Here is a 56,421-nt window from a genome sequence, read left to right on the forward strand (position 1 = left end):
GCTTTAGCAATAATTTTACCTTGCGGTTCGCCAGTTTGATCCGAAAGCGATTTAATCAAAATGATTGTAGTTTTAGGAAGGCTATAACCCCTCTTCGCAATACCTCGTTTCTCATCACTTTTAGCTTGAACATGTGTCCTATTTGTAGACATATCTCTTACCCTAAAGGTTATTAATGACTGGTGTAGGCTAGCAGATCTGTAGGTTTCATCCCTAATGAGTTATATAATGTAGGTGTACCTATGTATTGGTCAACCCCAAATGATACAAAAATTAATCTTAGTTACTTGAGAGAGAATCTAGTTGGACGAAAAGGAAAAGATTTAGGCTTATATTTATAAGGGAAAAATATTTCATGGTTTAAATTTATTGGATAAGTATAGTAAAATAATTACAAATTTTAACCGTATTTTTTAAAAAAAAAGAGTAAATTAAGCTAAACGGTAAAGAACCAAACCCTCAATTTTACTGTTTTTTAGTTTATAACCCATATGCACACCCCAAGCTATGGGTTTTTTTCTGTTATATTGTACCTGAAGGAAAATTATATAATATTTAGTGTGCTAAACAGAGAAATGTATAGACAACTATTGAAATAAGGATTGAGGTTTATAAGATATCAGGCTATATTTTTACTGATTGCATAGGGTTCACAACCATTCAATCAAACCAGAAAGCCCACTGAAAGGTGGGTTTTTTTGTTAGTAAAAAATTTACAAACTGATATGTTTTGCAAATAGGTAATTCATTAATTTTTTATGATTATTTTTAAATTTCTATATAAGTTATTGTTTATAATAGAAATTATATGTTACGGATATTTTGTCGACAAACAATAAATCTTCCTGCAATAGTGTGCGCTGTCAGCAATTTGATATTTCTTATCAAATGGAGTTGTATGAAAGAGTTTCTTAATATTTGGGTCAAAGACCAATTTGATGTAAAGCAGCAGGCTTTCGCAACTGTAAAAAACTTAGAGAACACAGAAATTTCTTTAGCAAATAAAGTTCAAAGAATTGAAATTAATGGAAAAGTGCTTAGGCCTAGTATAGATTTGGTTTTTTGAAAATCAAGAAGATGGTAAAGTTTATAAGGTTCTAAATTTATTTTAATAGAAATGTAGAGTTTTATAATGGTCATAATCCTAAAAAGTATTGCTAATGGTACAAAGATAAAAGTTGAAAGACTCAATTCTAGCAAATGGGTTGATGAGAATGGTGTTGAGTTATCAAATCAACAGCATATTAAGATTTTAAATGATGCCCAGATTGGAGCTGAGATTGGTGGTCTTTTATATGAATCTAGATATCAAATAATTGAGGTCAATACTTAATTTAACCTGAGATTAATAATTGATGATTCTGTAATTTAAAGGAAGTTGATATGACTTTAATCACATTAACAAACAAGGCTACAGACGAAGAAATAAAAGTTAAATCGACTGTGGTCAATTCACCAGATGCTAGCCCTGAAGATATTATTTGGGTATTCGTAGAAGATGATGAGGAAGTACCTAAAGAATATCAGAGCATCCTCAGTATTGGTGAGGTAGGTAGTCTTATTGGAAAAGAGTTTGTAATAACGAAGATTGATTGATTTTTTATCTCTAGATAAAATATCTCACTAAAATTCGTATACATGTGAATTTGGGTGATTTTTTATGGATTCATGAAATTTATATAGAGAGGAAGGAGTGGGCATGATTTTAGATATACTAAGGGATGATTTCTTTAAGTATGAGGTGAAACCTTATCAACTTGTAATAAGTTTAGATACTTATTATCAAATTATGAGGGGCGAACGAGCCATGCAAAGCTCTTTTAAAATAGACAGAAGTGGAAAACTTGGACTTAATATATCTGGTTGTCCCATATATGTCGTTGATAGTCTTGATTCTCCTTATAAATGGTTAGTCCATTAAGTTTAAGAGTTGAAAGATTTGAAATACAAAAGAAAGGAAATTTAGAGTTACTCTATTACGTATTTTATGTTTTTGGTGAATTTTTTTCTTGTGAGATGGTAATGAATAAATTTATTGGTGGATCTTTGGATGATACAGATTTTTATATCAAGGATTTCGACAGAGAGGTATTCTATTTGACGAATATAGATACAATGCAAAAAGAGAGATATTTAAGAACACAGATGCATAGGAATGGGTTGACATATACCTTCTGGGTTTTTGATGGGCTAGATGAAACACTTAAAGCAAAAAGAATAACAGCTTATTTAGGTAACTCTTAATATTGATTTTTAGACCATGCATGTCAAAAGCTAGGCTTTGTTGCCACGGTCTCAGAACGGGCGCTATATGTGTTTTTTACGTTCTTTAGATCATCAGCACAATTTAGAATAAGACCAAAGCGGGCAGATCTCCACTCTAAACCTTGGTCAGTTGCGATGATCATTGGACCATCATAGCCAGGGAAAAGATCCGACCTATACTCAAATGTCGGCTCATATAAGTTTAGTAGTTGAGCTCGGCTTCTAGCAATGGGTTCGTAGTTAGCACACATTTTTATTCCATTGTTCTTGTCTTTAATTTGTTTAATATTACTCCTGTTTTACGCCCCAACTGTTGCAATTTATTGTAAGTTGTTGATATGTATGGTTAATAATATTTAACTGCTTTTATAGAACAAAAAAGCGTTCTTTTGAAACTAATTTATGTGAAATTTGGTTGATTTTTGACTAAAAAGAAATGATTAAAATCATATAATTAGTAATGGTAAAGCTAATATGTTGAAAAGCTTTCTAAAACTCGAAAAATACAGAAGGACGTGAATTTACCCAGATGCGGTCAATCGAGTTTAAATATAAAAATAAAAATGGTCTTTTAGTCTTAAATAGATTGAAGATTTCAATGGGAAGGCGTACAAATATTGAAATACTTTATGCAGTCCCCATATTAATTTTTCTGCATGTGATTTTAATCTGATTGATGAATAAGGAAAATCTCGAATGAGAGCTTCTACTGTGACCATTAAAACTGAACAAGATATCGAGAAATTAAGAATCTCGGGTCGTTTAGCGGCACAAGTGCTGGAAATGATTGGCGCCTATATCAAGCCAGGTGTTTCAACTGAATATTTAGATGATATCTGTAATGATTATATTGTGAATACCTTGCAGGTGATTCCTGCCAATGTGGGCTATCACGGTTTTACCAAGACCACCTGTATTTCAGTCAATGAAGAAGTTTGTCATGCAATTCCTTCTGCAAAAAAGATTTTGCAGGACGGTGATATTTTAAATATTGATGTTGCTGTGATTAAAGATGGTTATTTTGGTGATACTAGTCGTATGTACTTCGTGGGTGAGCCGAGTCCCGAAGCCAAGAAACTGGTGGAAACAACCTATGAAGCCATGCTTGCGGGGATTCATGCAGTCAAACCTGGTGCGACATTAGGTGATATTGGGCATGCGATTCAGTCCGTTGCGCATCGTGACGGTTATAGCATTGTGCGTGAATACTGTGGACATGGGATTGGCCGTATTTACCATGAGCAGCCAAATATCCTGCATTATGGCCAAAAAGGTCAAGGTATGGTCTTGAAAAAAGGCATGGTGTTTACCATTGAACCGATGGTGAATGCGGGTAAACGTTATGTGAAAGAACTCAATGATGGCTGGACTGTAGTGACACAAGATAAGTCTCTATCCGCTCAATGGGAACATATGGTTGCTGTAACAGATGACGGTTTTGAATTATTAACGCCATGGCCAAATGGCACAGGGCATTATCCTGCTGTTTAGGCTACTCAAAAAGAAAAGCGCGATTTGTTAATCGCGCTTTTTTCTGGTTGAACATTGGGTTAGTTGCTCGACCAAATAATCAATGAAGACACGTACTGCAGGAAGTAAACCACGACGAGATGGATAAACAGCATGGAATATACCATGTGGCGCAGTCCATTCTGGTAGTACCGTAACTAATTGCCCAGATTTCACAAAATCTTGGGCAATACTGTCTGGTAGTAACGCAATGCCACAGTTTTGTGTTGCTAACTCAGCCAACATCAAAAGATTTGATCCCATAATCACAGGATTGACTTTAATTTTTTTCTGTTGTTGATCTGGGCCTGTCAGTAAGAACTGTTGATCCAGATGTTCTTCCGACATACTAATAATGCGGTGTTCAGCCAGTTGTTCTGGACTGTTAAGATGACCAAACTCATTTAAATAAGCTTGACTGGCAAAAAGACGTTGTTCAATCGCTTCAAATTGGCGTAATACAAGGTTCGGATCATCATCCAATTTAGAACGCACTCGTAAAGCAAGATCAATTCCTTCGTTAATGACATCAACACGACGGTTGCTGATCATCATCTGAACCCGAACTTCAGGATATTTTTTTAAAAAGGCGGGTAGGATTTTTGCCATCTGGTTTTGTGCGATATCAACAGGCACACTTACTTTAATCACGCCACGGGGCTGGCTGCTTAAATGATTGACCACATCGTGTGCAGCTTGCGCGGCATTCATCATCACTTGCGCATGGCGGTAGACATCCATGCCGATGTCTGTAACAGCAAAGTGACGCGAACTACGTTGAATCAGACGTACACCCAGTTGTTCTTCAAGATTATAAACTCTGCGGCTGAGTTTAGATTTAGGAATGTCAGTTGCACGTTCTGCGGCACTAAAGCCACCGTGCTCTACAACGAGCGCAAAGCAATAAAAATCATCTAAATCCGTTAGCATTAAGCTATAAACTCCAGCTTCTTGTCATCAAGTAAAATTCATACACACGTAATTATTAAACATTTTGGGCCAATAAAATATCTCTAACCTGTTTATATTCGTTCAATCGCTCAAAATCTTTGGCGGTTGGCAATGAAATTCGAGATAAGTCCATATTGTCAGTGATATCTGCCAATTTCACAACACGTGCCAAAGGGTTTTGTACGGTTCGTTGCGCGGCCTGTATTCGAGATTCACCCTGTTGTTTCGTTAGTGCGAGGATGGCCTCGATAATGTGCGCTTGAAATCCCAGCATTTGTAAGTCTTCGATACTGGTATTGGTATCTTCCAAAACATCATGTAAAACAGCAATGATTTTGTGTTCGATACTGGGTACATTCAGCATCACTCTGAGCGGGTGTAAAATATAGGGTGCATTGGCTTTATCAACTTGGCCCTCATGTTGTTTTGCTGCAAATGCAATGGCTTGTTCAAGTGTTGCCATCAGCTAAATCCTCCTATGCAAGATAGATTAGCGCGTCATATTCTTTTAAACTAACTGAAATTTTTAACGCTTTATTATATATGTCATATCAACTTATCAACATTGTCGATGCGACCCAAAACATTGTATGTCCTTTTTGCCAACATGCAGTTTTAGACTGGGATCAGGAGCAATATATTCAACCGTGTGAGCATACGGTATTCATGGCAATGGATTTGGGCTTTGAGTTTATCGCAGATCGCTTTGAAGATGTTTTACCACAATCTGTCGATGAAATTCATGAAGACCCCAATATGAATATTTTTGCTAGTGTGACCCAAGCAAATTATCCTGATTTACAGATTTATAAAGCTGATTTGGGTGTAGAAGGGATGTTCCGCTATGTTGGTTTTAGTCCAAACTAAAATTCTTCCAATAAAAAAGCCAATCATTTGATTGGCTTTTTGCTTTACAGCTTATGCTTCAGGCGCTGGGCTGTACTGTTCAACTAATGGCTTTAATTCGCCATTTTGGAACATTTCAAGCATGATATCGCTACCACCGATTAACTCGCCATTGATCCATAACTGTGGGAAAGTAGGCCAGTTCGCAATTTGTGGTAAAGTTGCACGAATATCTTGATTTTCCAAAATATTTACATAGGCAAATGGACGACCAATTTGGCTAAGTGCTTCTACTGCTCGAGCAGAAAAACCACATTGCGGGAATTGTGGAGTGCCTTTCATGTAAAGTAAAACAGGGTGTTTCGCAATTTGATCACGAATTAACGCTACTGTATCACGCGCTTGTTCCGTCATAGATAGATCCTCTACTAATCTCCCTGCATTATACCTAAAAAAAAGCGTGACGGAGGATTGCAGAAGATTTTTCTTATATAAATGTGACTTTAGGCTTTCAATCTATGCAAGTTTTTGCTTATATAACTTTTTTCACCACAACTAATGATAGATTGAGTTTGTTATGACTAATATCACTCTTGCTCCTGTGCAACCTGATCAACCATCACATCTTATGGCGACTTATGGCCGTCAAGCGATCAGCTTTGTACGAGGACGAGGGGCGTATGTATATACGGCAGATGGTACAGAATATTTAGATGCACTCACAGGCATTGCCGTATGTGGCTTAGGCCATGCACATCCTGTGATTGCAGCGGCAATTGCTGAACAAGCTGCGACATTGGTGCATACCAGTAATTTATTTGAAATTCCTTGGCAAACGGCAGCAGCACAAAAACTAGCTGAAGTTTCAGGTATGGAAGAAATTTTCTTTTCCAACAGCGGTGCAGAATCAAACGAAGGTGCGATCAAAATTGCACGCAAATTTGGCGCACAACAAGGCATTACCAATCCTAAAATTTTAGTTGCTGAACAATCATTCCATGGGCGTACTTTGGCAACCTTGTCTGCAACAGGTAATAAAAAAGTTCAGGAAGGTTTTGCCCCTTTGGTTGAAGGCTTTATTCGCGTCCCTTTTGGTGATGTTGAAGCGATTCAAGAAGCCGCCATCAACCACCCAGATATTGTTGCGATTTTGATTGAGCCGATTCAAGGTGAAGGTGGAGTCAATACTGCACCACAGGGTTTTAGCTATCTGGAAGATGTTCGTGCGCTATGTAATCAGCATAACTGGCTGATGATGCTGGATGAGATTCAAACAGGAAATGGCCGTACAGGTAAATACTTTGCCTATCAGCATACCAATATTGTTCCTGATGTGATGACCACGGCCAAAGGTTTGGGGAATGGCTTTCCAATCGGTGCAGTCATGACCCAAGGTAAAGCAGTAGGCTTACTTGGTGCAGGTAGTCATGGTTCTACTTATGGTGGAACAGTGTTGGGTTCACGTGTGGTATATACAGTGCTTGATACACTAGAAAAGGAAAATGCAGTTGAAAACGCTGCTACTGTGGGCGCTTATATTGTTGATCAGTTAAGCGCACAATTGGCTGATTACAGTGTAAAAGTACGTGGTTTCGGGATGATGATCGGTATTCAATTACCAAAAGACTGCGCTGAATTGGTGGCGATTGCACGTGATGAATATCAATTGATTATCAATGTTACTGCAGGTTCAGTGGTGCGTTTATTGCCGCCGCTAAATATGACACAAGCACAAGCAGATGAATTGTTAAAACGCCTTGTGCCTGCCATTCAAAACTTCCTCAAGGCTTAATTAAGTAATACCTAATAAAAAAGGGCAAATTCATTGCCCTTTTTTATGTCTGGTTAAATCTTTAACCAGAGATATATTGTTGAAGTTGTTCAATCAGAATACGTTGATCATCCATTGCAGCTTTAACCAAATCACCAATGGAGATAAAACCGACTAGCTTCTCTTGATCAAGTACAGGTAAATGACGTAAATGACGATCAGTCATAAGGTTAAGGCATTCTTCTACTGTATGGTTTAAACCAACTGAGATTACTTTTGAAGTCATAATATCCGCGACAGGCGTGTTATTTGAAGAGCGCTCCATCAATGCAATTTTACGGGTATAGTCACGTTCAGAGAAAATCCCGACGACTTTCTCATCTTCAGCAACGACTAAAGCACCTACACCTTTGTCTGCCATAATTTTAATTGCTTCAAGTACAGTCGCATTCGGTGAAATGGTGAAAATTGATTGTACTGCTTTATTCTTGATGACTTGAGCAACGATTGTCATTGTTTATCCACCTGTGTTGTATTGTCATTTTCATTTAACTTAACGGTATTTTTTTTAATTGCAAAGCCCTAATTTCTTCCCAACGATAACTTTTTCACATGAATGTCTAAAAAGTCATCATTGGGATGATGAGAATTATTAAACGGCCACTGCCGTCGGGTGTGGCATAAAGAAAAAGTGCTGCATTTGCTGAGTTGAAAGTTTAAATTTTCGGTGTGAAGAGTTGAATAATGCCGGTTCAACCTGTAAACGGGTCAAGGTCGGAAGCAATGACTCATGAAAATCTTTTGGCGTAATTTTACGTGGCGTGTAGTTTTTCCAGTGAGCTTTTGCATAGCGATGAGCTTGAACGCCGTTGAGCCAGAAAGGGAATACGTGACCGTCTTGATCTGATTTGATGGCCCAACCTTGATGGTACAGACCCCAAAGAACACCACAATACATCATTGTTTTAAGAATTGAAATTTTAAACATCAACTCACGCGAGACTGGTTGGAAATGGTTGAAACGGTACATGTTATTAAACTAATATTCTTAAACTTATGTTTTATTATAAGAAATATAGATGGCAGTTATGTTTAAACAATTGATCTAAATCGTAAGCAAATATTGTTGCGACTTGGAACGCCACCTGAGCAAGACAAAGCGACTAAGCTTTGACGTAGCGCAAGTCAGAAATGTGAAAGGATGGTGTTAATACGTTTTACACAGGTATTAAAAAACGCCACCTGAGCAAGACAAAGCGATGAAGCTTTGACGTAGCGCAAGTCAGAAATGTGAAAGGATAATGTTAATACGTTTTACACAGGTATTAAAAAACGCCACCTAAGTGACGTTTCTTTATGCTTGTAAGGTTGCCATTTTCTGCCAATACTGGGCTTTCAAGGAGTCACGTTCGACTCGGAAGCCTTGATAATACAATTCTGCTAAAAATAATGCCGCTTTACCGTGACCTGCTTTTGCTACTTCCTCTAGCTCTTTTACTGCATCTTGGAAGTTTTTTTGCGATTGAATTGTATTGACCGCATTTGCATATACATGCTCTAGTTCATGGTGTGTAAATTGTTGAATCATATAATAACTCCTTATTTTAATTATGATTACCGCAAATTCTATTCAAAGATACTCTACTTTGAATTTAAGCTACTTTAACTCTGAATTATTAAAGTAATATGACAAATTGATGGAAATGTCAAATATATTAAGTATCTTTGCTTAAATAAAAGCTTACACGATTAAACATTAACCACAAATAATTTTAAGTAAAATCAAAGTGAGAATAATAGAAAAGGAGAATAACATGTCAAATGTCATTGATGGCGTAACTGTGGATGTTCCACCATTAGAAAGTCAAATTATTGCTTTAGCTCATCATCATCGTCAATTGCTTGATGAAGCCATTTTCCATCAAGAAATTCACTTAGGTGATTACTGCTTGGCACAGCGTAAACGCGTGTATGACTTTGCTAGCCATTTAAGCCCAGAGCAAAAAGATCAGTTCTATCGGATCTATGATGGAGAGTTAAAAAATATTGCAGATGACGATGACTTGCATCCTGCCGATGCTGAAAGTGGTGTAGGGATGTTTGCCATTTTTATTACCTTAGTCATCATTGCATTTATTCTGTATTTCTCTTTTGTCCGTACATTGATTAGTTAGTCATTGTTAAAGTGATTTACGTTCAATAAGTTGTGGAATTGTGACTTATTGAACGTTGCACTTGTCCTAAGCGAATCAGAGACATACACTACCTCTAATTCGAGGTAGGTTATGTTGTCTATAATTTCTAAGCATAAAGTGATGCAATCCAAATTAGGATTCAAACTAGACCAATTTTATAATGTTTTGGTCGGTATTATTATTTTGTCTATTTTTATACTCGCGTATAACGCATTACAGCGTCCAATCAATACAGTGCAATATCAAAAAATAGTTCAATACGCGCAGCAAGCCAGTCATCCAAGAACACAGCATTTGGCAGAAGAGGTGTTAACACACAGTTCAATTCGCCGTGTCGACTACCTCAAGTTGTTAAATGCGTATCAATTTGAGTCAAATCGGATTAAGCAATATCCTGCAATGGCAAAAGAAGATGAATGAGTTTTAATCGACTCATTTCTATTGATAAATGAATGACTTGCCATGGTCGGGAAAACCAAATCAATTTATGCTAGACTGACCATCTTTTTTAAAGCTGCTTTAATCTCAAGGAATCGACATGCAACAGCAATCGAATATGCAAAATAAATTCTTGATAAATGCTGATATCGGCGATGACGATGTCACATTACCGAGTTTACCTGCTGTCGATGTTCCCATTATTGAGCCAGTTGTACAGCCAGCAGTTGAAACAGTTGTAGCGGCACCCATTGTCGATCAACCTATGGCCGCTGAAGAAGAGACCAAATCAACGGGTTTCTTTGGTCGTATGAAGGATGGGTTGACTAAAACTCGTCGTAGTTTTACCGATGGCATGGTCAATATCTTAATTGGTGGTAAAGAGATTGATGATGAATTACTAGAAGAGGTTGAAGAGCAGTTATTGGTTGCAGACATTGGTGTCGATGCAACTAAAACCATTATTGCGAACTTGACTGAGCGAACAGCACGTGGTGATTTGATTTATTCACATGCTTTGTATAAAGCATTGCAAGAAGAATTGGTGGCTTTGCTTGCACCGCGTGTTAAACCCTTACATATTGATCCAAATAAATCACCGTATGTGATTTTGATGGTCGGTGTAAATGGTGTTGGTAAAACCACAACCATTGGTAAATTGGCAAAGCGTTTACAAGGTGAAGGCAAAAAAGTGATGTTGGCGGCAGGTGATACCTTCCGTGCAGCAGCAACAGAGCAGCTGCAAATTTGGGGTGAGCGTAATGATATCCCTGTGGTGGCTCAAGGTCATGGTGCGGATAGTGCTTCCGTGATTTTTGATGCTTTTGAAAGTGCGCGTGCTAAAGGCATTGATGTCTTGATCGCCGATACTGCAGGACGTTTGCAGAATAAAGCCAACTTGATGGAAGAGTTGAAAAAAGTAAAGCGTGTAATGCAAAAGATTGATGCAACTGCGCCACATGAGATTATGTTGATTGTAGATGCAGGTACTGGTCAAAATGCAATTAACCAAGTTCAACTGTTTGACGAAGCGGTTGGTTTAACAGGGATTACCATTACCAAGCTGGATGGTACGGCAAAAGGCGGCGTGTTATTTAATATTGCAAGTCGTACTCATGTCCCGATTCGTTATATCGGTGTCGGTGAGAAAATTGATGATTTGCGTCCTTTCTCAGCAAAATCATTTGTTGCTGCATTATTTGAAACCGATAAGTAGTTTTTAAGATGCATAAAAGCCGATTTTTCGGCTTTTATTTTTTTACAAAGTTATTTTCTAAAAAATTAATAATTTAAAAGAGCATTTAAGATGAAATTTTTATTAAAACCTATCGCACGCCTCATTTTAATCTACTCATTCGCAATAACAACGGTCAATGCATTTACAGAGGCTGTAGGAATAAAAGCACTCACAGAGGATGCCGAACAAGGTGATGTTGAAGCACAATATAATTTGGGTGCGATGTATGCAGACGGCGATGGGGTTGAGCAAAACGATGCGAAAGCTTTTGAATGGTTTCAGAAAGCTGCCAATCAAGGAGAAGCATCCGCTCAATATAACTTGGCAGTGATGTATGACAATGGCCGTGGGATTGAAAAAAATGAGCTGGAAGCCGTTAAATGGTATAAGAAAGCGGCTGACCAAGGTGTTGCTTATGCTCAATATAATCTAGCGAATATGTATGCAAACGGACGTGGTATCGCACAAGATGAAGCAAAAGCAGTTGAATGGTATAGCGTAGCTGCGAATAAAGGAAATGTAAAAGCTCAGAACAATTTAGCCTGGATGTATCAAAATGGCAAAGGCGTACCAAAGGATGATCAGAAAGCTTTTAAGTGGTATCAGGTCGCAGCCAAGGAAGGAAACGGCAATGCTCAATACAATCTGGGAGTGATGTATGACAACGGGAAAGGCATCGAAAAGGATGTAAAGCAAGCTTATTACTGGTATTTTAAGGCAGCTGAGCAAGGGGATTTGGATGCACAGCATCATTTAAGAATGTCTTATTTACTAAAACAACTCGATCAATCTGCACAGAAAAGATATAAAATGATTTCAAAAGACTGGGTGATTCCTGTTGTTGATGCTGAGGAAGCGAGTGAGGTAGATTCTGAGGCATATTAGTTTGAGGTCGCTTCAACTGTTTCAAAAATAAAACGATCTGTCATGTTTTTTAGACTATTCCTAAAAAATGCGTCGTTATACACTACATTCAATCCAAGATAACGGCCCAAAGGCCACATAGGTAGGAATAACAACATGAGCAACTTCTTAAATAGCATTAAATCACGCCGTACCATTTATGCGATTGGTAAAAACCTTAGTGTTGACCAAACCAAAGTTGAAGAAACCATCCGTGAAGCGGTAAAACAAAGCCCATCATCATTCAACTCACAAACTTCACGTGTTGTGACTTTATATGGTGATTCTCATGTTAAATTTTGGGAAATCGTACGTGAGACTTTACGTAAAATGGTACCAGCAGAAGCGTTTGCGAATACAAGTGCAAAAATTGATAGCTTTTCAGCTGGTTTTGGTACAGCGTTATTTTATGAAGATCAAGATGTTGTAAAAGGCTTACAAGAGCAATTTGCATTATATGCTGATAACTTCCCTGTATGGTCAGAACATTCAAGTGCAATCGCTCAGTTCGCAACTTGGACAGCTTTGTCAGAAATTGGTGTAGGTGCATCATTACAGCACTACAACCCAATTATTGATGCAGAAGTTGCAGAAACTTTTGATATTCCTGCAAACTGGAAATTACGCGCTCAGCTTGTATTCGGTTCAATTGAAGCAGCGGCAGGTGAGAAAACATATATGGATGATGCTGCACGCTTCAAAACTTTTAATTAAGTTAAAAGCAGCATCAATAAAAGAGCACTTTTGAGTGCTCTTTTTTTATGTGAATTGGAATATTCGCCAAAAGAAGTATGGTGCTTATAATCAAAAATGATGTATATATCTTAAATAAACTAAATTGTTGCAATAGACAGTTTTAATTTTTGTCATAAAATGGTCATAATCGCAGAGCATAGTGCTTACGATTTCATAAATTGTTTATATCGAGAAGAGTCTAATGTCTTTAAGAGTTGGTGTTGCTGCTTTCGGTTTGTTATTAAGTAGTTCAGTTTTTTCTGCAGTCACGATTACTGCCCCTGAAGAAATTGTGATTCTTGCTGTAAATGGTCAAGAAGTAAATACTGGATTAATTCCATCAAAAAAGAATAACTATCAAGTTGATCCGGGTAATTTAACCGTCAATGTTCGTTATCGAGAATATTTTGAACATTTGAATGGTGAGCATGACATCATTAAATCAGGCGTTGTCACGATTCAAGCGCCTGATCTGCAAGACAACCAATCTTATACTTTAGGTCTCGTAAATGCCCCTAAAGATTTTGAAGCAGCAAAAAAATATGCGGATCAACCAACGGTTGCGTTATACGATCAAAATAAAAAATTGGTGGTACAGCAAACAGGTGCAAATAATGAAGCACAGCCTTGGTTTACAGGTAGTAATCTATTAAGTCGTACCTTAGATTTAACACAGAAAAACAAGAACAATGCTGTGAACCAACCTGCACCCGTCTATGCAGGAACAACATCGCAAGCGGTGGCTGTTGCGCCAGTAGCGGTAACAACAGTCGCGACTGTTGGTGCAGCAAAAACCACAGATCAACAATTGGCAGAATTGTGGCAGAAAGCATCTAAAGCTGAACGCCAAAAATTTATGGCTTGGTTAGCGGGTCAAACAAACTAATCTAAATCATAGTAAAAAGCCGATGTTATCATCGGCTTTTTTATTCGGAATAAATAAGAATGAGTTTGAATATTAGAAAAGTGAAGCAGGGTGATTTGGAGCAATTGGTTAAGCTCATCAATATCGCTTATAGAGCGCAATCTGAGCGCAGTTGGACAACTGAAAAGGGATTTGTGCGCGGTGAGCGCATTCGGAAATTTCAATTAGAACAAGAATTGCAGCAACCAAATTTCGAATTATTGGTGGGTGAGTTAGACAAGGATGAGATCATTGCTTGCATAGGGTTAAGCGTGAATGATAATTGTATAGAGATTGGTACTTTTGCTGTTGATCCGAGCATACAGAATCAAGGTTATGGTCGTGAAATGCTAAATTATGCTGAATTATATATTCGTAAAACCTATCCAAAGCTTCGTGATTTAGTCATGCATGTTTTAGATGTCCGTACTGAACTGTTGGCCTATTATCAGCGTCGTGGTTACCAAATAACGGGGCGGAAAAGTGAATATCCACTTGAGGCAAATGTAGGACAACCGCTTGTGTCTATTCAGCTGATTGAAATGAAAAAATCTCTTTAAGGCATAAAAAGAGCCATGATGGGTGGAAACAATCATGGCTCAAAAAAAGGAGGTTATACTTGGTTTTCAGTAAGAGATGGTGCGTGGCCAACTTTTTGCGTAGACCAAATTGAACCAACTGGTGCAGCTTGAGCACGGTCTCTGGCTTGTTGATAAAAACGTATAAATACCAAAGCAAATACCAAAGCAGTGATATCAATCCAAATCAAACGGCCTGTTGAATACCAAAGCCCTTGAATTGGGAATAAATAGGCAAGTACAGACGTCGCAGGAATGAGCAATAAAACCACAGCAATTGCGAAGAACAACTGAGTTAAAGCTTTTGCTGCGCCAATAATGAAGCTGTATGTAATACACGCAATAAATACAAAATAGTAGCTATACATAAATACATGGTTATGACTTTGTAATTGCAATGGAATGACATAAGCCCATCGACCAATCAACATACTGGTAAATATCGCCAGCATACAACCTAGACAAGCGCCGATGGTCAGGTTAGCAATAAACATCACGTCCTTGCGTTGTTGCGGTACTGGTAAGTTCGGATTCTTTTGCTTACGCAAGCGCGTTTCAATCCACAGAATATTGCCTGAATAAAATAGATATGCGCCACCTAAGCCGAAGATCAAATAAATCCAGCGAATTGGCTCACCACCATAATTACCAAAGTGTAAGGCAAACATTGAACGGATCAGAGACGCGGCTGAACTTTCTTCAGTGGATAGGGTTTTGGTTGGGTACGGTGTGTTTTGATACGGATTGAATGACATATAGTCGAAGGTATCACCACGAAGCATACGATCAGGATGATATAAAGCGACAAAGGCAGATGCACGTTCAGGATGATCTAGTTGGTTAAAACGAATGCCATCAATCCGATAATCAGGTGCTGCTTTTTGAATGTTGAGAAAAACCTTTTCCACATCTAGCTGCGGGTTTGGCTCAACAATTTTAACCGCTGGTGCACGTTCAAATAGTGGCTTATCTTTCGATACCAGTTGGGTCAATGCGCCATAGAAAATATCATGAAAAGCAAAAACCACCACACTTACACTAATAATGATATGAAAGGGTAAGCTGGTAATGCCAATGACATTATGTGTATCTAACCAAAACCTTTTTTTATTTTTACCTTTGCGTACGGCAAAATAATCGTTGATCAGGGTGGGTAATAACACAATTAAACCCGACATAATGGCGAGGAAGTATAGAACTGCCACAACCCCCATCACCATTACACCTGCGGTATGGTGTCCCATCATACCGGGGATACCTGCTGTTTCATGCAGTTGTTCAATTAGCCAACCGAGTTTTGACACATTTTCTTGTTTGGCAATCAGTTGTCCATTTTGATCCAGAGTTGCCATCATGCTTGTTTGGGTAATATCAATGCCATGATGATCATCTGCTTCCTCATGCGCTGCTTCCCATTGTATTGGGGCATTATGTGCTTCTAAAGAACTAAAGCTGAGCGTAAAAGCTTTTTGTGTTTCTGGGAATCTCGCTTGAACCTGTTCAACCAATTGGTTGTATTGGCTGAGTTCAATCCTTTCTAATTTCTGCTGAGGAGGGGCTGCCCATTGGCTGAGGTGATGCTGAAACATGGTTAAACCACCAGCAAAAAAACAGATAAATAATAAAATACCTGCACTGATGCCCACCCATGTATGTAGGTTTTTGCCAGTTTTAATGATGTCTGCGCGAATTTTCATTTTAGCCCCTGATCCAAAATAACAAGGCATAAGCGAGAATATTGGCAATGCTATAAATTAAAAAACTTTGCCAACCTTTAGGTATGAAATAAGCAATAAAGAACACGCAGAGCCAAATCCATGGAATGGACCACATACCTAATTGTGGAGCGATTGAAGTGTCTGCATTGGATTTACTGAGTAGCAGAATGATTGCTCCCATCGCCATCGAGAAGCTGAGGCCGAGAACAGCGCCAACAAATGTTTTGGTCCACCAGTCTGGTTGGAGTTTTTGCTTAAGCATGTTCATTTAAGCAGACCTTTTCATGAGCATAATGAAGGGTGCAAATGACCAAACGAGGGTGGCGATTGCAAGCCAGATCAAAATAGCAACCAAAAGCGGTAAACAATAAATCAAGATGCTTAACCCGAATATGAAGCTTACCAACGCCATGTAAAAAAATGGTCGAGGCAGTTGCTTGTTGAGGAAAATTTGATTGGGATGGCTGAGATAAACACTCATACAAGCGAGTAGTGAAACCATGATCCCTAAGAATTTTAAAGTCATGTTGAGAGTCTGTTAACATTAATGATAATAATTATTATTTAAATTCAATAAAAATTAAAGCATATATTCAAAAACTTAATTGATTTAGGTAGAACATGATGATTTAAATGCTATTGATAATTGTTATCATTTGTGTATTATGTAAAAAAATATTTCATCTCGGGGGAGTAATGAAGCACCATAATTTATATACAGCGATGATGTTAAGTCTGATTGGCACATCAACAACGATGGCTTGGGCAGAAGATCAGTCAGAAAACTCAAAAAAATCGGATGTTTTACCGATTATTCATCTTAAAGCTGATCAAGATATACCAACCTATACCGTAAAAAAATCTAAGGCAGCTACAAAATTAGATTTGTCTTTAAAAGAAACGCCACAGTCAGTGAGTGTGATCACTGAACAACAAATGAAAGATCAGAATTTAACAAGTGTATCTGGGGTGCTTGATCAGATCCCTGGTATTTATCGTCAAAGTTATGGAGCGACGTCTGCTTGGGGAACGGGTGGTGAATATACTTCGTATTATTCGCGTGGCTCTAAAATTATTAACTTTCAGATTGATGGATTGTTGTCGAGTCCTGCGATAGAAGGTCGTAGCAACACGGCATTGAGTAATATTGATACCGCTATTTTTGAGAATATTACCGTTGTAAAAGGTGCAACAGGCTTATTAAATGGCAGCGGTTTGCCAAGTGCCAGTGTCAATTTTAACCGCAAACATGCCACACCCAATGCACAATCAACGGCTAAGATGAGCTATGGCTCATGGAATACGTGGCGTAGTGAAATTGATGCCTCTCAAGCATTGAATGAATCAGGAAGTATTCGTGGTCGTGTCGTTGCAGCACATCAACAAGGTGATAGCTGGCAGAAATGGGGAGATGCTGCCTCAACCATCTTATACGGTGTAGTCGATGCCGATTTAAGTGATAAAACAGTTTTAAGTATTGGTACATCGTTAAGTCGTAATGAAAGTGATGGGCAAAGTATCCATGCGTACGCAAATTTCGATGCGAAAAATATTCTTTCTCCAATGGGGCGTAAAGACAATTCAGCTCCACGATGGGCTTATACCCATACTGATAGTCTCAATGCATTTGCTCAGTTGCAACATGAGTTTGAAAACCGTTGGAAGTTGAATGCGAATTATAATTTTGCAACAACTGATACAGAAAGCATTTATGGGGTAATTGGGTCAAACACATCAGGCGTTTATAAGATGCAAGATGGGAAGCGTGTACAAGTCATCGGTGCTGATGGCAAACCTGTTTATTATACTGATTATGAAAAAAATACATCAACTGTGACAGCGGGTTATCAACATACTAAGCCTGTTGAACATTCTGTTGATTTAGGTGTGACTGGGCCATATCAACTTTTTGGCCGTGAACATGAATTGATGCTCGGTGCAAACTTTCAGGATGTAGACCAAAATGATCCTTATTACAACCGAGTAATGGGTGAAACTGGGGCAATTAATATCAAAAGCTGGAATGGTTATACCACACAGCCCGCTGGTCTATATACTGCGGCAACTGCAGGAAATTCTGTACTGCAATTTAGACAATATGGCGGCTATTTGGCAACTCGCTTAAATCTTCTTGACCATTTGAAAGTCATCTTAGGTGGGCGTGCTTCGAGCATTGATTATTATGCCGAGTCTGGTAATAAAAATAATGGAACAAAAATTAAAATTGATGATCAATTTACGCCTTATGCAGGGATCGTTTTTGATGTCACACCTGAATGGGCAGTTTATGCTAGCTATACCAGTATTTTCTCGCCACAAGCGAATAAAGATTATCAAATGAAATTGCTGGATCCTAAAGAAGGTGATAGCTATGAGCTAGGGGTTAAAGGCGAGCTTTTGGCAGGTCGTGTGAACACCAGTTTGGCTTTATTCCAATCGAATATGGATAATGTCGCTGTGGAAGCTGGTAAATATGCGACCAGTGAAGAAGTACCAGGGGCGGTTGCTGGAACATCTTATTACCGTTCTGCAAAAGGTGCGAAGACTAAAGGCTTTGAGGCTGCGATTTCAGGAGAAGTGCTGCCTAATCTGAATCTGAATGGTGGATATACTTATTCAGAGACCAAAGAAAAAGGCGATCGTATCAATACCGATATTCCAAAAGATCAGTTTAAGCTCTTTGCTACTTATAAGCTTTCTGGTGATTTGGAGAAACTGAGTGTTGGAGCTGGTGTGACATGGCAGAGTAAAATTTATAGTAGCTATGACATGGATGGTTTTGCCCGTGATACTAATGGTCAAAAAGCTTTTACATTGGTTGATGCAATGGCGAAGTATGAGATTAGTCCAGCATTAACAGTGGGTTTAAATCTCAATAATATTACGGATAAAACCTATCGTTTAAATACATCGAATCAAACATATGGCGCACCACGTAGTGTAACGGGATCTGTATCCTTTAAGTTTTAATGGTTATATATAAAAGAGGAAGCAAAACAGCTTCCTCTTTTTTAGTTTCATCAGAAATTAATTTCCAATCCAAATAAAATAGCCCAATACCATTAAAGGCCAAGCGATATAAGGACTAAACAACCATTTCCATAACCAAAATCTTGGTATAAATCCGACCCCATGCACGAAACCACCAGAAATTCCAATCATCACCAGCATTAGCAAGCTATGATTATAATGTCCGTTGGCATCCAACATTAGTGATGGATGTACCAGTAAAATAGTAGCAAGCGGCAATGCCAACAAAAACGAAATGGTCATTGCAAGTACTTGCGCTTTACTATTCTTCGGTGTTGTCATTGCTTCAGCCATTCTATTATTCCTCATCTAAATCTTGATGATGTTCGATATAAAGTGCACTGAGTACACCTGCGAAACATGCCATCAAAACACCTAGAATCCATGCAAAATACCACATGTCATATCTCCTAATTAATACAAACTATGTGAATTTTCTTCGATATGTTTGTTGGTGATGACCCCCCACATTTTGTAATACGACCAAGAGGTATAGATCAAAATGAGCGGAACGAAGATACATGCAGCAACGGTCATTACACCAAGGGTTTTATGACTAGAAACCGCATCCCACATGGTCAAGCTTGAAGTTGGATCAATGCTTGATGGTAATAAGAATGGGAACAGGGCAAAACCAGCAGTAAGAATTGCGCCGACAATCATTAAACTTGTACCTGTAAAACTCACCGCTGCTTTATGCTTTGCTGCGCTGACAATTACCAATAACGCACCTAAGATTGCAGCGATTGGCGCAGCCATAGTGATTGGATAGGTTGCATAGTTGTTTAACCAACCATGATTGGCATTGGTCACCACATCTTTCGCAAGCGGATTCAGAGCAGCATTGGTATTGACCGCAGTTGCATAGCTATAACCAGAGATATTGCCAAATAATAACCATGCACCCGCAGCCAAGAAGCACACAAGGAATACGATTGCCATGATTTGTGTTGCTTTGGCAGAACGGTTATGCAAATTGCCATCGGTACGTAGCATCAGCCAAGCGCCACCATGTGCACATAACATGGATAGACTGACGATACCGCAAATTAGTGCAAATGGGTTTAAGAGTGCAAAGAAGCTACCTGTATATTGTGAACGTAAGGTGTCATCTAAGCTAAAAGGTACACCGAGGAACAAGTTCCCAAAGGCTACGCCAAACACCAGCGCAGGAACAGCGCCACCGATACATAAGCCCCAATCCCAAGAGGTACGCCATTGGGTATTCTCTAACTTAGAGCGATAGTCGAAACCGACAGGTCGCAGGAATAGGGCAAATAGAACCAGCAGTAAGGCCCAGTACATGCCAGAGAAGGCAACGGCATAGACCATTGGCCAAGCAGCAAAAAGTGCACCACCGGCTGTAATAAACCAGACTTGGTTACCGTCCCAATGTGGTGCAATCGTGTTGATTGCAGCACGGCGTTCAGAGTCAGTTTTACCTACAAATGGCATCAGTGCCATTGAGCCCATATCGAAACCATCGGTAAGTGCAAAGCCAATCAGTAGTACACCGACCAATACCCACCAGATGATTTTTAGCAGTTCATATTCGATCATGATTGAGCCTCCCCAGTTTTTGCATCTAGTTTTTCAAAATGGTATTTACCAGTGTGCAAAGAACTTGGACCTAAACGAGCAAATTTGATCATTAAGTACATTTCAATAATGAGTAGTACTGTATAGAATGCTGCAAGCGCAATAATCGAGCCCCACACATCGCCAGTACTTACACTTGAAGCAGACAGATGTGTTGGTAGAATTTCACCGATTGACCACGGTTGACGACCACCTTCAGCCACATACCAACCTGTTTGAGCTGCAATCCATGGGAGCGGGAGAGCAAACAAAGCAAATTTGAGTAACCAAGGTTTATCTTCGGCATTACGTTTTGCTACAGCCCAAGTCGCGAATAGGAATAACAACAGCATGAGGAAGCCAGAAGCAACCATTGCACGGAAAGAGAAGAACAGTGCAGCAACGTTTGGAATCGTATCTTTAGTTGCAGCTTGGATATGCGCTTCAGTGGCATCAACTACATTTGGAGAATATTTTTTCAATAACAGACCATAACCCAAGTCTTTTTGATTTTTCTCAAATGACGCCAACAATTCTGGAGAGCGGTCACCAGCACGAAGTTTCTCTAACTCGCTGTAGGCCACCATACCGTTACGGATACGGACTTCATGTTCTTTCATCAAGTCACGTAAACCAGTGACTTCTTTATCTGTAGAACGTGTTGCAATAATCCCCATCACATAAGGAATTTTAATCGCATAATCAGTACGCATTTCTTGCTGATTTGGCAGACCAAATAGAGTAAATGCAGCAGGTGCAGGTTCGGTATGCCATTCTGCTTCGATTGCAGCAAGTTTGGTTTTTTGAACATCGCCTAACTCGTAGCCTGATTCATCACCAAGTAGAATGACAGATAACGTGGATGCTAAACCGAAGATTGCAGCGATGGCGAAAGAGCGACGCGCAAAAGGTAAGTCACGTTTTTTTAATAAATAGTAACTTGAGATAGCAAGGACAAAGATCGCACCTGTGACATAACCCGCAGAAACCGTATGTACAAATTTAACTTGAGCCACAGGGTTAAAGATCAGCGCACCAAAGTCTACCAACTCCATACGCATGGTTTCGTAGTTAAATGCAGCACCGACGGGGTTTTGCATCCAACCATTGGCAATCAAAATCCACAAGGCCGACATATTCGAGCCAATCGCCACTAACCAAGTTACACCTAAGTGTTGGACTTTAGATAGGCGATCCCAACCAAAGAAGAACAAACCAATAAAGGTTGATTCAAGGAAGAAAGCCATTAAGCCTTCAATTGCAAGCGGTGCCCCGAAAATATCGCCTACATAGTGAGAATAATACGCCCAGTTGGTACCAAACTGGAATTCCATAGTCAGACCAGTAGTTACCCCTAAGGCAAAGTTAATCCCGAAGAGTTTGCCCCAGAACTTGGTCATGTCTTTATAAATTTCTTTACCTGAAATCACATACGTGGTTTCCATAATGGCAAGAATAAAAGCCAGACCTAAAGTTAGAGGGACGAAAAGAAAGTGATACATTGCGGTCATTGCAAATTGGAACCGCGAAAGATCGACCACGCTTTCAGAAATCATCAACGTGTCTCCTGAGTTTTGGACATGTCACCAGCAATACGCTCGGCAACTTCATTGTTAAAATCTTTTGGGATCGTTGGCGCATCAAACCAGATGTGTTTAATCACCAAGAGAAGTGCAACTTTAATAATAAGAATAATCGTGATTTCTCTGATGAGTCGCCGATTTGGATCTTGAGAACTCGTGTTCATAGAACCTAGCCTCATATTTAAAGAAGATGTAAAACATTATTAAATAAAATTCATTGAAAATAAACCTTTAGGTTTTTTAAATAATTTAAAATAAAATAATTGTTTTAAATCAGTATTTTATTTAATTTTTGTTAAATGATTTAAAATATTTGTTTTAACCAACTAAAATAATATGAATTAATTTAAAAATCTGATTAAAACAGTTGTATTTATATTTTTAAATCCGATTAAAAAGATCTGGTTTATATTGAATTAAATAAAAATTAAACCAACTAAAATAGTATGTTTATAAAATCAATAATATATACAGTGACTTATCGTTTTAAATACAACATTAAATACTTCTCGTAATCAAGTCTTTATAAAACCGAGTGTATAGGTGGGGATTATTCTAAAAAATGTGATAGCGATCACTGTTGTATTTTTTGTGCCAGTGAGATCATGAAAACAACAAGAAGGGAAGAGCTAAATTTAAAACTTTTGCGCTATATATTTGTAACAAAGTGTAAATTGTTGGGATTTTATACAGAAAGGCGTTTTTTGGAGGATGAAAACTTAGTCTGGTGTAAACAGATTATTGGAAAGTGAGATTTTTTTGGCGAGATAATGTGAGTTCGATTTTTGACTAATCAACAACACTTGTGATTGTAATTCGAGTTCGCCGTATTCAGGTTCGACCTGTACATAATACAACTGACCAAATTCATCACGGACACGTGCTTGGGCAGAAAAGCCAGGACGTGCATTGCCCGTTGAAATCGTGGCTAAACGTCCGACTAAATTGGTATGGGTATGGATCACCTTCGGTTTGATGACTTGGTCCAAGCAATGAATCATAAATACAGTAAAGAAAATATCAATGACTAAAGCAGGAACAAATAAATAATAAGGTGAAATGAAATAGTGTTGTAAAGCAAAGAAGGAGAGTTCTAGGAAATAACCTGCAAAACTAAAATTGATCAGTAAAAAAACAAAGATCAGATATTTGGAAAATTTCACATCGAGTAGGGGCGAATTCAGTAACCAATCCGGGGTGAGCTTTTGAACCAATTGACTCGGTCGTAAGCCAATTACAATCCCGATGGTTTCTGCAATGCTGAGCACAATTAAAGCCACAACGCTCATATGAAATGGCATTAGGTAGTAATTGAGGAAAAACTCAGTCATCGCAGCATTCATGATTTAGGGCTTAATCAATATAGATACCACCATCTGAGTGGACTTCCAAATTTACTTTTTCAAGGAAATCACCCAAACACGGCCCAGAAATACATTCGCCTGTTTCGACTGAAAAAAGTGCACCGTGCGTAGAGCACTGAATGTATTCTTTATCTTGATCTAAGAATTGATTCTCTAAATACTCAAGTTCAGTTTGTAAATGTGGGCAAACATTTTGATAGGCATAGAAGCTGCCGTCTTTTTGAGTAATAAAAATCGTGGTTCCTTTCATGGTGTCGTATGCACGAGACTCACGCTCAGGAACTTCCTCAGTCATGCAAATCTTTTCCATGTTATGCACATTCCTGTTGAGCTTTTTGAAATTGTTCGAAGAGTTTAGCGTAGTTTTCGACACTTAAACGTGGGCCGAATTGCGCAACGACTTCACTTGAGATCAAAATAGCAAGTTGCGCTGCAGCTTCCAAGCTCAAACCTGCATTAATTGCATATAAAAATGCACCTGAAAATGCATCACCGGCACCATTGGTATCCACAGCTTCAACAGCACGGCCATTCACATGGAAGTGGTGTGCACCATCTACAATCACAGCACCTTTGGCGCCTTGGGTGATCACCACCTGTTTGTTTTTAAAGCTTAGGCTTTCAATCGCCGCTTCAAGGTTATCAGTTTCTGTAAACATTAGTGCTTCTTGTTCATTACAAAACAATAAGTCCACACCATCATCTAATAGTTCTTCTAGACCTTGACGTGCGTATTGCACCATTGCAGGGTCAGACAGCGACAAGGCAATTTTAACACCCTGTGCTTTCGCCAGTTCACGTGCCTGTTTAACTGCAACGCGAGCGGTATCACTGGTTGATAAGTAACCTTCGATATACAGCCATTTTGCAGTGTTAAGTGGTGCAAGGTCGATTTGTTCAGTTGATAATTCAGCGGTAATACCGAGATAAGTTTGCATGGTACGTTCTGAATCTGGGCTGATCAGAACCATACAGGTGCCTGTTACACCTTCACTAATCGATTGCGTTGTGGTTTTGATGCCTGCTTCGTTTAAGCCATCTAAGTAAATTGTACCGAGTTCATCATTGCCCACGCGACAACCATAAAATGCAGTACCACCTAAGGCACTAAATGCAACGGTTGTATTCGCTGCTGAACCACCACTGGCTTGGCCCTTGTAGCTTTGAGTATCTTGTAATTTTTGATATAAATTTGCCTGTGTTTCACCATCGGCCAACTGCATTGTGCCTTTTTGCAACGCATGTTGCGTTAAAAACTCATTTGAAACCTTAAATTCTTGGTCAATGAGTGCATTACCAATTGCAAAAAGATCAACAGTTGCCATGTTTGTCATCACAGTAAAAATCAAAAAGCAAAGTTTACACGAATGCTACGGATTACAGTAGTTTGTTGAAAAAAATTCAGCAAAGTGTTGGGTTGTAAAGAAATGAGGATAATTAAGGTGGGGCAAGATTCATTTAGAATCGAAAGAAGCTTGGAATTGCCTGCGCAAATTGATGAGCTAATTCAATATTCAGAATGTGAGGGGTTTCGCTTCTTAAAGCGATTAAAACAAGATTTTCAATCAGGTGAGAATTGTTTTGATCAGATTGGGGAAGCACTTTTTGTTGTATATGCTCAACATAATGGTTTGATTGCTGTGGGTGGTTTGAATCAAGATCCGTTTGCCGAATCGAAGAGAGTTGGGCGCTTACGTCATTTCTATATCCATCCAATGTACCGTCGTAATAGGGTCGGGACTTATTTGCTGTATTGTATTGAACAATATGCACAAATCTACTTTGATCGGCTTGAGCTATTCACAGACACAATGCAGGCGGCTCATTTTTATCAAACAATGGGGTATCAGCCTATGGTGTCAGCGCACAGTAATTTCTATAAAATTTTCTGAAACGCTATTTTGGCTTAGCCGCTGCATTTTTCTACAAAAATAGAGTAATTTACATGGATATCGATACGTATTCTTCGGTAGACTCTCTATAATCAATTGTAATGAATTTAATAGAGATAAATTGGAGATCACATGACTGTAGATGTTACTGAAAGCATTACTCAAACCACACATCCCGCGTTTCAGCTATTACGTCAACACCATGTAGAAGCACTCGATATTCAAGTTTCAGAATATAAGCACAAAGTGACTGGTGCAGTTCACTACCATTTAGCCACTAGCCATGACGAAAATGTATTCTTGGTGGCATTCCGAACTCAACCGATGGACTCAAAAGGAACGGCACATATTTTAGAACATACAGCACTCTGTGGTTCTGAAAAGTTCCCAGTACGTGATCCGTTCTTTTTGATGATCCGCCGCTCGTTGAATACATTTATGAATGCATTCACAGCAGCGGATTGGACAGCTTATCCTTTTGCAACACAGAATAAAAAAGACTTTCAAAACTTATTGTCGGTGTATTTAGATGCTGCCTTTGCTGCCAATTTAAATCCTTTAGATTTTGCACAAGAAGGGATTCGCATTGAACTGGAAAATGATCAAGCGGTATATAAAGGCGTAGTTTTCAATGAAATGAAGGGTGCAATGAGTTCGCCTTCAGACCAGCTTTACCATCAGTTGGCCTATCATTTATTCCCAGAAACAACCTATCACTATAATTCTGGTGGTGATCCAAAAGATATTCCTGATTTGAGTTATGAGCAATTAGTCGATTTCTATAAAACGCATTATCACCCGAGTAATGCTGTATTTATGACATTCGGTAACCAAAGTGCTTATGATCTACAAGAGCAATTTGAGAAACTAGCACTGCATAAATTCTCACAAGGTACTACCCTGTATTCAACGCCAGAGAAACGTTTGACTGCACCTGTGGAGGTGACTGAAAGCTATGCAGTCGATAGTGAAGATCTAAAAGATAAAACTTATCATGTAATGTCATGGTTATTACCTGAAACCAGCGATATCAAACTACGTTTGGGGATGCGTTTGGTTGAAGGGATTTTATTGGAAAATTCTGCTTCTCCTTTGCGTCAGTATTTAGAAACCTGTGGCTATGCACAATCAACAGGCCCACTCATGGGGGTGGATGATAGTAACTTTGAAATGACCTTCTACTGTGGTGTGCAAGGTTCAAATGCTGAACATGCAGAAACATTTAAAACAGGTGTTTTAGATGTACTAAAAGAGGTTGCCTCTCAACCTGTTGATACAGATTTGGTGGATGCGATCCTGCATCAGATTGAATTGCATCAGCGTGAAATCAATGGTGATGGCACACCGTATGGCTTGAGCTTGATCTTGAATGGTTTAGGTAGCGCGATTCACCACAATGACCCTATTCATGTTTGGGATGTAGATTCAGCGATCGAGCAAGTCAAAGAAGAACTCAAAGATCCAATGTGGTTGTCGAATCTGATTCAAACCCATTTATTGGATAATCCACATCGGGTGCAAATGACTTTAGTTCCTGATGCAACTAAATCTGTGAAAGAACAGCAAGCAGAACAAGCGCGTTTGGCTGAGATTACTGCAAATTTAACTGACGAACAGAAAGTTGAAATTCAGGAAAAAACAGAAGCACTGAAAAAGCGTCAAGATACACCAGATAATCTCGAATTGTTGCCTAAAGTGGGCTTGGAAGATGTGCCAGCAGAATTACAGATTGTACAAGGGCAATTACGCGAGATTATTTGCAATGGGCTAGATACGCCGTTGAATCTTTATCATGCGGGCACCAATGGTATTTACTATCAACAAGTGCTGATTCAGATTCCTGATGAGATCGTACAATCACCTTACTTTAATTTACTCTCAATTCTGATGGGTGAAGTGGGTGCGGGCGAGTATGATTATCTCGAATTGCAGCAAATCCAAACTGCGGTCAGTGGCGGTCTTGGTATGGGGGCATCTTTACGCAGTAAAGTGGATGATAAAGACCGCATTAGTGCGTGGTTAACTTTAACCACCAAGTCATTAACCCAAAAGTTGGATGCAATTCAGCTGCTTAAACTTGCTTTTGAACAACTCCGTTTTGATGAGAAAGATCGCATTATCGAGTTATTACAGCAACGTAAGACCCGTTGGCAGTCACGTTTGTCTGGCTCTGGTCATAGTTATGCGATGCAAGCTGCATCTCGACAAATGAGTGCACTAGCTCGCCGTGATTATCATAATACCGGTTTAGGCGCATTAAATTGGCTTAGTGAGCTCGTTACGAAAATTGATCAGGATGACAGTGCTTATCAAGCCCTAATTGCTGAGTTACAAGCAATTCACCGCAAGTTAATGCAGGCACCAAAACAATTCTTGTTGGTCTGTGAAGAGCATCAATCGGATCGTTTGGTTGAAGAAGTGCAAAACGTTTGGGATAAGCTCGCCGTTGATCAAGCAGCTGTCACTTTGACGCAAGTAGAACAGGTCAATACTTCAGATGATGAAGCATGGTTGATTCAAGCCAATGTTCAATTTTGTGCCTCAGCTTATCAGGCTGTGGATGTCGCACATCCTGATGCAGCACCATTGATGGTATTGGCTGCTTATTTACGCAATGGTTTCTTGCATAGTGCCATTCGTGAAAAAGGTGGTGCGTATGGGGGTGGTGCAAGTTATGATGGCAATGCCTGCTCATTCCGTTTCTATAGCTACCGCGATCCGCGTTTAGCAGAAACGTTTAATGATTTTGAAGCCAGTGTGCAATGGTTGCTTAATACAGAACAACAACCACATCAACTCGAGGAAGCAATTCTTGGGTTGGTTGCAAGTATGGACAAGCCAGGTTCACCAGCTGGGGAAGCAATTACGGCATGTTATGCTTTATTGCATGCACGTACGCCAAAATTCCGCAAAATCTTACGTGAGCGTTTACTGAACGTGAACTTGGATGATTTACAGCGTGTGGCGAAGCAATATCTATTGGCTCAAAAACCTGTGAAAGCCGTGGTTGCGCCATTTGCGAAACGTGAAGAATTGCAGAAACTTGGATTTAATATCCAGCAGGTTAATTAATAAAATAAAAATCGGAGAAATCTATGGCGTTCAAATCTTTTGAACGTAGTCATTTGGAGCTGAGTGTCCTTGCGATACTTGGCTCTTTAGCGACCTCGTTGTCACATGCTGAATCAACAGCACCTACAAGCCCCGCGACCGTTGATGCCTGTGTGGCTTTGGCTGCAAATGCTGAACGTTTAGCATGTTATGATCGCCTGTTTAAAGCGCCGACCATTATTCCAACACAAGCTCAGACAGATGCAGCACCGATACTTGCAGCAGCTACGCCGGTGGTTGAATCCAATGAAAAAGCTGAACCTGAATCTTTGAAAGATAAAGTGGTGCAAAAGGTCAGTGATTTGCATATTTTGGGGGCTGCACCAAAATTTGATCCAAATGTCTCGTTACTTGATCGTCGCTGGGAGCTTTCAGAAGAGAGTAAGTTGGGGGTATGGAATATCCGTGCTTATCAACCCGTTTATTTACTTCCCGTATTTTGGACTAGTGATAAAAATGAGTTTCCAAGCAGTCCAAATCCTGAAAATACGGTTAAAGATAAGCAAGAGTTAACGTCGAGCGAAGCAAAGTTCCAGCTTTCATTTAAGACCAAAGCTTGGGAAAACATTTTTGGTAATAATGGCGATCTCTGGTTGGGCTATACCCAGTCCTCACGTTGGCAGGTTTATAACTCTGAAGAATCACGACCATTCCGTGAGACCAATTATGAACCAGAAGCAAGTTTGATGTTTAGAACCAATTATGAAATTTTAGGTCTAAATGCACGTCTGCTTGGGGTGACTTTGAACCACCAATCCAATGGTCGTTCAGATCCGTTATCTCGTAGCTGGAACCGTGTGATCTTTAATCTTGGTTTTGAAAAAGATAACTTCGCACTCATGTTACGTCCTTGGTATCGAGTAGAAGAAGATGCCAAAGATGACAATAACCCAGACATTAAGGATTATATTGGTCGTGGTGATTTAACTGCGTTTTACCGCAAAGGGAATAATGATTTTTCCTTAATGTTACGTCATTCATTGAAAGGTGGTGATCGTTCGCATGGTGCGGTTCAGTTTGACTGGGCTTTCCCAATTAAAGATAAATTACGTGGTCATTTTCAAGTATTTGATGGCTATGGCGAGAGCTTGATTGATTATAACCACCGAGCAACCTATGTCGGCTTGGGTGTATCTTTAATGAACTGGTACTAAATGAGTTTAAATATTCCAGAATCTCTATTGCAGCTTGAAGCAAATGGTGGCGTCTTTGCACTCTGGTTAATTGTGAAGCAATATCATACCCATGTTGATATTGCTGATCTAATTCGCTTGTCTGGACATGACCAAGAAGATGGGACATATACCATCGCTTTGGCTGTGGCGATGAAGAAATTAGGTTTTGCAGTGTCGTTCTATACGGCGCCTGATCCAAATATTGAGGCAAAAGAGCAGCAAAGTTATCTGGAGGCACAAAATCTCCAGATTCCAATTCAAGCTGCTTTAACATATTCAGAGATTCAACGCGCCTTTGAACAAGGTAACTTTGTCATTGTGTTTTATGACACATTACAAGGGACGGGAAACCAATCCTTGGTTTACTCCATCGACCCGCAAGAAATTAGTTTCTGTGATCATTTTGATGTGATGTCTAAAGCTGTCTTTGAGCAACAACGCCAAGCTGACGGGATCTGTCAGCAAGTAATTGTGATTGAGCAGCCTTTAGAGCATTACCCAATCTGAATATTGGCATTGGCATGTTTTAAGCGGCTCTTCTTCGGTGTTGCAATCAGATAGGCCAGTGTTAAAGGCCCAAGCCGTCCTGTAAACATCAGCAGGCTTAGGACGAATAAACTGCCGTCATGTAACTCTCCTGTCACACCTCTCGAGAGTCCTACTGTGCATGCGGCAGAGACCACTTCAAACATTAAGTCGAGTACATCTAATTTCGGTTCAAGCAAGAAAATAATAAAGCAGCCGACAAAGACCAACATGCCTGTAATCGCGGTTACAGCAAGTGCTTTATAGGTGGTTTCTTGTGACACTGAATGGTTAAAAATACGGATTTCTTCATTACGTCTTAAAAATGAAATCACGCAGAGCAATAAAATCACAAAAGTGCCGACTTTTATGCCGCCAGCTGTACTGAGCGAACCACCCCCAATAAACATAAGTAACATGGTCAGTAAAGCCGTACTATGTTCCATCGAGCCGGTGTCAATGGTATTAAAGCCTGAAGAACGCGGGACGGTGGCTTGAAACCATGCGTTCATGGCTTGTTCACCCAAACTCATTGAGCCAAGGGTAAGTGGATTGTTGGATTCCAAAAGCCAGATCAGCACGAAGGCAACAAGGTTTAATATGGCGATGGTGCTGAGGATCAATTTACTGTTTGCTGTTAACTTGCTCCAGCGTTTATTCTGTTTCACATCAATTAACACCAAAAAGCCGATGCCACCCAAGGTATATAAAATACTGATAGTGAGACAAATCAAATAATGGCTTTGAAAGTTAATCAGACTGTTATCAAATAGGGAAAAACCAGCATTGTTGAAGGCCGAAACACTATAGAAAACCGCATAATACAGTCCCCTGGCAAAACCATACGTAGGGGCGAAGGAGGCCGTTAGGATAATCACGCCAATCAGCTCAAAAAGCAAGGTGTACATGACAACACCCTTGGCAACAAATGTGACTTTGGATAGGCTGGTTTGACCTAAACTATCCTGTGCCATCATCTGTTGTTTTAAACCGAGCTTGGGTGCAAGACTCAATGCCGCCAAAATGGCAAAGGTCATGAAACCTAGGCCGCCAGATTGAATCAGTAAAAGAATAATAAACTGTCCGAGATGATTAAAAGAGTCATTCAGATTGACCACCGATAAGCCTGTAATGGTCACAGCGGAGGTGGCTGTAAATAAGGCATCCATCCAGCTGACATTGCCTTTATTGGCAATCGGCAGTTTCAGTAATATTGTGCCAATAATAATAAAACTGAGAAATCCAATTGCCAGTAAAGAGGGTGGACTGAGGTTAAAAATCTTCTGGGAGTTTATTTTGAGTGCCATATTATGCGAAACATCCTGAAAGTTTTCTAAGATGACTGAGAGAGCCTTCTAGAATCAGAACATCATCCGTTTTTAGCGTGAAATTGGCATCTGTTTCATAGAGAATTTGCTGATCTCGTTTTAATAAAAGTAATTTGATATTGGGTTCTTGTTTTAAGATCCCAGATAAATTCACATTATTGAGATTTTCATTGACTGGAACTTTTACAATGTAGTGATCATCATCCAATGCCATATAGCGACTGACCATCGGATAATTGAGGGCTTGGGCAACGCGAACCCCCATATCCTCTTCAGGATGAATAATTTTACTAACATTTAAATGGGACAGAATAGTGTGATGTGCTTTGGTTTTGGCTTTAACCAAGATTTTTTCCACACCAAGGTTTTTTAGATTTAAAACACAGAGAATACTGGCTTCAATATCTTCACCAATAGCCACGACCACTGCATCACAATTCTGGATATTGAGTTCTTCTAAAACATGTTCATCGGTAGCATCTGCAATCACCGCATGGGTAATCCGGTCAGCAAGACTTTCAACATTGCGTTTGATGGTATCAATACCAATGACATCATGATTAAGTTTGGTCAGTTCTAATGCAACAGTTGCCCCAAAACTCCCTAACCCGATGACTGCAAACTGTGCCATAACTGTCCTTAACTAAATGATAAAAATGTCTTTTTATCCATTTTAAAATGGAATGCTTTTCGATGTGTAATGATTTTGTTTGCGATCACAGATAAAAGATCAAAATCATCAGATAAAAGATCAAAATCATCAGATAAAAATAAAGCCGACATGAGGTCGGCTTTAAGTAATGAGACGGTTTATTTAAGGAAACGTTTGTAACCTGTATTGTCACTGATCTCAGCATAAGGATAAGTAATTTTCTCTAATGTTTCGATCAACCCATCTGGATTTTGTTTTGCATCAGTTGCTTCTAGACCAACAAGAACACGGCCTTCTGCTGCACCATGGTTACGATAATGGAATAGGGTGATATTGTGGGTTGGTCCTAAACGCTCCAAGAAAGTGAGTAATGCACCTGGACGCTCAGGAAACTCAACGCGGAACAAGCGCTCATTTTCAATATTGGCATGACCACCGATCAGATAACGAATATGCAGTTTAGCCACCTCATCGTCAGACAGGTCATCGACTTCATACTGTTGTTTTAGCATCTCATGAATTTCATGGCGCTCTGTTTCACCACCTTTTAAACTGATACCCACAAAGACCTGAGCCAGTTTACTTGCGCTGGCACGGTAGTTAAATTCAGTAATATTACGACCTTGTAGCGCACGACAGAAGTTCAGGAACGCGCCTTTTTGCTCAGGAATCGTCACTGCATAAATAGCTTCACGACGTTCACCTAATTCAGTACGTTCAGCAATATAGCGTAAACGGTCAAAGTTCATGTTGGCACCACACACGATCGAGACCATGTTCTTGCCAGTTAATTGGTGTTCTGCCACATACTTTTTGATACCCGCTAAGGCCATTGCACCTGATGGTTCAACAATGCTGCGGTTTTCATCAAAGGTATCTTTGATTGCTGCACAGATTTCATCAGTATTTACAGTGACAATATCAGGGTCAACAATTGGACCTGAGTTGTCTGATTTGCGTAGACGGATAATCTCGAATGGTAATTCACCAATTTGTGCCACCGCTGTGCCATCAGCAAACAAACCGACATGCGGTAGCACTACGCGCTCATTGGTTTCGAGTGCAGCTTTTAAGCAAGCTGATTCTTCATATTCAACACCAATCACTTTAACGTGTGGTGCAACTTCACCTAAATAAGCTGCAACACCTGCAATAAGCCCGCCGCCGCCGACAGCTACAAAGACATATTCAACATCACGCCACTGACGTAATAATTCATTGGCAATGGTACCTTGACCCGCAATCACCAGTTCATCGTCATAAGGGGGAATAAACACTAAGCCTTCATCTTCGGCACGTTGTTTTGCGTATTTGTTGGCAACGTCGAAGCTATCGCCATGGAGTACAACTTGACCACCCAAGCTTTTCACGGCCTGTACTTTAATATCTGGCGTGGTGCTTGGCATAACGATAATGGCATGAATGCCTAATTTTTTTCCAGATAGCGCAACGCCTTGGGCATGGTTGCCGGCAGATGCGCAAATTACACCACGATCAAGTTGGTCTTTCGGAAGTTGGCTAATACGGTTATAAGCACCGCGTAGCTTAAAAGAGAAAACAGGTTGTAAATCTTCACGTTTAAATCGAATGTTATTATTAATTTTTTGACTAATTCGTGGAGCTGCTTCAAGCGGTGTTTCAATCGCAACATCGTAAACCGTTGCTTGTAAAATTTGTCGTACCACACGAGACAGCATGTTCATCTTCCCTATAACAGTTTAAAATAGGCAATCATTGTAGCAAACCCCTGTGCATTTGCGCTGTTTTCTTGCAGCAAATGTCAAAATAGTTGAGTGAAGTCATGAGTCTATATGCAAGCCAAGATGAAAAGAAACAAGCTGCGGCCAAAGCAGCTTTGAAACATTTGCCTAAAGGCGGCATTTTGGGCGTAGGAACAGGAAGTACCGTTAATTTTTTAATTGATTTATTACCTGAATTGCAATTAGAAGCAGCAGTCGCAAGTTCAAATGCAACCGCAGAGCGTTTACAAAAGCTCGGGATTGAAGTGGTTGATATGAACTCAGTGGGTGGGTTAGATGCCTACGTGGATGGCGCTGATGAAATTGACCGCCATATGCATATGATCAAAGGTGGTGGTGCTGCATTAACCCGTGAAAAAATTGTGGCGTCTATTGCAAAGAAATTTGTATGTATCGTGGATGACTCAAAATGGGTGGATCAATTAGGGCGTGATTTTCCGCTTCCTGTTGAGGTCATTCCAATGGCGCGTTCTGCAGTTGCTCGTAAGATTGTTGCTTTAGGGGGTGATCCTGTTTACCGTGAAGGCGTAGTAACGGACAACGGTAATGTCATTTTAGATGTTTTTAATCTGAATATTTTAAATGCACTTGAATTGGAGAGAACACTGAATAATATTCCTGGTGTAGTGACCAATGGTATTTTTGCCTTGAATCCAGCAACGATCGCGGTTGTTGCCACGGATAATGGTATTGAAGAGCGTACAGCACAATAATGCAATTAGTTTCATTAGAAACGCTGTTACCTGAAATTAAAGTTGTTCGACATGCAAGGGCGAGAAATTTGCGCTTGCGTGTTGAGCCAACAGGTATTCGTCTCACTGTTCCTTTATTCTGTAGTAAAAGACAGATTCAGCAATTTTTGCATCAATCAGAACTATGGTTAATCGAGACATGGGCTAAACAACAACAGCAATTTAATCAAGTTGCGGTATTTCCTGAACAACTGACTTTATTTTTTCATACACAAGCATTTCAAATTATTCCGCAACAGCAACGTCATATTTTTAAATTTGATTTTGATCAACACATTATCTGGATAAGAGGTGAACAGTCAGAACAGGCTTTGCAAGCAGCCGTTTTGGCCTATGCAAAGCAGTTTTTGACTGAATATTTGGCTCAAGTGAGTCAACAAATTAGCTTGCCATATCAGCAATGTAGTATTCGAAAACCCAAAACTCGTTGGGGAAGTTGTAGTTCCAAACACGACATCATGTTAAATGCCGCATTGGTACTCATGCCTGAGCACATTGTACGATCTGTTTGTGTCCATGAGTTGGTACATACCAAGCATTTTGATCATAGTGCAGCATTTTGGCATGAGGTTGAAAAGCACGATGCCCACTATCTTGAGCATCGAAAACAATTGAAACAGACGCAATTGCCCAATTGGTATTATAAAAAATAGTATTGCTTAGCCATTAAAGAGACGATTTTTTTGGACGGCTAAGCCTTTACGGATACGTAATGCTTGTTTCAGACTGGGTACATCATTTTGCCACTGTTTGAGTGCCAAAATAATAGCGATGATCTCGACCCGTGTCAGAATACCCAACCCAAACATAATCCAGAATAAAATTTGACTGTGGCCTGTGAGTGTCACTTGTACCAACAAGGCAAAGAGAAATAAGGTCCAAATTTTTGCGCCAATACTATGTGTGGCCACTTCTTTACGGAACTTAATCAAGCTAACCATATAAATCGCCACTTCAAATAAAATCAGAATCAGAATCGGCCAAATGTATTGTTTAAAAAAATCAGGTTGTTGTAAGTAAATTGATGCAATTGCACAAATAAAGAAAATTTGATCAATATTGGAGTCTAAGCGACGCAATTTTTCATCGGATACGCCCAAGTGTCTTGCAATGATGCCATCAAAGATATCACTGATAAGTCCCAGTGTTAAAAATAGCACAGTATAAATAGGGAAGAATTGAGGCTGTAGCAGGGTCACAATGACGATGAGAAAACCCAAGAGGAGTCTGGAATAAACAAGTAAAGTTGGAATTTGATACTTTAAAGACATTAAACAGGATTAATAAAAAGATTTGATAAGAGTATAGCAGTGGTCATTGAATATCAGGGTGGCAAATACATATTTCATGAAACAAAAAAGTCTGTTGTATTGAATACAAATACTCAGATTATTTTTCATACTGCAATAGCGTGATTTTGCAAGCAATGGCATCACTGTTCCATTGCTTGCACGGTCTAAGTCTTAGAAATTGCACTGTAACTGGGTTGTTTGCAATTGATCTGGTGCTTTGCGACTATCTAAACCAGCGCTTGCACTTAATACCTGATTTGCTTTTACTTTCACTTGGATAAAAGTATATTGCAGTGTGCTATTGTTTGGCTCGGCAGAACTACTGTTAAGTAAATATTCGAAATTATCTTTGTTTACCTGCAATAAGTTATCAGTACTGTCAGCATCTAGTTTTGAGCTATAAGTTCTTCCATCTTTGATGAGCTCTAAGTTTCCATCCCCGCGAATATTGAGTTGACAGTTACTGTTTGGGTCTTTGTAATTTCCAATTAAGTATTCAATCGAGGGTAAGTTTGCGTTGACAATATTAATTCCTGTAATGCCTTGTTTGCAGGGGTAAATAGAGCCGTGACAGGTTGCAGTCGTGTCAGAAAAACCTACGGCACGGCGATAATCACCAGCACCAATGACTCGGAAGGCATTTGCTGCATTACCTGTAGGGCCATTTCCAGCATAGGACTTTTGTTGTAACAGGGCATAGGCTTGAGGGTTTAATGCAGCTTGGTTAAAAGTATCTGCTAACTGTAGTACAGCTTGTTTTAACGAGGTTGCAAACGTGTCTCTTGCGTTCTTTTGATTTGCTGCAATAAATACCAAGTTATTTTTAGATGGGTCAATATTATCTGGTGTTGGAATCACCAAAGAGGTAAGAGTGTTTTGATCCCCACGTATTTTTTTAGCATCAAGATAACCATCTTTTAAGTCAACGGCTAAGTTCTTGGTAAATTCAGCGAAGTTATTGTTAGGGTATAAGTTGGCCCATTGCTGCATAAAACCAAAACTGAGATAACTATTGATGTATAAGTTTGACTTTAAAGTTGCATTTACCGGTGAAAGAACATTGAGAAGATACGATGGATTTAGATTAGGGATATCCAACTGATAAAAAGCACTGGTCAGTGCTGTATTTACATCGGCGGTTGCTAGATTTAATTGTAATGCACTAATTTGTGTTGGGTTAACATTGATATCTGTCGGGAGTACCCCAGAACGAACTAACGCGCGTTGATAAATAGCTTCTGAGTTAGGATTGATATAAATCGTTTGTGTAAGATTACTGGTATTGACTTCAATCAAACTATGCAAAGTCATAGAAACATTTTGATATTGATAGTTCTGAAAGTCATAAATTGATGAGTTAGGGGTGGTCGAAATTTCTATGCGATATAAACGTTCTTTATCTAGCGTCCGGGGTAATGTGATATTGATCTCTGATGTGGTACTTAAGTTTTGTTCTAGAACCAGTGTGTTATCAAAATTATCGAATACTTTTAGTACAACATCTCGCATCTCAATAGCAGCTTTGATATTGAAACTCTTTGGCTTCGGTTCTTGCACTGTTGGGGTGGTCTCTATGTCTGCTTTACTTTCACCGCTTCCACAGCCAATTAATGCAGAGCTGAGTAGAAGTGTACTTAGCCCTAAGCAGATATGATGATGTAATCTTTGTTTTGACATCAAAGAAGGCATTCCAGCTCTCCAAAAAATTTTGCATCCATGAAATTTATTATTACCGCAATTTTTTTATTCTATTCGAATAGTGAAATGATTCAATAGTATTTCTTGACCAATGGTAGAATCAATTCAAATATAATCCGTTTATTTGTATCCAATTATAGTTTTTTCACTGCATAAGGATGATGGATTGTCCTGTTATTTTCTTAAATGTTAGGCACTTGAAGATTGTGTAAAATGGGGCAAACTGCCATACTATTTATCTAATTGAACGCTTGAGGTGTCACACGTGATTTCTGTTGGTATTGTTGGTGGAACTGGATACACTGGGGTTGAGCTATTACGTCTTTTATTAAGACATTCACAAGTTCAGGTTCGTATTCTCACTTCTCGTACAGAAGCAGGAAAGCGTGTTGCAGATATGTTCCCAAGTCTACGTGGACATACAACACTCGAATTTTCTGATTTGGATTTAGATCAATTAGCACAATGTGATGTGGTGTTTTTTGCAACGCCACATGGTGTTGCAATGCAACATGCTGAAAAATTGATTGCTACAGGTACAAAAGTAATTGATCTTGCAGCTGATTTTCGTTTGCAAGACTTGGTTCAGTTTGAAAAATGGTATGGGATGCAACATAGTTGTCCAGCCATCTTAAAAGATTCTGTTTATGGTTTAACTGAGTTAAATCGTGAGAAGATCAAGCAAGCACAAGTGATTGGTAATCCAGGTTGTTACCCAACGACTGTGCAATTAGGTTTAGCTCCATTACTTAAAAATGCAGACCAACTGATTCAAACACAAAGTATTATTGTAGATGCGAAGTCTGGGGTGTCTGGAGCGGGGCGTAAAGCAAGTCTCGGTATGATATACAGTGAAAATGCTGATAATTTTAAGGCTTATGGCGTCGCTGGGCATCGTCATCATCCAGAGATTGTTGAAGCACTTGAAAATATTTCGGGGCAGAAAGGACAGTTCGATCAGCTTATTTTTGTGCCGCATCTCGTGCCGATGATTCGTGGCATGCTGAGTACGATTTATGTTGACTTAACCGAACAAGGTCAGCAGCTTGACTTACAAGCACTTTACGAAGATTTTTATAAAGAAGAGCGCTTTGTTGATGTCATGCCTGCAAATAGTTCTCCAGAAACACGTAGTGTTCGTGGTGCGAATGAGCTCAGAATTGCGCTCTACCGCCCACAACCGAATAAACTGATTATCTTGGTTGCTCAAGACAATCTAGTCAAAGGTGCTGCAGGTCAGGCGATTCAAAATATGAACTTAATGTTTGGTTTTGATGAGGCTGCAGGCTTGGAAGGTATTGGTTTATTACCATAAAAAACGCTTTTTTACTTCACACACATTTAAATTTCGATTTTAATGTGTGCTTTGATGCAGATCATAACGATAGAGATGATGATGGAAAACGTTGAACCGACTACTTCACCAGACAGTTCCGTTGAAAAAAATAAATTCTTAAAAACGAATTTACCTTTGATTATTGGTGCTACTGTGCTTATCGGTAGTAGTTTTTTGCTTGGTTATACTGTCGGCCACCGTCAAGGTTTAACAGTGGTTGGTTATGATGCAGATGCTGAACAGTTGGTAGACGTTGTTCAGAAACAAAAGACGGCATTGGATTCAGTCAGCAAAAGTTTGAATGCTGCGGTTCAAGAGCGTGATATGGCTGTGGGTAATGCAGATGACTTATTCAAGGCAGTGAATCAAGCCAATGCGGATAAGACCCAATTTGAGGGGATGAATGCGATTTATCGTGATATTTTGAGACAACGTGGTGGTGTAAGCTTAACCATTCAAAATATGGCAATTAAATCTTTACCTGAAAATGCCTTTGAATATCAGATTGATCTTGTTCAAGTCAGTCCAAATAAGCGCCGAGCTTCTGGTTCGGTTGAATTGCGCTTAATCAAAGATACTGAAATTTTAGTTGTGCCTTTAGAAGATAAAAACTTCAATTTTGATGATTTTGAGCGTCTAACCGGGCGTTGGACAATGCCTAAAGGGTTTACACCACAATTCATTGAAGTTCGTTTAACAGGATCTGGTACGCCTGTAATCAAACGTTTTAGCTGGCAACGTGGTAAGCCTGTAGATGTAGGTTCTGCTTTTGTGTCAGAAATTCCTCAAGCCGAAGCAAACGCCCAATAATTTTTTAGATTAAGAACCCAATATGCGAAGATACAAACGTCAGATGAATTTAAGTGAAGTGAAAAACTCTTTTCATCAATCAGGTTATGTCGATTGGCACTTAAATCCACGTTTAAGTGATTCGCAAGAGGATCATGAAGGTGAGGTGGTTGTACAAACTGCCCCACCAGAGTTAAAACGGCCGCCTTTATATGCGGTTGTGCTTATGAATGATGATTACACACCAATGGACTTTGTGATTGAAGTCCTACAAAGTTTCTTTTCTATGGATTTTGATCAGGCCAGTCAGGTCATGTTAACAGTTCATTATGAAGGTAAAGGTACTGCTGGTATTTACCCACGTGATATTGCTGAAACCAAAGCGAATCAAGTGAATAATTATGCCCGTTCGCAAGGCCATCCGTTGTTGTGTCAGATCGAACCTGAGCAGCGTTAAGAAAAGCAACGCTTTTTAGCTGCGCAAGACGAACAGCCATGCTGTGAGTGAAAGCGTTAAGAAAAGCAACGCTTTTTAGCTGCGCAAGACGAACAGCCATGCTGTGAGTGAAAGCGTTAAGAAAAGCAACGCACTTGCGGAATGTTATTTCTCATGCGCAAGACCTTGCGCCATGAGGTGGCTCATATGCTATGGGTGAAATAGTACATACGTTGTTCATAAAAGTATAAAGTCTGGCCTTTCGATTCGATGTATATATCAATGTATATCTTGTTTTGTGCTAAAAACATGAAACAATATACTGAGTATCAATATATTAAACTTATGAATGATTTGTTAGGCTTTAAGCAAGATCATGCAGTATTACAATTTTTCATAGATTTAATATTGTTTCATAAATGAATAACAAGTTCGCTGACTTTTTGAACGATTGGATCAGTCTAATTCTCTTTGTAATTGAATTTTTACAACAATACTTTGTTTTGAATCTTGACCAAGATAGTCAACTAATGCTAACAGTAGATTATGAAGCAAAGAGACTTGTAGACGTATATCCAATCACGATTACAGAAGCTCAGCAGATCAAGTCAATAATTCGCTTTTTCATTAAAAGATTTTCTTTTTTTGACAGAGCCCAAGATATAAGGGGGTTACATGCTCAGTCGTCAATTAGAAGTATCGTTACGTTTGGCTGTTAGCATGGCTCGTCAAAAGAGACATGAGTTTCTGACAGTTGAACATTTGTTGCTTGCCTTGCTTGATAATGATTCTGCCGTAAATGCATTAAAAGCATGTGGTGCAGACATCGTTACTTTGCGTAAAGAACTAGAGGAATATGTAGAGCAACATACCCCAAAACTTGGTGATAATAGTGAACAGGCCCCTCATCCAACTGAGAGCTTTGATCGAATTTTGCAACGTGCAATTTTCCATGTTCAATCGAGCGGTGGTGACCGCACAGTTGAGGGTGCAGATGTTCTAGTCGCGATGTATTCAGAGCGAGATTCATTCGCGGTTTATTTGCTTAAACGTCATCAAATTAATCGTTTAACTTTGACTCAATACCTGTCACATGGCACACGTAAAGATGAGATTCAAGTTGAGGAAGAGGTTGAAGATATTGAAGGTGAAAGTGCTGCTTCAGCAAATGCTGGACCACTTGAGCAATATACACTGAACTTAAATATCGAAGCACAAAAGGGTAAAACAGATCCTTTAATTGGCCGTGAAAAAGAAATTGAGCGTGCGGCTCAGATTTTATGTCGTCGTCGTAAAAACAATCCACTTTTAGTGGGTGACCCAGGTGTGGGTAAAACGTCGATTGCTGAAGGTTTGGCATGGTTAATCGTCAATGGTAAAGCACCTAAACCACTTGCCAATGCTGAAGTCTATAGCTTGGACATTGGTGCTTTGGTTGCAGGGACTAAATATCGTGGTGACTTTGAGAAGCGTTTAAAACAATTGTTAAATGCTTTGAAAAAGAATCCAAATGCGATCTTATTCATTGATGAAATTCATATGATTATTGGTGCAGGCTCAAGCATGGGTAGTACCATGGATGCATCGAATTTGATTAAACCTGCTTTGGCCAATGGCAGTCTACGTTGCATTGGTTCAACAACTTTTCAAGAGTATCGCCAGGTATTCGAGAAAGACCATGCTTTATCGCGTCGTTTCCAGAAAATTGACGTGAACGAGCCAAGTATCAATGAAACGATTGAAATTTTACGTGGCTTGAAAAACAAGTTCGAAGATTTCCATCATGTTGAATACGATGACAAAGCATTAGTTGCTGCAGTTGAATTGTCAGCTAAATTTATCAATGATCGTTTCTTGCCAGATAAAGCAATTGATGTCATTGATGAAGCTGGGGCTCAACGTCGTCTAAAAGCTGAAGTTGATGGCACAACCATCTCAGTTGAGAATATCGAAGACATCGTTTCTAAGATTGCGCGTATTCCGCCGAAAACTGTGTCTAAAGATGACAAGTCTGTACTTGAGAATCTAGAGCGTGATCTTAAACGTGTGGTATTTGGTCAAGATGAAGCGATTACAGCACTTGCATCCGCGATCAAATTATCTCGTGCAGGCTTAAAAGCACCAGATAAACCAGTGGGTAGTTTTGTTTTTGCTGGTCCAACAGGTGTGGGTAAAACCGAAGTTACTAAACAACTGGCTAAATTGCTAGGCGTAGAGTTGGTTCGTTTCGATATGTCTGAATATATGGAGCGTCATGCGGTTTCTCGCCTGATTGGTGCGCCTCCAGGTTATGTTGGTTATGATCAAGGCGGTTTGCTAACCGATGCGATTCATAAAAATCCGCATTGTGTATTGTTGCTAGATGAGATTGAAAAAGCGCATCCAGATGTATTCAACTTGTTATTACAAGTCATGGATCATGGTGCTTTGACTGACAATAATGGTCGTAAATCTGATTTCAGAAATGTGATTATTGTGCTCACCACCAATATTGGTGCAGAAAGTATTGTCCGTGCAAGTATTGGTTTCACTGAACAAGATCACAGCGCAGATAACCAAGATGCAATGAAACGCGCATTCTCACCTGAATTCCGTAACCGTTTGGATGGTGTGATTCAATTTAAAGCACTTCCGACGACAATCATCGATTCAGTGGTAGACAAATTCTTAACCGAGTTGCAAGCACAACTCGATGAGAAACAAGTGGTACTTGATGTTGATCAAAGTGCTCGTGACTGGTTGTCAGCCAATGGTTATGACCGTCTCATGGGTGCTCGTCCTATGCAACGCCTGATCCAAGAGCATTTGAAAAAGCCATTAGCTGAGATGATTCTGTTTGGTGAACTTGCTGAGCATGGTGGTAATGTTGCAGTTTCTGTGAAAACAGAGAATGGCAAAGACGTTGGCTTGAAGTTGGAAGTCTTTGAAGACCATATTAACCCGAGTGCTGAACCTGCTTAATGTTTGAATTGTCTTTTTCAATAACCCAAGTACTTAAAGTATTTGGGTTATTTTTCGTCACAGCAATTGCTGAAATTCTTGGTTGTTATTTTCCTTATCTTATTTTGAATCAAGGAAAATCACATTGGTTGTGGATTCCGACTGCTTTAAGCTTAGCGGTTTTTGTTTGGTTGCTGACTTTGCACCCTGCAGCATCAGGTCGTATTTATGCGGCTTATGGTGGGATCTATATTTTTACTGCCTTATTGTGGCTGCGTTATGTTGATCAAGTGATGCTGACACGTTGGGATATTCTAGGTGGTCTTGTGGTTTTATGCGGAGCGGGCTTAATCATTTTGCAGCCGCAAGGTTTAGTGCGTTAAGGATTCAGCATGATACGCATTGTGATCATGCTGAATACATCATTTAAAGATTAACTTAGTAAATAACTTGTTTTGATCCCGCATGCTTCAACAAAAGTTTCGTCATGTGACACCAGTATCACAGCACCATTAAAAGAACGAATGGCTTGAGCCAGCAGCTGGCGAGATTCAATATCGAGATGATTTTCGGGTTCATCTAAAAATAACAGTTCAACTGCTTGTTGCTTTAAGGCAAGCAAGGCAACTTTTAAACGTTCGCCACCACTTAAATTTCTTAAAGCGCTAAGGGCTTTATCTCGACGGATTTGTAAGTTCCCGAGGAGAGTACGTGCTTGTTGCTCAGTCAGATTTGAATCAATTTCACATAAATATTCTAGGGCTGAAATAGTGTCATCAAGTAGCGAAAACCTCTGGTCAAGATAAGTAGAAGTTACTTTGCAATAAACCTCACCTGTAAGTGGTGGAATTAAACCTTGAAGAGTTTTCAATAAGGTTGATTTGCCAGTTCCATTTGCGCCACGTAAATGCAATTTTTCTCCAGCCGTAATTGCAAGATCAATCGGTTGTGTCTTCGCATAAGCGAGTTGTAATTGGTGACAACGTAAGATTTCTCCTGACTTTCTGGCTGTAAGTGCAAATTCGAAAGACTGGGTTTTAAGATGTTCCAGTTGAGTTTGCTTCTGTTGCAGTTCATCTTTTGCATCTGCAAGCTGTTTGATTTGTTGTTTACGCAGATGGGCCTGAGACTGCTCTGACTGTTCCTTTTTAGCATCCAATAAGATAGGGGCTTGCGAACCAGAAGCTCTTAGCTTTTCACCTGCTTTTTGACGTTTCTGCGCTTTCATCTGGCTGTGATGTTGCTGTTCTTTCAGTTGTTTTAACTCACGCTTTTCTTGCTGTACTGCGTGTGATAATGCGTCGACTTGTAACTGATGCTGCTGCTGATATAGCGCATAATTGCCACCGTAATAATGTAGCCCTAGCTGATTTAAAGAAAAAATACCCTGTACATGAGACAGCAGTTGTCGATCATGGCTGATTATCAACCCGCCTGTAGGGTGTTGAGACATTTGCTGGATCAACCATTCACGACCCTGTGTATCTAAGTGATTACTGGGTTCATCCAGTAATAGATAATGATCTTTGAGTAGAAATAAGCGGCATAGTGCGAGTTTGGTTTTTTGACCTTCACTCAAATGCTGAGTAGGCGTATTAAGATCTATGGGTAAACCCGCACTTTGCAAAAGCTGCTGCCATTCCATAGGTAAATGCCATAGATGTTCAACTTGATCATAATCGGCAAAAGATGCAGTGCCTTGTCGGATACGTTCAAAGCATCCGTTTAAATTATCAATATGCAAAGCTTGAGCGATTGTATCTGCTTGTACACGCTGGTGCTGGGCCAGATATTGATGTGGAGTTTGCCAAGTGATCTGACCTGAGTAGGGTAACGCTGTTGTCATTTGCGCTTGCAGAATAGACATCAGCAATGATTTGCCCTGACCATTGCGCCCGATCAATCCGGTGAACTGATGCAGGGGAAGTTGAAAACTCAGATGCTCAAACAGTTTTTGCTGTGCTAACTCAAGGGATAGGTTGGAAATAATACATGCCTGTTGGGTCATATGAAACCTCATAAACAGGATATGCAAAATAGAGAGATCGAGATAAGTTTTAGAATAAAGAAGCGCTAAACGATAGCTAAGTCTATTTTGCACATCAAAAAGAAAAATGAACTTTGATGATGGAAATAGAACTTACTTCATTGGCGTAATCTCAAATTGGTTTATTTTTACACTATTCTATGGGGGAACTGGCGAAAGGTCAAACTTTAAGGTTTTGAAGATAGGAATAAAAAAATATAAAAAGTGCTTGTCAAATGCTGAAATAGTGCGTAATTTAATAGTTAGACACCGTTTTTTAGATATTTGAAATAAATATGTTAAAGCATACTGTAAACACCAACGCATACTTTTACTTTTGGCAATATTGATCGTTGCCTGATGCGTTTCGGGCAGCAAAAGGGTTGCCCAACCAGTTAATACCTGATCGGCAACACCGATCAGGTTTTTTTATGTTTTAACAATCATGATTTTAGGAGAAATACCATGCATACATTTAATTATTCATATTTTAGCAAGATTTCTTGGTTTTACTTTGCAAAAAAATCAACATCGCTTAGATCACACTTGCTCAAATAAATGATAGGACTGCGAAGAAGGCCAGTCCAAAGGAATTGAAAATGAATGCTTTAAATACTGCTTTGACACAACCACAATCACATACAAAAGAATCAATGCTTAGCTTGCCATCACAACTCAAAGCGCAGTATCCCTTGTCTGCAACTTTAGCGCAGCAAATTTCAAAACATCGTCAAACGATTCAGAATATTTTATCAGGACATGATCATCGCTTAATGGTGATTACAGGTCCTTGCTCGATTCATGATCCTATCGCAGTACTCGAATATGCTGATCGCTTACAACAATTACAAGAACAGGTCAAAGATCAGATTTTCCTTGTTATGCGTGCATATATTGAAAAACCGCGTACCACGGTAGGCTGGAAAGGTTTCTTATATGATCCAAATTTAGATGGATCATCAGACTTACAACTCGGTTTAGAAAAATCTCGTCAGCTTTATATACAATTGATTGAAAAAGGTTTGCCAATCGCAAGCGAAATTTTAAGTCCAATGGCGACAGGTTATTTCGATGACTTATTGGCTTGGGGCGCAATTGGTGCGCGGACCAGTGAGTCGCAAATTCATCGTGAAATTGCCAGCCATATGCCATACAGTATTGGCTTCAAAAACGGTACCGATGGTTCGATTCAAATTGCGTTGGATGCGATTCAATCTGCACTTCATGGCCATCAATTCTTGGGGATGACTCAACAAGGTCTACCTGCAATTTTGCATAGTGAAGGTAATCCATTACCACATTTAATTTTACGTGGTTCAAATCATGGGACTAACTATGATTTAGCTTCGATTCAAGCGATGCATTTCAAATATAAACAATTACCTGCACTGGTAATTGATTGTAGTCATGGTAATAGTGGTAAAGATCCGTTATTACAGCCTCAAGTTTTACAGCAAATTATCGCAGAGCGTACTGAATCAAAAGTGCGTGGTGTAATGATTGAAAGTCATTTAGTTGATGGCAATCAAAAAATTTCTTGTGATATGACCTATGGCCAATCAGTCACAGATGGTTGCCTAGGTTGGGATAAAACTGCACAAGTGTTGTTGGATGTTGCTGAAAACATGCGACACAAAAAATAAACTAGACATAAAAAAGCCAATCTTAACCGATTGGCTTTTTTTATGATGCTAGAACTAAGCGGCTTGCGTTGAGAGCGCGCTCAGAAAACACCCAATCTCTTGGCTGAATTTTCTTGGTTCAGTAATCAGTGGTGTATGTCCAGAACGTTCAAAATAAATTGCTTTTGCATTGCTCAAGCTATTTGCAATCAGGGTTTGTCCTGTTTCTGGGTAAAGTGAAGATTCACGACCAATAAAGAAAGTGGTTGGGCAATTCAGCTGACTGATGGCTTCACGATAGTCTTCATCATGATTGAGATAATTTTCGACATACCAAAGCAGATAGTCTAAACGCTGAATTGGCAGTAAGTATTTTTGTAAGAATGGGCGATGCAAAGCAAGTTTAACGATTTTAGGCGTGTAGTTATTGCTGCCTTGCAGTTCAATAAAATCACCCCATAAGCTCACAAGGTTATAGCGAACATCATTGGGTAGATCCTCTAATGTTTGTGCGTTTTTATAATCGAGCAATAAGGTTTGGATATCAATTAACAGTTTTTTAAATTGAGGGTGCTTTGGACCAAATAACCCGTATTGCCAAGAATCATCAACCGCAATTTTAGGAGTTTGATCAATATGCAGATAGGCCTTAAGTTTTTCAGCTAAACCACCATGCTTCATGCCATGCATGGCTGTGGTTGCACCCATGGAATAACCCATCAAGATGAATTGATCGAGTTTTAATTGTTGGATCAGTGAGTCTACATCATTCCAATGACTTGAGATTGCATCGAGCTCTGGAATCGCGCAATTTTTTGAACCACCAAAACCACGCCAATCGGGAATGATAAATTCATATTGTTTGCGGTTGGCAAATAAGAAAGGGAGCCATTGCCAGCTTTGCATGCCCAGTCCGGATAAGACGAGTACAGGTTCGCCTTCACCAACGCGTCGCACAAATAATTTTTCTTGATCGGGCATACTATAAAACGGCATTATTTTTCTCCACGATTGTTGGCTTCTTCAAACTTTTTCAGTTGAGGAATCATTTGTTCCAACCATTTTATCCATTCATTTTCCTTAATGATACCAAGTTCCAGAATCATCTTATGGATAAACAAAATGCGATTGGTTGGTTCGTTATCTTTAAAATCTTTATCATGAATGGCTTGATAAAGGCTTAATTTTTCCTTATGTAACGACAAATGGCGTTCTAATTCAGGCAAAATATTATTGCCACCGAGTTGAGCTTCTGCTCTTAGCCTGACCATGAGGTCATCGCGCAATTGCGCGGGTTCACTTTGTTGTTCAATCCATGACGCCAGTTGTATTCTTCCAAGTTGTTCAACTTGATAAGTTTTTTTACGGCTGTTGGCAGCTTGTTCTTCTAATGTCGAAATCCATCCTTTTTTCAGCATCCCGTTGAGTTCACGATAGATTTGCTGATGAGTCGCATTCCAAAAGAAGCCCATTGAACGGTCAAAGCGACGAGCCAAGTCAAAACCTGTACTTGGTTTTTCCAATAAGCTGGTCAATAAAACATGGGCTAGTGACATGATGTTCCATAATAAAAAATGACTCATCAGAATTATGCAATATGTTGCATAAAAATCAAATCTTGTTTATAACTTTATGCAACAAGTTGCATTAGCTAGCAGAGTGCGAGCCAAAGGAGAAACCATGTCAGCTTATCCACATTTATTAAAGCCACTTGATTTAGGCTTTACCACCTTAAAAAACCGTGTCCTCATGGGGTCTATGCATGTTGGTTTAGAAGAAGCACCCCAAGGTTATGAACGTATGGCTGCATTTTATGCAGAGCGTGCTAAAGGTGATGTGGGATTAATCGTAACAGGGGGTATTTCTCCAAACGATGCGGGTCTGACATTCGCACATGCATCTAAGCTGGATAGCATTGCAGAAGCAGAAAAACATAAAGTGATCACCCAAGCAGTGCATGATGCGGGTGGTAAGATTGCGATGCAGATTTTACATACAGGGCGCTATTCTTATCAGCCTGAGATTGTTGCACCTTCTGCGATTCAAGCACCGATTAATCCAATTAAACCTAAAGCATTAAGTTCAGCTGAAGTACAGCAAACCATTGATGACTTTGCCAACTGCGCCAAGCTGGCACAATACGCGGGCTATGATGGTGTCGAAATCATGGGGTCGGAAGGTTATCTGATTAATGAGTTTATTGCAGCACGTACCAACCATCGTGATGATGAATGGGGGGGTAGCTATGAAAATCGTATCCGTTTCCCGATTGAAATCGTTAAGCGTACCCGTGATCTAGTCGGTGAAAACTTTATTATTATTTATCGCTTGTCGATGCTGGATTTGGTTGAAGGGGGTTCAAGCTTAGAAGAAGTCATTCAACTGGCGAAAGCAATTGAAAAAGCCGGTGCGACCATTATCAATACAGGAATTGGTTGGCATGAAGCACGTATTCCAACCATTGCAACCAAAGTACCGCGCGCTGCATTTACATGGGTAACTGAAAAACTAAAAGGTCAAGTTTCAGTCCCATTGATTACCTCGAACCGTATTAATACCCCTGAAATGGCAGAGCATGTATTGGCCTCTGGTCATGCCGATATGGTGTCTATGGCACGCCCAATGTTGGCCGATCCTGAGTTTGTATTAAAAGCCAGTGAAGGTCGTAGCGATGAAATTAATACTTGTATTGGTTGTAACCAAGCTTGTTTAGACCATATTTTCTCAATGAAAATTGCAACATGCTTAGTCAATCCACGTGCTTGTTACGAAACTGAGCTGATCTTTAAAGACGCGAATGCGGTTAAAAATATTGCAGTGATTGGTGCAGGCCCAGCGGGTTTGAGCTTTGCAGTATATGCAGCAAGTCGTGGGCATAAAGTTAAAGTCTTTGATGCAAGCAATCAAATTGGTGGTCAATTCAACATTGCCAAGACCATTCCAGGTAAAGAAGAATTCTACGAAACTTTACGCTACTTCAAACGTCAAATCGAATTACAGCCGAATATTGAGTTGGTGCTGAATCACACAGCGACTTATGAAGAACTGAGCCAAGCGGACTACGATGATATTGTGGTTGCAACAGGCGTGACGCCGCGTCAATTACAATTTGAAGGCATCGATCATCCAAAAGTTTTGAGCTACATCCAAGTGCTAAAAGAACGTGTACCTGTCGGCAAACGTGTTGCCATTATTGGTGCGGGTGGTATCGGCTTCGATACGGCAGAATATTTAACCCATGAAGGTGATAGCGGCAGCTTAAATCCTGAAAAGTTCTATGCAGAATGGGGTATTGATACCTCTTATACACATGTAGGTGGTTTAAAAGCAGCTGAGTTAGAAAAGTCTGAACGTGAGATTTATTTATTGCAACGTAAGAGTGCGTCTGTTGGTGCAGGTCTGGGTAAAACTACAGGCTGGATTCATCGTACAGGCTTAAAACATCGTGATGTAAAAATGATTGCTGGCGCCAGCTACGACAAAGTGGATGATCAAGGTTTACATATTACCGTTGACGGTCAAATTCGTGTACTTGAGGTGGATAATGTGGTGATTTGTGCAGGTCAGGAATCGTATACCGCAATGTTTGATCAACTTAAAGCGGATGGTAAAAGTGTTCACTTGATTGGTGGCGCCAAAGAAGCGGGTGAGTTAGATGCAAAACGTGCAATTCGCCAAGGTGCTGAGTTAGCGGCAACGTTGTAAAAACTACAGGGAGCATTTGCTATTGAGGAAATGCTCCTGACGTATCGATTAAATCTCAAGGGAGAATAACAATGACATTGGAAATGACAAAACAAGCTTTAGAAAACTGGCATCAGATGATTAAAACAGGTGACCTATCCAACTTAAATGATTTATTGGCAGACGATGTGGTGTTTCGTTCACCAGTTGCTTATAACCCTTATGAAGGGAAACACGTGGTTTTCTTTATTTTGACCAATGTGATTCAGGTTTTTGAGAATTTTACCTATCACCGTGAATTTTATACCGAAGATGGTGCAAATGTGGTGTTGGAATTCAGTGCCAATGTCAGCGGAAAATCACTTAAAGGCATCGATATGATTCGCTTTAATGAGCAAGGCAAAATCATTGATTTTGAAGTGATGATCCGACCAATGAGCGGTTTGGCGGCATTGGCAGAAAAAATGGGTGCACGATTTGCCAAGTATCAACCGAATTGATGTCTGAAAAATAGCCTAAGTAATATTAAGAGAATGAAAATGTGGTTAAAGCTTTCAACTTTTGCATTATTGCCTGTATTAGTCGTACAGGGTATGAAAGTTCGTCACAATACACCACGTCTTTCGGAAGCACGTGGTGAGCGTAATGGACGTGTTGGTCAAGGTCAGCCACTTTCTTTACTCATTCTTGGCGATTCAGCTGCAGCAGGTGTTGGGGTTGAAACCCAGCAACAAGCTTTGTCAGGAGCGATTATCGCAGAGTTGCAGGATGAATATCTGTTGCAATGGAAACTACATGCTAAAACAGGTGATACCACGCAACAGGTTTTTCAAGCGGTACAACTATTAGAACAGCAGTGTTATGATGTTGTTATCACTTCAATTGGTGTCAATGATGTGACTAAACTGACTTCTGCCAAATCTTGGCTTAAACAACAAAAAAGGCTATTCACTTATATACAGCGTCAGTTTCAACCTAAACTCATTATTGTATCGGGTGTGCCACCAATGCAGCATTTTCCAGCTTTGCCTAATCCTTTGGCTTGGTTGTTTGGAAAATACGCAGAGCAAATGAATCAGGCATTACAATTATGGTTGGCACCACAATCACAATTTCGATTTATTCAATATGATATTGAAGCTTTTCAAGCAATGGATTTGCCGATGGCAAGCGATGGTTTTCATCCAAGCAAAGAAATCTATGCCATCTGGGGACAACAGGTCGCGGCTTTGGTGCGACAAACATTTACTCATGCTTAGATAGAGGCGGTTATTGAATATGGGTATATCTGCTTTAGATAAAATCAAAGTGTTAGGCTCAGAACTCCTTGATTCAGTGCTTGGTGCTGAGCAACCCAAAATGTACTATGACCCGAAAGGGAAAATTAAAGATGTTTTAGAAAAACTACCTCAGTTAAAGCAAAAATATCGTCCTACGCCTTGGCTCAGTAATACCCATATGCACTTGTTGTATTTCGATGTCATTCGTAAGAAGACTATCAAACTTGAATATGATCGCGTTGATCGTTTGATTATGCAGGATGGTGGTATCACTGCGGTTGCGTGGTATGGCTATGACCTACCAGTAGAAACACCAACCATTGTGATTATGCATACCATTACAGGGACTCCTGAAAGTATGCGTGAACTGGTCAAAGATTTGCATGAATATAATGGTTGGCGAATTGCACTATGTTTGCGCCGTGGTCATGCTGGATTACCAATGCCCGTGCCTCGTATTTCACTGTTTGGTTCAACCAGTGACCTAAAAGAACAGCTTGTGCATATTCAAAATCTGTTTCCACAATCCGATTTATATGCTGTTGGTTCCTCAGCAGGCACGGGGCTTTTGGTGCGCTATTTAGGCGAGCAAGGTTTAGATACACCATTCAAAGCGGCTTTTGCAATGTGTCCTGGCTATAACACTGAAATCGGTTTTAAAAATGTACATCCTTTTTATAGTAAAATGATGACCAAGAAGTTATTTAAATACTTCATTTATCCGTATCAGAATACATGGAATCAAATTGCCTCTGTCGAAAAAGTGCTGACGACAACAAGTTTGGAAGCGTTTGAAAAAGAATATTTTGAAATGGCTGGATTTCAGGATTATCAAAGTTATTGCCAGGCCATTAATCCAATCTATGTTTTTGAAAATGTCAAAATTCCATTGATGATTCTCAATGCAGAAGATGATCCGGTTTGTTCAATTAAAAACTTAGAACCTTATAAGGATGCCATTCAGCAAATGGACAATATTGCTGTAGTAACGACGAAGAAAGGCAGTCATTGTGGTTTTTATGAGAGTTTAAGAGTGAAGTCTTGGGCCTCGCGTTTGATGGCGGATTTTTTTAAGAATTACTAAATTTATTGAGATAAAAAAGCCAGTTGATTTCAACTGGCTTTTTTCCTGCAACTGAAAACTTAGTTATTTAAAGCAGGGGTTGCAGCAGCAATTGCAGCAGCAACAGCGTCATCTTCACTTTGAGCTGGTGCAGATGGTTTTGCAGCTTTCACAGGTTGTTCTGCTTTAGGCTGTTCTGTCTTTGCTGGTTTCTGTTCAGCATTTACAGGTTTTTGCTCTTCTGCTCGTGGAGCTTCAGTTGGTGTTTCTGTTTGAGCTGGACGAGTCTCACGACGAATCTCAGTCGTTGTATTTGGTGTTTCTTCACGCGTTGTTTCTACAACTGGCGCTGGAGCTTCATGCTTATCGACACTTTCTAAAGACTCGAACTCTTGGATTTTTTCAGGTTCAGGCTGAGCTTGAGTTTCAGTTGCAGTCTGCTCTTCGCTTTTAGGTTCTTCTTTTTTCACACAAGCAGTTAATAAAAGACCAGTCGCAAGTGCTGCACAAATTAAAAGTTTTTTATTCGCCATTGCTAAAACAACATATTAAAAAAGGACAGCAGCAATTATAACAGTAAATCTATGTGAAGAAATCACTACGCATTGTTGAGTTTGTTGATATTTTATAAATGCTTGCAAAGAGGTTTAGGGTTTGAAGCTGATTCGTCTGTGATGCAAACCTGATTTTTAATTCATTTGTTGATGAATTTGATTGATGAACGCTCATTTATGGATGAAAAATCCACAAAACCCTTAAATTTTTATCGAAAATGCTGATAGAATAACCAGTTGTTTATAGTTCTTTGAATTGATGCGGTTTGACTTTGCTTTATAGGGGCAGAGTACAGTAAAATTGCCCAACATTGTAGGCCGATTTCGGCTCGATTGTACGAGAAACTCAATGACCCATTTTATTTTTGTCACTGGTGGTGTGGTTTCATCACTAGGTAAAGGTATTTCTGCTGCTTCTGTTGCTGCACTTTTGGAAGCTCGTGGCTTAAAAGTCACTATGGTAAAAATGGATCCATACATTAATGTCGATCCAGGTACCATGAGCCCATTTCAGCACGGTGAAGTTTTCGTCACAGAGGATGGTGCTGAAACTGACTTAGATTTGGGATATTACGAACGTTTCTTACGTCGTGCGAAAATGACCAAACTGAATAACTTTACCAGTGGTCGTGTATATCAAGACGTTTTGAATAAAGAACGTCGTGGTGACTACTTAGGTGGTACGGTTCAAGTTATTCCACATATTACAGACAACATTAAAGAACGTGTACTTCGTGCTGGTGAAGGCTACGATGTTGCAATCGTTGAGATTGGTGGTACGGTTGGTGATATCGAATCACTTCCGTTCATGGAATCAGTACGTCAATTGATGGTTGAGCTTGGTCATAAACGTACCATGCTTATGCATTTGACCTTATTGCCATACATCAAATCAGCGGCTGAACTCAAAACCAAGCCAACGCAACACTCAGTGAAAGAGCTTCTTTCTATCGGTATTCAGCCAGATATTTTAATTTGTCGTACTGAATATGATGTCGATGTTGATACCAAACGTAAAATTGCATTGTTCACCAATGTGGAAGCGCGTGCCGTTGTGGTCTGTAAAGATGCAAAAACGATTTATCAAATTCCACGTACGTTCTACGAACAAAATGTTGATGACTTAATTTGTGAACGTTTTGGTTACAACGATCTTCCAGAAGCAAATCTTGAAGATTGGGACAATGTGGTAGAAGCATTACTCAACCCAGAATACACAGTACGTGTGGCGATGGTAGGTAAATATGTAGAATTGCCAGATGCTTATAAATCTGTCAATGAAGCGCTTTTACATGCTGGCATTCAAAACCGTGTCAAAGTTCAGATTGATTATGTCAATGCTGAAGAGCTTGAACAGCAAGATATTAGTATTTTAAGTACTGCTGACGCGATTTTAGTTCCAGGTGGTTTTGGTGAGCGCGGTACTGAAGGCAAAATGAAAGCCATTCAATATGCACGTGAAAACAAAATTCCATTCCTTGGCATTTGTTTAGGTATGCAATTGGCTGTAATTGAGTATGCACGTAATGTAGCAGCAATGCCTGAAGCAAGCTCAACAGAATTTAACCGCTCAACCAAATACCCACTCATTGGTTTAATCACTGAATGGTTAGATGAGCGTGGTGAATTACAGCAACGTAGCCTTGAGTCTGACTTAGGCGGTACCATGCGTTTGGGTGCACAAAAATCTGAATTGGTTGAAGGTACCAAAACTCGCGAAGTCTATGGTAAAGCTGAAATTACTGAGCGTCATCGTCATCGCTATGAAATGAATGATCGTTTTATTCCTGCACTTGAACAAGCAGGAATGAAAATTTCAGGTTATTCATCAGTACAACATTTAGTTGAAACTGTAGAAATTCCTGAACATCCTTGGTTTATTGCTGTACAATTCCACCCGGAATTTACAAGTTCACCACGTGATGGACACCCATTATTTGCTAGTTTTATCGGGGCTGCTAAAAATCAGCACCAAAAGTAAGTACTGAGTTTTAAATAAACTGGGAAAGTTTAAATGTCACAATTAAAACCACAAGAAGTTGTACGTTTAGGCGATATACAAATGGCAAATCATTTGCCATTTGTATTATTTGGCGGAATGAACGTACTAGAGTCAAAAGATTTAGCATTTGAAATTGCTGAAACTTATGTTGATATTTGCAAGCGCTTAGACATTCCTTATGTATTTAAGGCGAGCTTTGATAAAGCAAACCGTTCAAGCCTTAACTCATACCGTGGACCAGGTTTGGAAAAAGGCATTGAATGGCTAGCTGACATTAAAAAGCATTTTAATGTGCCGATTATCACTGACGTTCACGAGCCGTACCAAGCAGCACCAGTTGCTGAAGTTGCCGACATTATTCAACTTCCTGCCTTCCTAAGTCGTCAGACTGATCTTGTTGAAGCAATGGCGAAAACTCAAGCCATTATCAATATCAAAAAAGCACAATTCTTAGCACCACATGAAATGCGTCATATTTTGCATAAGTGTTTGGAAGCTGGGAATGACAAACTCATTCTTTGTGAACGTGGTTCAGCATTTGGTTATAACAACTTGGTTGTTGATATGCTTGGCTTTGACACCATGAAAGAAATGAATGTGCCGGTATTCTTTGATGTGACCCATGCATTGCAAACCCCAGGTGGACGTGCTGATTCTGCAGGTGGTCGCCGTGCCCAAATTACGACTCTAGCGCGTGCGGGTATGGCAACAGGATTGGCTGGTCTGTTCTTGGAAGCACATCCTGAACCTGAAATTGCAAAATGTGATGGACCATGTGCATTGCGTTTATCTCAGCTTGAGCCATTCTTGGCGCAATTAAAAGAATTGGATACTTTGGTTAAAGGATTCAAAAAGTTAGACACCCATTGATGCAATCATTTGCATCTTGTTTTTCATTC

62 protein-coding genes and 1 pseudogene (1 of these 63 running past the window's edge) are annotated in these 56,421 nt (G+C 39.6%); 35 read left to right on the forward strand and 28 right to left on the reverse strand.

What is annotated here, in order from left to right; all coding sequences use genetic code 11:
- Positions 1-152, reverse strand: the 5' portion of a protein-coding gene (locus V6E90_RS05890; RefSeq protein WP_332604794.1) for a hypothetical protein. The gene continues 49 nt to the left of window position 1, outside the view; the window shows 152 of its 201 coding nt (coding positions 1-152); the start codon lies at positions 150-152; the stop codon falls past the left edge of the window.
- Positions 153-898: 746 nt separating this feature from the next.
- On the opposite strand from V6E90_RS05890, the gene V6E90_RS05895 reads away from it, so the two are divergent.
- The 5 genes from V6E90_RS05895 to V6E90_RS05915 all read left to right on the forward strand — a co-directional run bounded on the left by V6E90_RS05895 (position 899) and on the right by V6E90_RS05915 (position 2,244).
- Positions 899-1,066: a hypothetical protein gene (locus V6E90_RS05895; protein WP_332604795.1), complete on the forward strand. Its 168-nt coding sequence runs from the start codon at positions 899-901 to the stop codon at positions 1,064-1,066.
- Positions 1,067-1,132: 66 nt separating this feature from the next.
- Positions 1,133-1,333: a hypothetical protein gene (locus tag V6E90_RS05900; protein WP_332604796.1), complete on the forward strand. Its 201-nt coding sequence runs from the start codon at positions 1,133-1,135 to the stop codon at positions 1,331-1,333.
- Between the two features lie 50 nt (positions 1,334-1,383).
- On the forward strand, positions 1,384-1,596 hold the full coding sequence (locus V6E90_RS05905; protein ID WP_332604797.1) for a hypothetical protein: 213 nt from the start codon (positions 1,384-1,386) through the stop codon (positions 1,594-1,596).
- A 103-nt stretch (positions 1,597-1,699) separates the two neighbouring features.
- Positions 1,700-1,921 (forward strand): hypothetical protein, encoded by a 222-nt coding sequence (locus tag V6E90_RS05910; RefSeq protein WP_332604798.1) that lies wholly within the window; start codon positions 1,700-1,702, stop codon positions 1,919-1,921.
- Positions 1,906-2,244 carry a hypothetical protein gene (locus tag V6E90_RS05915; RefSeq protein ID WP_332604799.1) on the forward strand — a complete coding sequence of 113 codons (339 nt, stop codon included), beginning with the start codon at positions 1,906-1,908 and terminating at the stop codon, positions 2,242-2,244. Before V6E90_RS05910 ends, V6E90_RS05915 begins: the two co-directional genes overlap by 16 nt.
- A 26-nt stretch (positions 2,245-2,270) precedes the next feature.
- On the opposite strand, the pseudogene V6E90_RS05920 reads toward V6E90_RS05915, so the two are convergent.
- Positions 2,271-2,516, reverse strand: a pseudogene (locus V6E90_RS05920) (SOS response-associated peptidase family protein); the annotation flags it as partial.
- Positions 2,517-2,961: 445 nt separating this feature from the next.
- Between V6E90_RS05920 and map the strand changes: the two are divergent.
- Complete coding sequence (map, locus tag V6E90_RS05925; RefSeq protein ID WP_016539926.1) at positions 2,962-3,756, forward strand: type I methionyl aminopeptidase; 795 nt, start codon at positions 2,962-2,964, stop codon at positions 3,754-3,756.
- Between the two features lie 27 nt (positions 3,757-3,783).
- On the opposite strand, the gene V6E90_RS05930 is transcribed toward map, so the two are convergent.
- Positions 3,784-4,704: a LysR family transcriptional regulator gene (locus V6E90_RS05930; protein WP_004653784.1), complete on the reverse strand. Its 921-nt coding sequence runs from the start codon at positions 4,702-4,704 to the stop codon at positions 3,784-3,786.
- Between the two features lie 55 nt (positions 4,705-4,759).
- Positions 4,760-5,188 carry a guanosine-3',5'-bis(diphosphate) 3'-pyrophosphohydrolase gene (locus tag V6E90_RS05935; RefSeq protein WP_332604800.1) on the reverse strand — a complete coding sequence of 143 codons (429 nt, stop codon included), beginning with the start codon at positions 5,186-5,188 and terminating at the stop codon, positions 4,760-4,762.
- An 80-nt stretch (positions 5,189-5,268) separates the two neighbouring features.
- Here V6E90_RS05935 and V6E90_RS05940 point away from each other — a divergent pair, with 80 nt between their 5' ends.
- Positions 5,269-5,592: a hypothetical protein gene (locus V6E90_RS05940; RefSeq protein ID WP_016539928.1), complete on the forward strand. Its 324-nt coding sequence runs from the start codon at positions 5,269-5,271 to the stop codon at positions 5,590-5,592.
- A gap of 51 nt (positions 5,593-5,643) precedes the next feature.
- On the opposite strand, the gene grxD is transcribed toward V6E90_RS05940, so the two are convergent.
- A complete protein-coding gene (gene grxD / locus V6E90_RS05945; RefSeq protein WP_004639270.1) occupies positions 5,644-5,985 on the reverse strand; it encodes a Grx4 family monothiol glutaredoxin in 342 nt (113 codons plus the stop codon).
- A gap of 163 nt (positions 5,986-6,148) precedes the next feature.
- Here grxD and V6E90_RS05950 point away from each other — a divergent pair, with 163 nt between their 5' ends.
- Complete coding sequence (locus tag V6E90_RS05950; RefSeq protein WP_065342119.1) at positions 6,149-7,363, forward strand: aspartate aminotransferase family protein; 1,215 nt, start codon at positions 6,149-6,151, stop codon at positions 7,361-7,363.
- A 61-nt stretch (positions 7,364-7,424) separates the two neighbouring features.
- Here V6E90_RS05950 and V6E90_RS05955 read toward each other — a convergent pair whose 3' ends face one another.
- From V6E90_RS05955 to V6E90_RS05965, 3 genes are all read right to left on the reverse strand, one after another.
- On the reverse strand, positions 7,425-7,856 hold the full coding sequence (locus V6E90_RS05955; RefSeq protein WP_016539930.1) for a CBS domain-containing protein: 432 nt from the start codon (positions 7,854-7,856) through the stop codon (positions 7,425-7,427).
- 138 nt (positions 7,857-7,994) lie between these two features.
- Entirely contained in the window at positions 7,995-8,372 is a 378-nt protein-coding gene (locus V6E90_RS05960; protein ID WP_016539931.1) for a DUF2750 domain-containing protein, read from the reverse strand.
- Positions 8,373-8,696: 324 nt separating this feature from the next.
- Positions 8,697-8,930, reverse strand: a complete 234-nt coding sequence (locus V6E90_RS05965; RefSeq protein ID WP_004653777.1) for a hypothetical protein — start codon at positions 8,928-8,930, stop codon at positions 8,697-8,699.
- Positions 8,931-9,156: 226 nt separating this feature from the next.
- On the opposite strand from V6E90_RS05965, the gene V6E90_RS05970 reads away from it, so the two are divergent.
- The 7 genes from V6E90_RS05970 (at position 9,157) to V6E90_RS06000 (ending at position 14,314) form a co-directional block, all read left to right on the forward strand.
- Complete coding sequence (locus V6E90_RS05970) at positions 9,157-9,516, forward strand: hypothetical protein (protein WP_016539932.1); 360 nt, start codon at positions 9,157-9,159, stop codon at positions 9,514-9,516.
- Between the two features lie 111 nt (positions 9,517-9,627).
- The gene (locus tag V6E90_RS05975) at positions 9,628-9,957 is read left to right on the forward strand and encodes a hypothetical protein (protein WP_065342118.1); all 330 of its coding nucleotides are present in this window, start codon (positions 9,628-9,630) and stop codon (positions 9,955-9,957) included.
- 118 nt (positions 9,958-10,075) lie between these two features.
- On the forward strand, positions 10,076-11,191 hold the full coding sequence (gene ftsY, locus V6E90_RS05980; protein ID WP_065342117.1) for a signal recognition particle-docking protein FtsY: 1,116 nt from the start codon (positions 10,076-10,078) through the stop codon (positions 11,189-11,191).
- A 90-nt stretch (positions 11,192-11,281) separates the two neighbouring features.
- Positions 11,282-12,097: a tetratricopeptide repeat protein gene (locus V6E90_RS05985; protein ID WP_262758820.1), complete on the forward strand. Its 816-nt coding sequence runs from the start codon at positions 11,282-11,284 to the stop codon at positions 12,095-12,097.
- Between the two features lie 135 nt (positions 12,098-12,232).
- On the forward strand, positions 12,233-12,829 hold the full coding sequence (locus V6E90_RS05990) for a nitroreductase family protein (protein WP_016539937.1): 597 nt from the start codon (positions 12,233-12,235) through the stop codon (positions 12,827-12,829).
- A gap of 223 nt (positions 12,830-13,052) precedes the next feature.
- Positions 13,053-13,736 (forward strand): YccT family protein, encoded by a 684-nt coding sequence (locus V6E90_RS05995; RefSeq protein WP_262758819.1) that lies wholly within the window; start codon positions 13,053-13,055, stop codon positions 13,734-13,736.
- Positions 13,737-13,795: 59 nt separating this feature from the next.
- Positions 13,796-14,314 (forward strand): GNAT family N-acetyltransferase, encoded by a 519-nt coding sequence (locus V6E90_RS06000; protein ID WP_016539939.1) that lies wholly within the window; start codon positions 13,796-13,798, stop codon positions 14,312-14,314.
- A 53-nt stretch (positions 14,315-14,367) separates the two neighbouring features.
- Here V6E90_RS06000 and V6E90_RS06005 read toward each other — a convergent pair whose 3' ends face one another.
- Genes V6E90_RS06005 through V6E90_RS21840 form a run of 3 tightly spaced genes read right to left on the reverse strand, consistent with a single transcriptional unit; the run spans position 14,368 to position 16,576 of the window.
- Positions 14,368-16,029 (reverse strand): PepSY-associated TM helix domain-containing protein, encoded by a 1,662-nt coding sequence (locus V6E90_RS06005; protein ID WP_332604801.1) that lies wholly within the window; start codon positions 16,027-16,029, stop codon positions 14,368-14,370.
- 1 nt (position 16,030) lies between these two features.
- The gene (locus V6E90_RS06010) at positions 16,031-16,318 is read right to left on the reverse strand and encodes a hypothetical protein (RefSeq protein ID WP_016539941.1); all 288 of its coding nucleotides are present in this window, start codon (positions 16,316-16,318) and stop codon (positions 16,031-16,033) included.
- Positions 16,319-16,576 carry a hypothetical protein gene (locus V6E90_RS21840; RefSeq protein ID WP_081401618.1) on the reverse strand — a complete coding sequence of 86 codons (258 nt, stop codon included), beginning with the start codon at positions 16,574-16,576 and terminating at the stop codon, positions 16,319-16,321.
- A gap of 170 nt (positions 16,577-16,746) precedes the next feature.
- Here V6E90_RS21840 and V6E90_RS06015 point away from each other — a divergent pair, with 170 nt between their 5' ends.
- On the forward strand, positions 16,747-19,020 hold the full coding sequence (locus tag V6E90_RS06015) for a TonB-dependent siderophore receptor (RefSeq protein WP_332604802.1): 2,274 nt from the start codon (positions 16,747-16,749) through the stop codon (positions 19,018-19,020).
- A gap of 57 nt (positions 19,021-19,077) precedes the next feature.
- Here V6E90_RS06015 and V6E90_RS06020 read toward each other — a convergent pair whose 3' ends face one another.
- The 8 genes from V6E90_RS06020 to V6E90_RS06055 form a co-directional block, all read right to left on the reverse strand.
- Entirely contained in the window at positions 19,078-19,374 is a 297-nt protein-coding gene (locus V6E90_RS06020) for a cyd operon YbgE family protein (RefSeq protein WP_004653763.1), read from the reverse strand.
- Between the two features lie 4 nt (positions 19,375-19,378).
- Positions 19,379-19,480 carry a cytochrome bd-I oxidase subunit CydX gene (cydX, locus tag V6E90_RS06025; RefSeq protein ID WP_004653762.1) on the reverse strand — a complete coding sequence of 34 codons (102 nt, stop codon included), beginning with the start codon at positions 19,478-19,480 and terminating at the stop codon, positions 19,379-19,381.
- Positions 19,481-19,494: 14 nt separating this feature from the next.
- On the reverse strand, positions 19,495-20,640 hold the full coding sequence (cydB, locus tag V6E90_RS06030; RefSeq protein ID WP_005212610.1) for a cytochrome d ubiquinol oxidase subunit II: 1,146 nt from the start codon (positions 20,638-20,640) through the stop codon (positions 19,495-19,497).
- Positions 20,637-22,214, reverse strand: coding sequence for a cytochrome ubiquinol oxidase subunit I (locus tag V6E90_RS06035; protein ID WP_171552692.1), 1,578 nt, complete (start codon positions 22,212-22,214; stop codon positions 20,637-20,639). Before V6E90_RS06035 ends, cydB begins: the two co-directional genes overlap by 4 nt.
- Entirely contained in the window at positions 22,214-22,405 is a 192-nt protein-coding gene (gene cydP / locus V6E90_RS06040) for a cytochrome oxidase putative small subunit CydP (RefSeq protein ID WP_004653758.1), read from the reverse strand. Before cydP ends, V6E90_RS06035 begins: the two co-directional genes overlap by 1 nt.
- A gap of 555 nt (positions 22,406-22,960) precedes the next feature.
- Positions 22,961-23,572, reverse strand: coding sequence for an OB-fold-containig protein (locus V6E90_RS06045; RefSeq protein WP_171257927.1), 612 nt, complete (start codon positions 23,570-23,572; stop codon positions 22,961-22,963).
- A 22-nt stretch (positions 23,573-23,594) separates the two neighbouring features.
- Entirely contained in the window at positions 23,595-23,900 is a 306-nt protein-coding gene (locus V6E90_RS06050) for a Rieske (2Fe-2S) protein (RefSeq protein ID WP_141669874.1), read from the reverse strand.
- Positions 23,901-23,916: 16 nt separating this feature from the next.
- Entirely contained in the window at positions 23,917-24,930 is a 1,014-nt protein-coding gene (locus tag V6E90_RS06055) for an adenosine kinase (protein ID WP_332604803.1), read from the reverse strand.
- Positions 24,931-25,047: 117 nt separating this feature from the next.
- On the opposite strand from V6E90_RS06055, the gene V6E90_RS06060 reads away from it, so the two are divergent.
- From V6E90_RS06060 to V6E90_RS06075, 4 genes are all read left to right on the forward strand, one after another.
- Positions 25,048-25,497, forward strand: a complete 450-nt coding sequence (locus V6E90_RS06060; RefSeq protein ID WP_332604804.1) for a GNAT family N-acetyltransferase — start codon at positions 25,048-25,050, stop codon at positions 25,495-25,497.
- A gap of 132 nt (positions 25,498-25,629) precedes the next feature.
- Positions 25,630-28,569, forward strand: a complete 2,940-nt coding sequence (locus V6E90_RS06065) for an insulinase family protein (RefSeq protein WP_332604805.1) — start codon at positions 25,630-25,632, stop codon at positions 28,567-28,569.
- 23 nt (positions 28,570-28,592) lie between these two features.
- Positions 28,593-29,762, forward strand: coding sequence for a phospholipase A (locus tag V6E90_RS06070; RefSeq protein WP_262758665.1), 1,170 nt, complete (start codon positions 28,593-28,595; stop codon positions 29,760-29,762).
- Positions 29,763-30,290 carry a peptidase C39 gene (locus V6E90_RS06075; protein WP_262758664.1) on the forward strand — a complete coding sequence of 176 codons (528 nt, stop codon included), beginning with the start codon at positions 29,763-29,765 and terminating at the stop codon, positions 30,288-30,290.
- On the opposite strand, the gene V6E90_RS06080 is transcribed toward V6E90_RS06075, so the two are convergent.
- The 3 genes from V6E90_RS06080 to ilvA form a co-directional block, all read right to left on the reverse strand.
- Entirely contained in the window at positions 30,278-31,615 is a 1,338-nt protein-coding gene (locus V6E90_RS06080) for a TrkH family potassium uptake protein (RefSeq protein ID WP_332604806.1), read from the reverse strand. The two genes, V6E90_RS06075 and V6E90_RS06080, sit on opposite strands and share 13 nt — an antisense overlap.
- A gap of 1 nt (position 31,616) precedes the next feature.
- Complete coding sequence (locus V6E90_RS06085; RefSeq protein ID WP_016539953.1) at positions 31,617-32,267, reverse strand: potassium channel family protein; 651 nt, start codon at positions 32,265-32,267, stop codon at positions 31,617-31,619.
- A gap of 179 nt (positions 32,268-32,446) precedes the next feature.
- Positions 32,447-33,991: a threonine ammonia-lyase, biosynthetic gene (gene ilvA, locus V6E90_RS06090; protein ID WP_171068279.1), complete on the reverse strand. Its 1,545-nt coding sequence runs from the start codon at positions 33,989-33,991 to the stop codon at positions 32,447-32,449.
- Positions 33,992-34,089: 98 nt separating this feature from the next.
- Between ilvA and rpiA the strand changes: the two genes are divergently transcribed.
- Positions 34,090-34,761, forward strand: coding sequence for a ribose-5-phosphate isomerase RpiA (gene rpiA, locus V6E90_RS06095; protein ID WP_016539956.1), 672 nt, complete (start codon positions 34,090-34,092; stop codon positions 34,759-34,761).
- On the forward strand, positions 34,761-35,453 hold the full coding sequence (locus tag V6E90_RS06100) for a M48 family metallopeptidase (protein ID WP_332604807.1): 693 nt from the start codon (positions 34,761-34,763) through the stop codon (positions 35,451-35,453). Before rpiA ends, V6E90_RS06100 begins: the two co-directional genes overlap by 1 nt.
- Positions 35,454-35,459: 6 nt before the next feature.
- Here V6E90_RS06100 and V6E90_RS06105 read toward each other — a convergent pair whose 3' ends face one another.
- Positions 35,460-36,071 (reverse strand): CDP-alcohol phosphatidyltransferase family protein, encoded by a 612-nt coding sequence (locus tag V6E90_RS06105; RefSeq protein ID WP_332604808.1) that lies wholly within the window; start codon positions 36,069-36,071, stop codon positions 35,460-35,462.
- A gap of 192 nt (positions 36,072-36,263) precedes the next feature.
- The gene (locus V6E90_RS06110; protein ID WP_332604809.1) at positions 36,264-37,781 is read right to left on the reverse strand and encodes a hypothetical protein; all 1,518 of its coding nucleotides are present in this window, start codon (positions 37,779-37,781) and stop codon (positions 36,264-36,266) included.
- A gap of 274 nt (positions 37,782-38,055) precedes the next feature.
- Here V6E90_RS06110 and argC point away from each other — a divergent pair, with 274 nt between their 5' ends.
- The 6 genes from argC to V6E90_RS06140 all read left to right on the forward strand — a co-directional run bounded on the left by argC (position 38,056) and on the right by V6E90_RS06140 (position 43,674).
- A complete protein-coding gene (argC, locus tag V6E90_RS06115; protein ID WP_023269623.1) occupies positions 38,056-39,105 on the forward strand; it encodes an N-acetyl-gamma-glutamyl-phosphate reductase in 1,050 nt (349 codons plus the stop codon).
- A gap of 81 nt (positions 39,106-39,186) precedes the next feature.
- Positions 39,187-39,936 (forward strand): DUF6776 family protein, encoded by a 750-nt coding sequence (locus V6E90_RS06120; RefSeq protein WP_004653740.1) that lies wholly within the window; start codon positions 39,187-39,189, stop codon positions 39,934-39,936.
- Between the two features lie 22 nt (positions 39,937-39,958).
- Positions 39,959-40,372, forward strand: a complete 414-nt coding sequence (gene clpS / locus V6E90_RS06125) for an ATP-dependent Clp protease adapter ClpS (RefSeq protein WP_171068280.1) — start codon at positions 39,959-39,961, stop codon at positions 40,370-40,372.
- A gap of 398 nt (positions 40,373-40,770) precedes the next feature.
- Positions 40,771-41,070, forward strand: coding sequence for an ATP-dependent Clp protease adaptor ClpS (locus V6E90_RS06130; protein ID WP_065342102.1), 300 nt, complete (start codon positions 40,771-40,773; stop codon positions 41,068-41,070).
- Positions 41,027-43,312, forward strand: coding sequence for an ATP-dependent Clp protease ATP-binding subunit ClpA (clpA, locus tag V6E90_RS06135; RefSeq protein ID WP_004806787.1), 2,286 nt, complete (start codon positions 41,027-41,029; stop codon positions 43,310-43,312). Before V6E90_RS06130 ends, clpA begins: the two co-directional genes overlap by 44 nt.
- On the forward strand, positions 43,312-43,674 hold the full coding sequence (locus V6E90_RS06140) for a YnfA family protein (protein WP_005204046.1): 363 nt from the start codon (positions 43,312-43,314) through the stop codon (positions 43,672-43,674). Before clpA ends, V6E90_RS06140 begins: the two co-directional genes overlap by 1 nt.
- A 50-nt stretch (positions 43,675-43,724) precedes the next feature.
- Here V6E90_RS06140 and V6E90_RS06145 read toward each other — a convergent pair whose 3' ends face one another.
- Entirely contained in the window at positions 43,725-45,299 is a 1,575-nt protein-coding gene (locus tag V6E90_RS06145) for an ATP-binding cassette domain-containing protein (RefSeq protein ID WP_332604810.1), read from the reverse strand.
- Positions 45,300-45,916: 617 nt separating this feature from the next.
- Here V6E90_RS06145 and V6E90_RS06150 point away from each other — a divergent pair.
- Positions 45,917-46,960 carry a 3-deoxy-7-phosphoheptulonate synthase gene (locus tag V6E90_RS06150; RefSeq protein ID WP_262758659.1) on the forward strand — a complete coding sequence of 348 codons (1,044 nt, stop codon included), beginning with the start codon at positions 45,917-45,919 and terminating at the stop codon, positions 46,958-46,960.
- Between the two features lie 54 nt (positions 46,961-47,014).
- Here the strand turns inward: V6E90_RS06150 and V6E90_RS06155 are convergent, their stop codons facing one another.
- Positions 47,015-47,935, reverse strand: coding sequence for an alpha/beta fold hydrolase (locus V6E90_RS06155; RefSeq protein ID WP_332604811.1), 921 nt, complete (start codon positions 47,933-47,935; stop codon positions 47,015-47,017).
- Positions 47,935-48,495, reverse strand: a complete 561-nt coding sequence (locus tag V6E90_RS06160; RefSeq protein ID WP_065342099.1) for a PadR family transcriptional regulator — start codon at positions 48,493-48,495, stop codon at positions 47,935-47,937. Before V6E90_RS06160 ends, V6E90_RS06155 begins: the two co-directional genes overlap by 1 nt.
- A 124-nt stretch (positions 48,496-48,619) precedes the next feature.
- Between V6E90_RS06160 and V6E90_RS06165 the strand changes: the two genes are divergently transcribed.
- The 4 genes from V6E90_RS06165 (at position 48,620) to V6E90_RS06180 (ending at position 52,987) form a co-directional block, all read left to right on the forward strand.
- On the forward strand, positions 48,620-50,644 hold the full coding sequence (locus V6E90_RS06165; RefSeq protein ID WP_065342098.1) for an NADPH-dependent 2,4-dienoyl-CoA reductase: 2,025 nt from the start codon (positions 48,620-48,622) through the stop codon (positions 50,642-50,644).
- Positions 50,645-50,715: 71 nt separating this feature from the next.
- On the forward strand, positions 50,716-51,123 hold the full coding sequence (locus tag V6E90_RS06170) for a nuclear transport factor 2 family protein (protein WP_065342097.1): 408 nt from the start codon (positions 50,716-50,718) through the stop codon (positions 51,121-51,123).
- A gap of 39 nt (positions 51,124-51,162) precedes the next feature.
- On the forward strand, positions 51,163-51,882 hold the full coding sequence (locus V6E90_RS06175; RefSeq protein ID WP_065342096.1) for an SGNH/GDSL hydrolase family protein: 720 nt from the start codon (positions 51,163-51,165) through the stop codon (positions 51,880-51,882).
- Positions 51,883-51,901: 19 nt separating this feature from the next.
- Positions 51,902-52,987, forward strand: coding sequence for a YheT family hydrolase (locus V6E90_RS06180; RefSeq protein ID WP_016539971.1), 1,086 nt, complete (start codon positions 51,902-51,904; stop codon positions 52,985-52,987).
- A 59-nt stretch (positions 52,988-53,046) separates the two neighbouring features.
- On the opposite strand, the gene V6E90_RS06185 is transcribed toward V6E90_RS06180, so the two are convergent.
- Complete coding sequence (locus V6E90_RS06185) at positions 53,047-53,499, reverse strand: internalin (RefSeq protein ID WP_065342095.1); 453 nt, start codon at positions 53,497-53,499, stop codon at positions 53,047-53,049.
- A 370-nt stretch (positions 53,500-53,869) separates the two neighbouring features.
- On the opposite strand from V6E90_RS06185, the gene V6E90_RS06190 reads away from it, so the two are divergent.
- Together V6E90_RS06190 and kdsA are read left to right on the forward strand one after the other, a co-directional pair.
- Positions 53,870-55,501: a CTP synthase gene (locus tag V6E90_RS06190; protein WP_016539973.1), complete on the forward strand. Its 1,632-nt coding sequence runs from the start codon at positions 53,870-53,872 to the stop codon at positions 55,499-55,501.
- A gap of 33 nt (positions 55,502-55,534) precedes the next feature.
- Entirely contained in the window at positions 55,535-56,392 is an 858-nt protein-coding gene (gene kdsA, locus V6E90_RS06195; RefSeq protein WP_005153309.1) for a 3-deoxy-8-phosphooctulonate synthase, read from the forward strand.
- The last annotated feature ends 29 nt before the right edge of the window (positions 56,393-56,421 follow it).

Source organism: Acinetobacter sp. ESBL14, from assembly GCF_036668815.1.
Classification (GTDB): Bacteria; Pseudomonadota; Gammaproteobacteria; order Pseudomonadales; family Moraxellaceae; genus Acinetobacter; species Acinetobacter gyllenbergii.

Bases quoted from the DNA above. Each gene is read 5' to 3' on its own strand.
- V6E90_RS05895 (WP_332604795.1), top strand. From the start codon at position 899: ATGAAAGAGTTTCTTAATATTTGGGTCAAAGACCAATTTGATGTAAAG.
- V6E90_RS05900 (WP_332604796.1), top strand. From the start codon at position 1,133: ATGGTCATAATCCTAAAAAGTATTGCTAATGGTACAAAGATAAAAGTT.
- V6E90_RS05905 (WP_332604797.1), top strand. From the start codon at position 1,384: ATGACTTTAATCACATTAACAAACAAGGCTACAGACGAAGAAATAAAA.
- V6E90_RS05910 (WP_332604798.1), top strand. From the start codon at position 1,700: ATGATTTTAGATATACTAAGGGATGATTTCTTTAAGTATGAGGTGAAA.
- V6E90_RS05915 (WP_332604799.1), top strand. From the start codon at position 1,906: ATGGTTAGTCCATTAAGTTTAAGAGTTGAAAGATTTGAAATACAAAAG.
- map (WP_016539926.1), top strand. From the start codon at position 2,962: ATGAGAGCTTCTACTGTGACCATTAAAACTGAACAAGATATCGAGAAA.
- V6E90_RS05930 (WP_004653784.1), bottom strand. From the start codon at position 4,704: ATGCTAACGGATTTAGATGATTTTTATTGCTTTGCGCTCGTTGTAGAG.
- V6E90_RS05935 (WP_332604800.1), bottom strand. From the start codon at position 5,188: ATGGCAACACTTGAACAAGCCATTGCATTTGCAGCAAAACAACATGAG.
- V6E90_RS05940 (WP_016539928.1), top strand. From the start codon at position 5,269: ATGTCATATCAACTTATCAACATTGTCGATGCGACCCAAAACATTGTA.
- grxD (WP_004639270.1), bottom strand. From the start codon at position 5,985: ATGACGGAACAAGCGCGTGATACAGTAGCGTTAATTCGTGATCAAATT.
- V6E90_RS05950 (WP_065342119.1), top strand. From the start codon at position 6,149: ATGACTAATATCACTCTTGCTCCTGTGCAACCTGATCAACCATCACAT.
- V6E90_RS05955 (WP_016539930.1), bottom strand. From the start codon at position 7,856: ATGACAATCGTTGCTCAAGTCATCAAGAATAAAGCAGTACAATCAATT.
- V6E90_RS05960 (WP_016539931.1), bottom strand. From the start codon at position 8,372: ATGTACCGTTTCAACCATTTCCAACCAGTCTCGCGTGAGTTGATGTTT.
- V6E90_RS05965 (WP_004653777.1), bottom strand. From the start codon at position 8,930: ATGATTCAACAATTTACACACCATGAACTAGAGCATGTATATGCAAAT.
- V6E90_RS05970 (WP_016539932.1), top strand. From the start codon at position 9,157: ATGTCAAATGTCATTGATGGCGTAACTGTGGATGTTCCACCATTAGAA.
- V6E90_RS05975 (WP_065342118.1), top strand. From the start codon at position 9,628: ATGTTGTCTATAATTTCTAAGCATAAAGTGATGCAATCCAAATTAGGA.
- ftsY (WP_065342117.1), top strand. From the start codon at position 10,076: ATGCAACAGCAATCGAATATGCAAAATAAATTCTTGATAAATGCTGAT.
- V6E90_RS05985 (WP_262758820.1), top strand. From the start codon at position 11,282: ATGAAATTTTTATTAAAACCTATCGCACGCCTCATTTTAATCTACTCA.
- V6E90_RS05990 (WP_016539937.1), top strand. From the start codon at position 12,233: ATGAGCAACTTCTTAAATAGCATTAAATCACGCCGTACCATTTATGCG.
- V6E90_RS05995 (WP_262758819.1), top strand. From the start codon at position 13,053: ATGTCTTTAAGAGTTGGTGTTGCTGCTTTCGGTTTGTTATTAAGTAGT.
- V6E90_RS06000 (WP_016539939.1), top strand. From the start codon at position 13,796: ATGAGTTTGAATATTAGAAAAGTGAAGCAGGGTGATTTGGAGCAATTG.
- V6E90_RS06005 (WP_332604801.1), bottom strand. From the start codon at position 16,029: ATGAAAATTCGCGCAGACATCATTAAAACTGGCAAAAACCTACATACA.
- V6E90_RS06010 (WP_016539941.1), bottom strand. From the start codon at position 16,318: ATGAACATGCTTAAGCAAAAACTCCAACCAGACTGGTGGACCAAAACA.
- V6E90_RS21840 (WP_081401618.1), bottom strand. From the start codon at position 16,576: ATGACTTTAAAATTCTTAGGGATCATGGTTTCACTACTCGCTTGTATG.
- V6E90_RS06015 (WP_332604802.1), top strand. From the start codon at position 16,747: ATGAAGCACCATAATTTATATACAGCGATGATGTTAAGTCTGATTGGC.
- V6E90_RS06020 (WP_004653763.1), bottom strand. From the start codon at position 19,374: ATGGCTGAAGCAATGACAACACCGAAGAATAGTAAAGCGCAAGTACTT.
- cydX (WP_004653762.1), bottom strand. From the start codon at position 19,480: ATGTGGTATTTTGCATGGATTCTAGGTGTTTTGATGGCATGTTTCGCA.
- cydB (WP_005212610.1), bottom strand. From the start codon at position 20,640: ATGATCGAATATGAACTGCTAAAAATCATCTGGTGGGTATTGGTCGGT.
- V6E90_RS06035 (WP_171552692.1), bottom strand. From the start codon at position 22,214: ATGATTTCTGAAAGCGTGGTCGATCTTTCGCGGTTCCAATTTGCAATG.
- cydP (WP_004653758.1), bottom strand. From the start codon at position 22,405: ATGAACACGAGTTCTCAAGATCCAAATCGGCGACTCATCAGAGAAATC.
- V6E90_RS06045 (WP_171257927.1), bottom strand. From the start codon at position 23,572: ATGACTGAGTTTTTCCTCAATTACTACCTAATGCCATTTCATATGAGC.
- V6E90_RS06050 (WP_141669874.1), bottom strand. From the start codon at position 23,900: ATGACTGAGGAAGTTCCTGAGCGTGAGTCTCGTGCATACGACACCATG.
- V6E90_RS06055 (WP_332604803.1), bottom strand. From the start codon at position 24,930: ATGGCAACTGTTGATCTTTTTGCAATTGGTAATGCACTCATTGACCAA.
- V6E90_RS06065 (WP_332604805.1), top strand. From the start codon at position 25,630: ATGACTGTAGATGTTACTGAAAGCATTACTCAAACCACACATCCCGCG.
- V6E90_RS06070 (WP_262758665.1), top strand. From the start codon at position 28,593: ATGGCGTTCAAATCTTTTGAACGTAGTCATTTGGAGCTGAGTGTCCTT.
- V6E90_RS06075 (WP_262758664.1), top strand. From the start codon at position 29,763: ATGAGTTTAAATATTCCAGAATCTCTATTGCAGCTTGAAGCAAATGGT.
- V6E90_RS06080 (WP_332604806.1), bottom strand. From the start codon at position 31,615: ATGGCACTCAAAATAAACTCCCAGAAGATTTTTAACCTCAGTCCACCC.
- V6E90_RS06085 (WP_016539953.1), bottom strand. From the start codon at position 32,267: ATGGCACAGTTTGCAGTCATCGGGTTAGGGAGTTTTGGGGCAACTGTT.
- ilvA (WP_171068279.1), bottom strand. From the start codon at position 33,991: ATGAACATGCTGTCTCGTGTGGTACGACAAATTTTACAAGCAACGGTT.
- rpiA (WP_016539956.1), top strand. From the start codon at position 34,090: ATGAGTCTATATGCAAGCCAAGATGAAAAGAAACAAGCTGCGGCCAAA.
- V6E90_RS06100 (WP_332604807.1), top strand. From the start codon at position 34,761: ATGCAATTAGTTTCATTAGAAACGCTGTTACCTGAAATTAAAGTTGTT.
- V6E90_RS06105 (WP_332604808.1), bottom strand. From the start codon at position 36,071: ATGTCTTTAAAGTATCAAATTCCAACTTTACTTGTTTATTCCAGACTC.
- V6E90_RS06110 (WP_332604809.1), bottom strand. From the start codon at position 37,781: ATGCCTTCTTTGATGTCAAAACAAAGATTACATCATCATATCTGCTTA.
- V6E90_RS06120 (WP_004653740.1), top strand. From the start codon at position 39,187: ATGGAAAACGTTGAACCGACTACTTCACCAGACAGTTCCGTTGAAAAA.
- clpS (WP_171068280.1), top strand. From the start codon at position 39,959: ATGCGAAGATACAAACGTCAGATGAATTTAAGTGAAGTGAAAAACTCT.
- V6E90_RS06130 (WP_065342102.1), top strand. From the start codon at position 40,771: ATGAATAACAAGTTCGCTGACTTTTTGAACGATTGGATCAGTCTAATT.
- clpA (WP_004806787.1), top strand. From the start codon at position 41,027: ATGCTCAGTCGTCAATTAGAAGTATCGTTACGTTTGGCTGTTAGCATG.
- V6E90_RS06140 (WP_005204046.1), top strand. From the start codon at position 43,312: ATGTTTGAATTGTCTTTTTCAATAACCCAAGTACTTAAAGTATTTGGG.
- V6E90_RS06145 (WP_332604810.1), bottom strand. From the start codon at position 45,299: ATGACCCAACAGGCATGTATTATTTCCAACCTATCCCTTGAGTTAGCA.
- V6E90_RS06150 (WP_262758659.1), top strand. From the start codon at position 45,917: ATGAATGCTTTAAATACTGCTTTGACACAACCACAATCACATACAAAA.
- V6E90_RS06155 (WP_332604811.1), bottom strand. From the start codon at position 47,935: ATGCCGTTTTATAGTATGCCCGATCAAGAAAAATTATTTGTGCGACGC.
- V6E90_RS06160 (WP_065342099.1), bottom strand. From the start codon at position 48,495: ATGTCACTAGCCCATGTTTTATTGACCAGCTTATTGGAAAAACCAAGT.
- V6E90_RS06165 (WP_065342098.1), top strand. From the start codon at position 48,620: ATGTCAGCTTATCCACATTTATTAAAGCCACTTGATTTAGGCTTTACC.
- V6E90_RS06170 (WP_065342097.1), top strand. From the start codon at position 50,716: ATGACATTGGAAATGACAAAACAAGCTTTAGAAAACTGGCATCAGATG.
- V6E90_RS06175 (WP_065342096.1), top strand. From the start codon at position 51,163: ATGTGGTTAAAGCTTTCAACTTTTGCATTATTGCCTGTATTAGTCGTA.
- V6E90_RS06180 (WP_016539971.1), top strand. From the start codon at position 51,902: ATGGGTATATCTGCTTTAGATAAAATCAAAGTGTTAGGCTCAGAACTC.
- V6E90_RS06185 (WP_065342095.1), bottom strand. From the start codon at position 53,499: ATGGCGAATAAAAAACTTTTAATTTGTGCAGCACTTGCGACTGGTCTT.
- V6E90_RS06190 (WP_016539973.1), top strand. From the start codon at position 53,870: ATGACCCATTTTATTTTTGTCACTGGTGGTGTGGTTTCATCACTAGGT.
- kdsA (WP_005153309.1), top strand. From the start codon at position 55,535: ATGTCACAATTAAAACCACAAGAAGTTGTACGTTTAGGCGATATACAA.